At 57.9% G+C, this 45,767-nt stretch carries 42 protein-coding genes, 1 tRNA gene and 1 pseudogene (1 of these 44 cut by a window edge); 19 read left to right on the top strand and 25 right to left on the bottom strand.

The annotated features are described in order from the left end of the window. The 9 genes and pseudogenes from HKD40_RS05955 to HKD40_RS05915 form a co-directional block, all read right to left on the bottom strand. Positions 1-529, bottom strand: a pseudogene (locus HKD40_RS05955) (transposase); the annotation flags it as partial. Positions 530-980: 451 nt separating this feature from the next. Further along, entirely contained in the window at positions 981-1,370 is a 390-nt protein-coding gene (locus HKD40_RS05950) for a CBS domain-containing protein (protein ID WP_169194804.1), read from the bottom strand. A gap of 181 nt (positions 1,371-1,551) precedes the next feature. Further along, entirely contained in the window at positions 1,552-2,526 is a 975-nt protein-coding gene (locus HKD40_RS05945; RefSeq protein WP_169194803.1) for an FAD:protein FMN transferase, read from the bottom strand. Positions 2,527-2,529: 3 nt separating this feature from the next. After that, positions 2,530-3,750: an NADH:ubiquinone reductase (Na(+)-transporting) subunit F gene (gene nqrF / locus HKD40_RS05940; RefSeq protein WP_169194802.1), complete on the bottom strand. Its 1,221-nt coding sequence runs from the start codon at positions 3,748-3,750 to the stop codon at positions 2,530-2,532. Then, entirely contained in the window at positions 3,747-4,358 is a 612-nt protein-coding gene (gene nqrE, locus HKD40_RS05935) for an NADH:ubiquinone reductase (Na(+)-transporting) subunit E (protein WP_169194801.1), read from the bottom strand. Before nqrE ends, nqrF begins: the two co-directional genes overlap by 4 nt. Then, on the bottom strand, positions 4,355-5,008 hold the full coding sequence (locus HKD40_RS05930) for an NADH:ubiquinone reductase (Na(+)-transporting) subunit D (RefSeq protein WP_169194800.1): 654 nt from the start codon (positions 5,006-5,008) through the stop codon (positions 4,355-4,357). The genes nqrE and HKD40_RS05930 overlap by 4 nt, the downstream gene beginning before the upstream one ends. Then, positions 5,008-5,811, bottom strand: coding sequence for an NADH:ubiquinone reductase (Na(+)-transporting) subunit C (gene nqrC / locus HKD40_RS05925; protein ID WP_169194799.1), 804 nt, complete (start codon positions 5,809-5,811; stop codon positions 5,008-5,010). Before nqrC ends, HKD40_RS05930 begins: the two co-directional genes overlap by 1 nt. Continuing rightward, positions 5,804-6,568, bottom strand: coding sequence for an RnfABCDGE type electron transport complex subunit D (locus tag HKD40_RS05920; RefSeq protein WP_169194798.1), 765 nt, complete (start codon positions 6,566-6,568; stop codon positions 5,804-5,806). Before HKD40_RS05920 ends, nqrC begins: the two co-directional genes overlap by 8 nt. Then, the gene (locus tag HKD40_RS05915) at positions 6,565-7,857 is read right to left on the bottom strand and encodes a Na(+)-translocating NADH-quinone reductase subunit A (protein WP_282567880.1); all 1,293 of its coding nucleotides are present in this window, start codon (positions 7,855-7,857) and stop codon (positions 6,565-6,567) included. The genes HKD40_RS05920 and HKD40_RS05915 overlap by 4 nt, the downstream gene beginning before the upstream one ends. A 96-nt stretch (positions 7,858-7,953) precedes the next feature. Here HKD40_RS05915 and HKD40_RS05910 point away from each other — a divergent pair, with 96 nt between their 5' ends. Beyond that, positions 7,954-9,033, top strand: a complete 1,080-nt coding sequence (locus HKD40_RS05910) for a cytochrome C (RefSeq protein WP_210257031.1) — start codon at positions 7,954-7,956, stop codon at positions 9,031-9,033. A gap of 82 nt (positions 9,034-9,115) precedes the next feature. Here HKD40_RS05910 and HKD40_RS05905 read toward each other — a convergent pair whose 3' ends face one another. The 8 genes from HKD40_RS05905 to HKD40_RS05870 all read right to left on the bottom strand — a co-directional run bounded on the left by HKD40_RS05905 (position 9,116) and on the right by HKD40_RS05870 (position 19,114). Beyond that, positions 9,116-9,517, bottom strand: coding sequence for a universal stress protein (locus HKD40_RS05905; protein WP_282567879.1), 402 nt, complete (start codon positions 9,515-9,517; stop codon positions 9,116-9,118). 9 nt (positions 9,518-9,526) lie between these two features. Continuing rightward, positions 9,527-9,976, bottom strand: coding sequence for a universal stress protein (locus HKD40_RS05900; protein WP_169194795.1), 450 nt, complete (start codon positions 9,974-9,976; stop codon positions 9,527-9,529). A gap of 78 nt (positions 9,977-10,054) precedes the next feature. After that, the gene (locus HKD40_RS05895) at positions 10,055-10,501 is read right to left on the bottom strand and encodes a universal stress protein (protein ID WP_169194794.1); all 447 of its coding nucleotides are present in this window, start codon (positions 10,499-10,501) and stop codon (positions 10,055-10,057) included. A gap of 73 nt (positions 10,502-10,574) precedes the next feature. Then, positions 10,575-10,910 (bottom strand): cytochrome c, encoded by a 336-nt coding sequence (locus HKD40_RS05890; RefSeq protein ID WP_169194793.1) that lies wholly within the window; start codon positions 10,908-10,910, stop codon positions 10,575-10,577. Further along, positions 10,907-12,778 (bottom strand): heavy metal translocating P-type ATPase, encoded by a 1,872-nt coding sequence (locus HKD40_RS05885; RefSeq protein ID WP_248305920.1) that lies wholly within the window; start codon positions 12,776-12,778, stop codon positions 10,907-10,909. The genes HKD40_RS05890 and HKD40_RS05885 overlap by 4 nt, the downstream gene beginning before the upstream one ends. 97 nt (positions 12,779-12,875) lie before the next feature. After that, the gene (locus HKD40_RS05880) at positions 12,876-14,123 is read right to left on the bottom strand and encodes a diguanylate cyclase (RefSeq protein WP_169194792.1); all 1,248 of its coding nucleotides are present in this window, start codon (positions 14,121-14,123) and stop codon (positions 12,876-12,878) included. A gap of 125 nt (positions 14,124-14,248) precedes the next feature. Beyond that, positions 14,249-16,813 (bottom strand): EAL domain-containing protein, encoded by a 2,565-nt coding sequence (locus HKD40_RS05875; RefSeq protein ID WP_169194791.1) that lies wholly within the window; start codon positions 16,811-16,813, stop codon positions 14,249-14,251. A 975-nt stretch (positions 16,814-17,788) separates the two neighbouring features. Then, complete coding sequence (locus HKD40_RS05870; protein ID WP_169194790.1) at positions 17,789-19,114, bottom strand: TIGR03808 family TAT-translocated repetitive protein; 1,326 nt, start codon at positions 19,112-19,114, stop codon at positions 17,789-17,791. 129 nt (positions 19,115-19,243) lie between these two features. Here HKD40_RS05870 and HKD40_RS05865 point away from each other — a divergent pair, with 129 nt between their 5' ends. After that, positions 19,244-20,518: an O-antigen ligase family protein gene (locus tag HKD40_RS05865; protein WP_169194789.1), complete on the top strand. Its 1,275-nt coding sequence runs from the start codon at positions 19,244-19,246 to the stop codon at positions 20,516-20,518. A gap of 101 nt (positions 20,519-20,619) precedes the next feature. On the opposite strand, the gene HKD40_RS05860 is transcribed toward HKD40_RS05865, so the two are convergent. Continuing rightward, a complete protein-coding gene (locus HKD40_RS05860; protein WP_169194788.1) occupies positions 20,620-22,281 on the bottom strand; it encodes a Na/Pi cotransporter family protein in 1,662 nt (553 codons plus the stop codon). A 281-nt stretch (positions 22,282-22,562) separates the two neighbouring features. Between HKD40_RS05860 and ugpB the strand changes: the two genes are divergently transcribed. The 7 genes from ugpB to HKD40_RS05825 all read left to right on the top strand — a co-directional run bounded on the left by ugpB (position 22,563) and on the right by HKD40_RS05825 (position 29,094). Further along, positions 22,563-23,888, top strand: a complete 1,326-nt coding sequence (ugpB, locus tag HKD40_RS05855) for a sn-glycerol-3-phosphate ABC transporter substrate-binding protein UgpB (protein WP_169194787.1) — start codon at positions 22,563-22,565, stop codon at positions 23,886-23,888. Positions 23,889-23,974: 86 nt separating this feature from the next. After that, positions 23,975-24,859, top strand: a complete 885-nt coding sequence (gene ugpA / locus HKD40_RS05850; RefSeq protein ID WP_169194786.1) for a sn-glycerol-3-phosphate ABC transporter permease UgpA — start codon at positions 23,975-23,977, stop codon at positions 24,857-24,859. Between the two features lie 12 nt (positions 24,860-24,871). Beyond that, on the top strand, positions 24,872-25,720 hold the full coding sequence (ugpE, locus tag HKD40_RS05845; protein ID WP_169194785.1) for a sn-glycerol-3-phosphate ABC transporter permease UgpE: 849 nt from the start codon (positions 24,872-24,874) through the stop codon (positions 25,718-25,720). A gap of 3 nt (positions 25,721-25,723) precedes the next feature. Beyond that, complete coding sequence (locus tag HKD40_RS05840) at positions 25,724-26,764, top strand: sn-glycerol-3-phosphate import ATP-binding protein UgpC (protein ID WP_169194784.1); 1,041 nt, start codon at positions 25,724-25,726, stop codon at positions 26,762-26,764. A 22-nt stretch (positions 26,765-26,786) separates the two neighbouring features. Continuing rightward, positions 26,787-27,533 carry a glycerophosphodiester phosphodiesterase family protein gene (locus HKD40_RS05835; RefSeq protein ID WP_169194783.1) on the top strand — a complete coding sequence of 249 codons (747 nt, stop codon included), beginning with the start codon at positions 26,787-26,789 and terminating at the stop codon, positions 27,531-27,533. A 5-nt stretch (positions 27,534-27,538) separates the two neighbouring features. Next, on the top strand, positions 27,539-28,327 hold the full coding sequence (locus HKD40_RS05830; RefSeq protein WP_169194782.1) for a DeoR/GlpR family DNA-binding transcription regulator: 789 nt from the start codon (positions 27,539-27,541) through the stop codon (positions 28,325-28,327). After that, positions 28,324-29,094 carry an HAD-IIB family hydrolase gene (locus HKD40_RS05825; protein WP_169194781.1) on the top strand — a complete coding sequence of 257 codons (771 nt, stop codon included), beginning with the start codon at positions 28,324-28,326 and terminating at the stop codon, positions 29,092-29,094. Before HKD40_RS05830 ends, HKD40_RS05825 begins: the two co-directional genes overlap by 4 nt. A 176-nt stretch (positions 29,095-29,270) precedes the next feature. Here the strand turns inward: HKD40_RS05825 and HKD40_RS05820 are convergent, their stop codons facing one another. The 4 genes from HKD40_RS05820 to HKD40_RS05805 form a co-directional block, all read right to left on the bottom strand. Then, entirely contained in the window at positions 29,271-30,179 is a 909-nt protein-coding gene (locus tag HKD40_RS05820) for a TIM barrel protein (RefSeq protein WP_169194780.1), read from the bottom strand. 192 nt (positions 30,180-30,371) lie between these two features. Next, entirely contained in the window at positions 30,372-30,932 is a 561-nt protein-coding gene (locus HKD40_RS05815) for an alpha/beta fold hydrolase (protein WP_169194779.1), read from the bottom strand. Then, positions 30,929-31,327, bottom strand: coding sequence for a c-type cytochrome (locus tag HKD40_RS05810; RefSeq protein WP_169194778.1), 399 nt, complete (start codon positions 31,325-31,327; stop codon positions 30,929-30,931). Before HKD40_RS05810 ends, HKD40_RS05815 begins: the two co-directional genes overlap by 4 nt. A 52-nt stretch (positions 31,328-31,379) precedes the next feature. After that, positions 31,380-33,092, bottom strand: a complete 1,713-nt coding sequence (locus HKD40_RS05805; protein WP_169194777.1) for an FAD-dependent oxidoreductase — start codon at positions 33,090-33,092, stop codon at positions 31,380-31,382. A 158-nt stretch (positions 33,093-33,250) separates the two neighbouring features. Here HKD40_RS05805 and HKD40_RS05800 point away from each other — a divergent pair, with 158 nt between their 5' ends. From HKD40_RS05800 to HKD40_RS05765, 8 genes are all read left to right on the top strand, one after another. Continuing rightward, the gene (locus HKD40_RS05800; RefSeq protein WP_169194776.1) at positions 33,251-33,718 is read left to right on the top strand and encodes a MarR family transcriptional regulator; all 468 of its coding nucleotides are present in this window, start codon (positions 33,251-33,253) and stop codon (positions 33,716-33,718) included. A gap of 137 nt (positions 33,719-33,855) precedes the next feature. Further along, a complete protein-coding gene (locus HKD40_RS05795; RefSeq protein ID WP_169194775.1) occupies positions 33,856-34,566 on the top strand; it encodes a DUF892 family protein in 711 nt (236 codons plus the stop codon). A gap of 262 nt (positions 34,567-34,828) precedes the next feature. After that, positions 34,829-34,902 (top strand) — tRNA-Gln (locus HKD40_RS05790). A 312-nt stretch (positions 34,903-35,214) separates the two neighbouring features. Further along, the gene (gene ytfQ, locus HKD40_RS05785; RefSeq protein WP_282567619.1) at positions 35,215-36,189 is read left to right on the top strand and encodes a galactofuranose ABC transporter, galactofuranose-binding protein YtfQ; all 975 of its coding nucleotides are present in this window, start codon (positions 35,215-35,217) and stop codon (positions 36,187-36,189) included. A gap of 95 nt (positions 36,190-36,284) precedes the next feature. After that, positions 36,285-37,802: a sugar ABC transporter ATP-binding protein gene (locus tag HKD40_RS05780; protein ID WP_169194774.1), complete on the top strand. Its 1,518-nt coding sequence runs from the start codon at positions 36,285-36,287 to the stop codon at positions 37,800-37,802. Next, positions 37,799-38,803 (top strand): ABC transporter permease, encoded by a 1,005-nt coding sequence (locus HKD40_RS05775; RefSeq protein ID WP_169194773.1) that lies wholly within the window; start codon positions 37,799-37,801, stop codon positions 38,801-38,803. Before HKD40_RS05780 ends, HKD40_RS05775 begins: the two co-directional genes overlap by 4 nt. Further along, complete coding sequence (yjfF, locus tag HKD40_RS05770) at positions 38,800-39,777, top strand: galactofuranose ABC transporter, permease protein YjfF (protein ID WP_169194772.1); 978 nt, start codon at positions 38,800-38,802, stop codon at positions 39,775-39,777. The genes HKD40_RS05775 and yjfF overlap by 4 nt, the downstream gene beginning before the upstream one ends. Position 39,778: 1 nt before the next feature. Then, positions 39,779-40,525, top strand: a complete 747-nt coding sequence (locus HKD40_RS05765) for a FadR/GntR family transcriptional regulator (protein WP_169194771.1) — start codon at positions 39,779-39,781, stop codon at positions 40,523-40,525. A gap of 74 nt (positions 40,526-40,599) precedes the next feature. Here HKD40_RS05765 and HKD40_RS05760 read toward each other — a convergent pair whose 3' ends face one another. Next, positions 40,600-42,480 carry a sugar phosphate isomerase/epimerase and 4-hydroxyphenylpyruvate domain-containing protein gene (locus tag HKD40_RS05760; RefSeq protein WP_169194770.1) on the bottom strand — a complete coding sequence of 627 codons (1,881 nt, stop codon included), beginning with the start codon at positions 42,478-42,480 and terminating at the stop codon, positions 40,600-40,602. 326 nt (positions 42,481-42,806) lie between these two features. Continuing rightward, entirely contained in the window at positions 42,807-43,484 is a 678-nt protein-coding gene (locus HKD40_RS05755; protein WP_169194769.1) for a TetR/AcrR family transcriptional regulator, read from the bottom strand. A 156-nt stretch (positions 43,485-43,640) separates the two neighbouring features. On the opposite strand from HKD40_RS05755, the gene HKD40_RS05750 reads away from it, so the two are divergent. Continuing rightward, on the top strand, positions 43,641-44,555 hold the full coding sequence (locus tag HKD40_RS05750) for a shikimate dehydrogenase (RefSeq protein ID WP_248305937.1): 915 nt from the start codon (positions 43,641-43,643) through the stop codon (positions 44,553-44,555). Here HKD40_RS05750 and HKD40_RS05745 read toward each other — a convergent pair. Then, positions 44,552-45,217, bottom strand: coding sequence for an FCD domain-containing protein (locus tag HKD40_RS05745; protein WP_169194768.1), 666 nt, complete (start codon positions 45,215-45,217; stop codon positions 44,552-44,554). The genes HKD40_RS05750 and HKD40_RS05745 overlap by 4 nt on opposite strands. Positions 45,218-45,407: 190 nt before the next feature. Here HKD40_RS05745 and dctP point away from each other — a divergent pair, with 190 nt between their 5' ends. Next, on the top strand, positions 45,408-45,767 hold the beginning of the coding sequence (dctP, locus tag HKD40_RS05740; RefSeq protein ID WP_169194767.1) for a TRAP transporter substrate-binding protein DctP. 621 nt of this gene lie beyond the right edge of the window; 360 of the gene's 981 nt are visible here — the first part of the coding sequence; the start codon lies at positions 45,408-45,410; its stop codon lies off the right edge, out of view.

Raw genomic sequence — 45,767 nt, 5'->3', positions numbered from 1 at the left:
TCCTCCAGCGCCTCAGGGCCACCGTTCAAGTAGCGATCGTACCAACGATAAAAGGTTCGCCGCGGAATACCCAACCGGTCCAGCGTCTGTTTGGTGGGGAGATGCGATTGCTCAACCAGCCGGATAATCTCGAGCTTTTCAGATGCGGGATATCTCATTCGATATCCTCCCCATCCCCGATCATGCTTTTTTTAAGCAGGCGGTTCTCGAGCGTCAGATCCGCAACGCATTCCTTGAGCGCGCTTGCTTCCCTGCGTAAATCCAGAACCTCATCATTGGTGGCGGCACGAGTTGTGTCACCAGCCAAACGTCGCTTGCCAGCTTCCATGAACTCCTTTGACCAAGAGTAATAGACGCTCTGGGCGATGCCTTCACGTCGGCACAGCTCAGCAATGCTGTCCTCGCCACGCAATCCGTCGAGCACGATCCGGATCTTGTCCTCGGCGGAAAAGTGTCGTCGTGTCGCGCGGCGAATGTCCTTCACAACCTGCTCTGCGGATGATTTCGTCTTCGTTGTTTTCGTCGTCATTCTGGGTCTTTCGTCACTCAGACGAGACCAGAACTCTCCTTAAATCGCAAACCCATTTCTGAGACACAGGTGCTGATGCCGAACAGCCTCAATTAATACAGGGAGATGCTCCGGATTCCGAAGCACGAAGCTGACGATTTCGGGGACGCGACCAATTGATCGCCGATCTCCCCAGCCAGGACACCGAGAATATCCACGATCCCCTCCCTCTCATCGGCCCCTAGCGCGCACATGCTTCCCTTACGGAAAGCTCGACCAAAGGGGCGCGCCAGCGATGGCAATGCCGCCGCCATAGACTGGGACGCCTTTGATGGTATGGCCGAGACCTATGTTTGCCGCGGCCGGTCGTTCGTCAGACCTGCTGGCGTAAAACTCATCTGCCAACTTCGACGCAAGACATCAGCGTAGCTGGATATTCCACTGTGTCTCCGACGCGTTCGTGCCGAAGTTCCTAACCGAGTTCCAGCAGCCGCCCCAAGACATCGTCGCGTCGGAGCATGCCAACGAGCTGTCCTAACCGGAGCACCGGGAAGGACCGGTACGGCTCGGAAGCGAACATTTCCGCTGCGGCAACGATGTCACTCGTTGCATCGATGGTGCGAACGGGGTGGCTCATCTGCTCCCCCACGGTTCCGCGCCACTGTTGGTAATAGCTGGCCATCATGGCCGGGCGAAAGCAGTCCTTCTGGGTCAGAATTCCCAGTAACGCGCCTGCGGCATCCACAACAGGCGCCGCCTCCTCGCCATTGGCATGCAGCAGTCCCGCGGCCTGTCGTATCGGCGTATCGGCCTCCAAGGTGAGGTATTGGGTGCGCATGATCCCGGCAATGGCTTCACTCATTCCGTTGGTGCTCCTCGGCCCTTGCTCGGGCAACCCACACAGCGCGCCGAGTCAGGCAGGCAACTCATGCCGCCACAGGATGATTGCAGTGGACGCCCGCGCAGCAAAAGGCCGAGACCAAGGCAGAGCGCCACCAGGAGCACGATGACGAGCGCGAAAAGCATCTCCATTCGTTACTCCCTCAGGCGATGTGCGCGGCAAAGCAATGGGTGGAAATGCGCTCAAGGCCACCCAGCCCATCGCGGAATACGAACAGCGCATCGAGGCTGTTTTGCTCAGCCAAGGCCGGGCCCCGCTCGCCGGCAGCCATCAGCGCGGTGGCCCAACCATCAGCGATCATCGCCTCGTCGGCAATGACGGAGACCGAGGCAATGGTTGTCGCGACCGGCTCGCCCGTGGCGGGATCAATAATGTGGCTGAAGCGACGTGCACCGAGATTGAAGGCGTTGATCTTGTCGCCTGAAGTGGCGATAGCCCGGTTGCCGAGAGCGACAATTTCGGCTGCGCCGCTCTCGTCCGGGCGCGGGTCTTCAATGGCCACCTGCCAGCCTCGCCCGCTGGGATGACTGCCGCGCAGGGCTATCTCGCCGCCCAGGTCGGCCACGAAATCCTCTTCTCCCTCGTCCATCAGCAGGCTGACCAGCCGATCGAGCGCATAGCCCTTGGCGATCCCGCACAGGTCAAGCGTCAGTTCGCCATCATGCTTGCGCAAGGCCGCCTCGCCCAACTCGAAACCCCGATCCGCGCTCAGTTCGCCCGTGATCGGCCCAAAGCCCCATTGATTGACCAGTGGGCCAACCGCAGGATCAAAGCAGCCGCCGCTGGCGCTGCGCACGGCAAGCGCCGCCTTAGCGACTGTCACCACCGCCTCGTCGGCGCGGTACCAGTCCGTGCTCTGCAGCCGGTTGAAGCGGCCGATAGTGCTTTCGGCCTGCCAAGGCGACAACTGCATGTCGATCCTGGCCAGCAGCCTTTCGATCATCTCTCGCAATCGGATCGGGTCAGCCCCCGCGCGCAGCACGACCCGCCACTGGGTGCCGAATGCCGGCCCTGTCACAGTCTGCGTCGATGCCGGTGTGCGGGCAAGTGCCGGCATGGCCAGCGCGGAAAGTCCCATGGTTACAACCAGGCGGCGGTTGGGATTGCGCGTCCGCATGTCCTAGCTCCCGAAATCGTCGTTGAATATTGAATGCGCTTCAACGCCGAGCTCGTCGAGCGTGGCCAGAACCGCAGAAATCATGACCGGCGGGCCGCAGAGGTAGTATTCGCAATCCTCGGGAGCCGGATGCTTGAGCAGCGCATCGCGCAACACCTGGTGGATGAAGCCGGTTGGTCCGTGCCAGCGGTCCCCCGGGGCCGGATCGGACAGCGCTACGGTCCAGTCGAAGCTCGGGTGCCGCGTCGCCAGATGCTCGAATTCGTCGAGATAGAATAGATCGTTGCGGGCGCGGGCACCGTAGAAGTAGGACATGGCTCGGCTGGTGCCCAGCCCGAGTTGCTCGTGGATCATGGCCCGCAATGGGGCCATGCCGACGCCGCCCCCGACAAAGATCATGTGGCGTTCGCTCGGCTGGACATGGAAGTCGCCGAACGGCCCGGAGACTTCAATCGTGTCGCCCCGCGTCAGCCCGAACAGATAGGACGAAACAATTCCCGGCGGGATCTCGGTTTCCTGCCCCGCTGGAGGCACGGCCAACCGGATATTAAAGACAAGCTGCCCGCGGTCCTGGGGTCGGCTGGCCAGCGAATAGGCCCGGCTGGTGCGTTCCGACACTTGCGAGCGCAGCGCCTCCCAGCCAGCGACCGACCAGGTAAGTTCATGCTCGGCGTCGATTTCGAGATGGGCGAAGTCTCGCTCGTAAGGCGGTGCCGTCAGCATCATGAAGCCGCCGGCGCGGAAATTGATATTCTGCCCGGCCGGCAGGTCGAGCACCAGTTCGCGGATCAGCGGCGCCAGCATGCGGTTGCTCGCGACGGTGCAGGTAAAGGCCCCCGCGGAAAGGATCTCCGGCGCCACGGTAACCTCGACCGAGCCACGCAGGTTGAGCTGGCAGGCGAGGCGCACATCGGCGCGCCGTTCGCTGGCCGAAAGCAACCCGCGCTCGGTCGCCCGCAATTCCCCCGCCCCAGGCCCGGTGGCGGTAACCCGGCATTGGCCGCATGTGCCACTCCCGCCGCAGGCTGCGGGAACGGGAATATCGGCGCCCTGCAGGACTTCGAGCAGTTTGGCGCCACGCTTGGCAGCAATCACCTGTCCGCCATTGACGGTCACCGACAGCGCCACGTCGGGCACCAGTCGAGAGCGGGCGGCAAGCAGGCCGAGCGCCAGCGCCAGGATCAGGCCAATGATGAGGGCGCTGCCCAGGGCGATCTCGATCATGGCAATGCCACCTGGGCGAAAGTGGAAAAGCCCAGCGACATCATGCCGGTAATGATGAAGGCGATCCCCAGCCCCTGCAGTCCGCCGGGCAGGTCGGCATAGGCGAGCCGGCGCCGGATTGCCGAGAGCATGATGACTGCCAAGGCAAAGCCGGTGCCCGAACCCAGTCCGAACACCGTGCTCTCGGCCAGGTCATAACGCCGATCCGCCATGAACAGGCTCCCCCCGAGAATGGCGCAGTGCACCGCCAGCAGCGAGAGAAACACGCCGAACGTGTTGAAGAGCGCGGGCAGACAACGATCCATCACCATTTCCACCAGTTGCACCGCCGCAGCGATCACCCCGATAAAGGTCAGCAGCCGCAGATAGCTCAGGTCGAGATCGGGCAGGCCGGCCCAAGTCCAGGCGCCCGGCGCCAGCACGAACTGGTAGAGCAGGTGATTGACCGGCACCGTGACGCCCATCACAACGATAACCGCAACGCCCAGGCCTGCCGCCGTGCCCGGCCGCCGCGACAGGGCGAGGAAGGTGCACAGCCCCAGGAACAGCGTCAGCGGCATGTTCTCGACGAAGGCTGAGCGGATGAAGAGGCCGGCGAGATCGGTCATGTGCCGGCATCCCGTGTCGGTGCCAGGCTATATTCAGGCTTCTCGATCTGCTCCCGGCGCCAGCTTCTGATGGCCCAGACCAGTCCGCCGAGGAGGAAAAAGGCGCTGGGCGCCAGCAGCATCAGGCTGAGCGGTTCGTACCAGCCGCCCTGTTCCACAGTCGGCAGGATCGCATAGCCCAGCAGCGTGCCCTGGCCGAACAGTTCCCGCACGCTGCCGACAATCGCCAGCACCAACGAATAGCCCAGCCCATTGCCAAGGCCATCGGCCATCGCCGGAAGCGGCCGATTGTGCAGGGCAAAGGATTCGGTGCGGCCCAGCACGACGCAGTTGGTCGCGATCAGGCTGACAAAGACCGACAGGCGCTGGCTCATCTCATAGAAGAACGCCTGCAGGAACTGATCGATCACGATCACCAGCGAAGCCACGATGATGATTTGCACGATCAGCCGGATCGAGGAAGGCAGGTGCGCGCGTATCATGCTGATGATCGCGCCCGCAGTGACGACGACCAGGGTCAATGCCGCGCCCATGGTCAGGGCGGCGGCCAGGGTCGTGGTCACCGCCAAAGCCGAGCAGATGCCCAGGATCTGCAAGGTCACGGGGTTCTGGCGGAGGATGGGGTCGGTGACTGTCGTCCAGCCGGCCATCAGAACTCTCCCCGCCGGATCGCCTGGAGCAGGGGGCCGTAGCCCTGCGGCCCCAGCCAGAATTGCAGCATCTTGGCCATGGCAGTGCTGGTACGCGTCGCCCCGGTAATGGCATCGACCTCGAACTCGCTGCTGCCGCCACCGCGCGCGACGGTCAGGCGCACCGCCCCGGTGTCATCGGCTATGCGCTTGCCGGAAAACTGCTGCCGCCAGGCCGGCTCGGTGATCCGCGCGCCCAGGCCCGGCGTCTCCCCATGCGAGAGGACGGTAAGACCCGCCACCGTGTTCATGTTATCGGCCACGGCAACCATGGCTTCGATCGGGCCGCCATAACCGGTGCCGCTCACCGGCAGGATGACGACTTTGACCTGCTCGTCGGGCCCGCGCAGCAGGTAGATCTGCTTTAGATTGGCTCTGCTTCCCAGATTGGCGATGTCTTGCTGGGGGGAAAGTTGTGTCCAGCTCGCCGTGTCCGCCAGGGCGGCCGGCAGAGTTTCGGGCGTTATGTCCTGCGCCGCTTCGGCCCGGAGCAGATCCACCACCACGGTCGAAAGCGTCATGTCATCGGACTGGGCCAGAATCTGGGTCAGTCCGGGTATTTCGGCCAGCAGGGCTTCGAGGCGGGCCTGCTGTTCCACGGCGCGGTTCTGCGCCTGTATCGGCCGCAGCATCACGGTTGCGCCCGTGACCAGCACCGCACAGATCGCCGAAACCAGGAAGGCTATTGCAATGGTCTTGGGGCGGCTCTCATTGGGCAGTGCCAGAAGCCTGCGCCAAAGCCGAAAAGGGTTCAGGTCAGCCATGCCGATGTCTCCGAAGCGCCCGCCATATGGCGATGGTGATCTCGTCCAGTAGGGGTGTGGTGAGCGCCGTCAGCAGCGCCGCCGAGACGGCGGTCTGGACTGGGGCGGTCGCCCAGATCGCTGAAAAAAGCACGATGAGCGCGCCGAACAGGGCGCCATTGAGCCAGCGGCCCGATGCGGTAGACGCGCAGGTCGCGGGATCGCAGACCAGTAGGACTAGGACAACGGCCACCGCGCTCGTTAGCAGATCAAGGCTGAATCCGCCGCCGACAACCAGCACGACCAGGGCGCCGGCCAGCACCCGCCAGGGCAGGATACCCAATGCGAGCAGCAGCAGCGCCGCCGGTATGGTCGCCCAACCCAGCGGAACCGCAAGTGGCGGCCAGGCGGCCAGCGGGAAGCCGAAGCCGAGAAACACGACGGCAACCACGGCAGGGCTCAGTACGCTGCGACCCCAGCCGCCGAAAACCAGTTCGCCGAAAACGAAGCCGAAACTGACCCCCAGAACGAACTGGAACGGTCCGACCTCGGGCGCCAGCATGGCGATGAGCAGCGCCGAGACGATACCCGAAGCGCTGGGCGGCTGTGCCCGCAGCATTGTGAATATGGCCTGCCATACCCCGCCGACGACAATGGCGAACAGCAGTCGTGTGGCACCGGCCGAGCCTTCCTGCCAGATCCAGGCGACCGCCACGGGGATCGCCGCTGCCAGAATGATCACCGCCACGGTCTCGCGATTCCAGATGCCTCGCATCATGTATTTGCCTCCATGCGGTCAAGTGCAGCACGCAGCAGGTCGGAAAACCGCGGGGAGGCGGCGGTGACATAGTCCACCATGGCTAAATCCGCCTCGACCAGCGATAGGGCGCCGAGTTCAGCGGCAGCCTCATCATCCCCGACCGACAGGGCCCGCAGCAATGCCATGCCGGGCATGAAACCACCCAAGGCCTCTTCGACCGCCGCGGTAGCAATGATCGGTTCGGGACGAGAAGCGCGGCGTAGCGCGGCATCCAGCCAGTGCCTCTGCGGCTTCGTGTCCGAGCGCGGCAATACCGTCACCTGACGGTCCTTCTCCCCCAGCCAGCGAGCCTGGGCACCGTCCAGCACCGAACCGGAAAAGATGACCGTTGGTCCGGGCTTCAGCGATCGGTAGCAGATCTCGCTCAGGTCAGCGCCAGGCTGGCAGCGGACCAGCCGGCTGGCGCGCAGCCCGGGCCCCACAACCGCCACCAGTCGGGTAGTCGGCAGAGTGCCCTCTTCCAGCAACTCCCCGATGGCGACGACATCGTCGACGCCGATGTCCCATACCTGGCGGTCAAGCCGAGCGGGAAACCGGTCGAGAACTCGGTGGCCAGCCAGGCCCGCCGGGTGCAGGTCGCCGACGCGAATGATGTGCAGACGGTCCATCTCCTGGACGATGTCCGGCCCGCGATCCTGGCAGAAAAAGACAGGTCCCGCGCAAAGTGTGCCCAAGGCCGCAATCCCACGTTGAAGCGCTACTGCGCTGCCCTCGTCAAGCGCAATACGGGGGCTGGCTGCGAGGGGCCGGGTATCCACCGCCATGACGAAGATGGCCGCCGGCTTGGCGTCACCCTTGGGAATGCGACCGAAGGGGCGGACGTTGAACCGCCGCCACAGGCCTGTCTCCTGCAAGAGCGCACGCAATGCAGCACGGCCAGTCTTGCCGGCAATCTCTTCACCGGCGGCGCGCGCATCATAGCGATGCTGTTGCTGGCGCGTCTCGGCCGCAAACACCATGCTGCTCAGCCGCCGCCCGGCGCCGATCTCGAGCGCGGTGACGCGGCCGGCCATGGGCGCGGTGATGACATATTCAGGATGGCGGCGGTCGCGCAGCACCGGCGCGCCCTGCTTGACGATATCCCCCTGCGACACCAGCGGTTCGGCGCGCAAATCGGCAAGGGCATTGACGCTTAGCCCGGCCTCGTCCGTTATGAGCGTCTCGGGCTCCTTCGGCAGGGAATTTGGCGTGCTAAGGGGGATTGAGAGCCCCCGTCCTAGTCCAAATATGTCCCTATCTCCCCGCATGCGGCGCCAGCCGGACGAATCTTCCCGAAGGGCGCGCTTGACAATCTGCAGTCTGCCAACGCAGTCTTTCACGGGTTAAGCGAGGGGGCAAGGCAGATGCGCATGCGACACTTCCTGCTGGCAGGCACCATTCCACTGATCTTCGCGGTTGTCGCCACCTCCGCGCAGAGCCCGACGCGCGCGCCCGATATCGAGGAAATCATGCAATGGGCGCGCTCGGGCCATGCCGATGCCCACTCGGAATCTTTTGCGCACTGGAATGACGAGGGCGAGATTCCGCCTGTCTGCTCCACCTGCCATTCCGGCGCGGGATTCCGCTCGCTCCATGGCTTGGACGGCAGCGAGCCGGGCCTGCCACAATCGCCAATTCCGGTCGGAGGCGTCGTCGACTGCGATACCTGCCACAGCCCCGGACTGCAAACCGTCACCCACGTCACCTTGCCCTCCGGCCAGCAGCACCCGGTTACCGGGTTCGAGGCGGCCTGCATGACCTGCCACTCGGGGCGCGCCGCCAGCGTCACCGTTGAAAAGGCCGTGGCCGAGCGTCCCGAAGACGTCGTGGATGCCGAGTTGCGCTTCATCAATCCCCACTATGCCACGGCCGCAGCCAGCCTGCTGGGCGGTACGGGGGCGCTGGGCTATCACTATCCGGGAAAGGCCTACGAGCCGCGCTTCGTGCATGCGAGGCCGGTCTCGACCTGCATATCCTGCCACGAGCCGCACAACCTGACGGTCAGCCAGGAAACCTGCCTGACCTGCCACGAGACCGGCGCCTCCCAGGATATTCGTATCTCGCGGCAAAGCCATGATGGCAGCGGCAACCTCGAACAGGGTATCGCCGTGGACATTGCCGCCAATCGCAAGCGCCTCTTTGCACTGATAGCCGACTATGCCCGCGAGGTTGTCGGCACGCCCATCGTCTTTGACGCTGCGCGTCATCCGTATTTCTTCGCCGACCACAATGGCGACGGCCTGGCGGACCAGCGCGATGAAGCGCCCGTCGCCTATGCCAGCTGGACGCCCCGTCTGCTCAAGGCAGCCTATAACTGGAAATTCGTGGGGGCGGATGCAGCGATCCACGTCCACCACCCCCATTATGCGCTCGAGCTGCTCTATGATTCCGCAGAGGATCTGTCCGCCGCGCTGCAGCGAGAGCTCACGGGAATGGTTCGCTAAGGAATTGGGGCAGCAGTCTCGAAGTCAGCTCTTCCTCGTCGCGAGGCACGGTGTGCGAGTGCGCTGATGGTCCCCCGTTGGCTCACTGTTGTCGCACAGCCAGCACGTCGCAATCGACCTGCTCCAGAATCTCGATAGCGACGCTGCCAACCAAGACTGCGGCGAGGCCAGAACGCCCCGATGATCCCACAACAACAAGGTCAGCTTCCTTGTCTGCTACATATTTCGCTAGGTTGGAAGCGATCTTGCCCAACTCAGCAACGATACCAACGGAGTCGGCCTTGGAACCGATACTCTCCCGCAGCCATTCTCGAGCCCGATCCATTTCGCGCGCCCGCAACTCCCTCTCAACGCTGGCCATGTCGTCGATCTGATTTTTGTAAGGAAAGTCAAACGCATGGAACAAGGTGAACTGAGCTTCAGGAAAAGCAGCGACGGCCAGACCGATCGCCCGCCGCGACACTTCGGATAGATCGCTCGCCAGAACGATTCGCTAATACGGCCGGTGCGCTCTCCCCTTCACAACGAGAACTGGCGCCGGACCATTTTTCACCAGTTCCACCACCATCCGACCCAACTTGTCGGCGCCGTAGGTCTCATCATGGGCTATGCCGGTGACCAGCAGTTCGGACCCACTGTCCAGCGCCGCCGAAGTCACCAGGTCATAACCATCGCCATTCTTGACGATCAGCGACGCGCCGGCTGCAGGCCAATCGGGGTATTCACGTGCCAGTTTACGCTGGGCTACCGCCACCGGATCATAGCGGCGCCAGGAGGGTCCTTGGCTCCAATAGGCATACTGAAATGCCTCGACAGCATGAACGATCTGGATCTGCGCCTGCCAGTCCCGGGCAAGCGCCATTGCACGATCATAGGCGCGATCGCTGCGCGCACTCAGGTCGGTCGCCAGCGTGATCTGCCGGGGCACAGACGGTTTGCTCATCGAAAAGGGTCTCCTGTTGCTCCTTGGGAGCGAGGCTGGCCATCGCTGGAGCGGCGAAGTGTTAGGGGTGGTGCTGGCCTAGCGAACGACCAGAACCGGGATGGTGGTATGGGCCAGCACTTCCGATGTCTGGCTGTCGAGCAGCACCTTTTGCACGCCACGACGGCCATGCGAGGACATCACGATCAGGTCACACCCATTGAGCTTGGCATATCTGACAATGGCCTCGGCAGGAGAGATGTCGATCTCATGGACGAGCCCGGCTACAATGCCATAGTCGGAGCCGCGCTGCGCGATGGAGGCAAACCGATCCTTCATGATCGCTTCAATCTGCTGGTCATAGCGGGTGACGGGATCATCGATGCCGCCCATTCGCGCTGCACTCGCCATTTCCTGGCGCAGCGGTTCTGAAACGGACAGCACCGTGACTTTGGCATTGAGCGGCTTGGCCAAGGCCAGGCCCTGTTCAAGGCCCTTCGCGGCCAGTTCAGAACCATCGGTGGCGATCAGTATATGGGTGTACATCCGCTTCTCCTTGGCAAAAAACTGGTACGGCATGCTGCATGCTACTGGTCTGAAAACAAGGGGAGACTGCCCCTTAGGGTTCGAACGACTTGATATAAGCGATGATTGCGGCGGCCTGCTCGGGTTCGAATTCGAATTCAGGCATGTCCGGATGGGCCGTCAGGCCTTCGACCAGCGCCTCGCTCAGCAATTCCACATCATAGCGCAGCTGCAGCTCCCGAAACGGCGGCGCGGGCGGGAACGGGCTCTGGCCGGCGGCCGCGATGGCATGGCAGTCCGCGCAGTACATGCCCACCAGCTCCTGTCCCATTCCCACGGGATCATATGGCTGGGCGGCGCCCGGGCCCGCGACGGCGAAACTGTCCATGGCCACCAGCATGGGCAGCATGGCGCGCAACAACAATCTCATGTTCTGGGTTCTCCTATTGGCAAGGCGGATGGCCGGGGCGTGATACGCAGCGCCCGCAACGCATTCAAAATGACCGCCACGTCGATCGCTTCCTGCAGCAGCGCCCCCTGCACCGGCGTCAGATAGCCAAAGGCGGCGGCAATCATCCCCAGCACCGACAGGCCAATGCCGGCCACGACGCTCTCCAGCGCAATCCGGCGCGCGCCTTGGGCGATTTCAACGCCTGGCAATAGGCGATCAAGATGATCGACCAACAGCACGACATCGGCCGCTTCAGCTGATGCAGCGGCCCCACGCGCACCCATGGCCACTCCCACATCGGCGGCAGCGAGCGCCGGCGCGTCATTGACCCCGTCGCCCACCATCATGACCGGGCCCCGCTCTCGCTCAAGCAACACAAGCGCCACCTTCTGCTGAGGCGTCAGATCGGAATGAATGGCATCGAGCGCCAGGTCCTGGGTAACAGCTTCCGCCACTGCCTGCCGATCGCCGGTTGCCAGCACAAGGCGAGCAATCCCCACGTTCCGCAAGCCCGCCAACAGGTCCGGTGTTCCAGCCCGCAAAGCATCGGCCATGACGATATGCCCGGCTAGCTGGCCGTCGATGGCCACCGCCACGAGCGCCGAACCCGTCTGAATGATCTGGCTCTTGGGTGGGAGGGTTCCGATATGCGATGCGACAAATACTGCGCTGCCCGCGATCACCTGGCGGGAGCCAACCATCCCGACCAAACCTTCACCAGGGACCTCCATGACCTGCTGGGGAACTTGCAGGGCAGCGCCGCGTGCGCGGGCGGCGCTGACAATCGCCCGCGCCATCGGATGCTTGGAAGCCTGTTCGAGCGAGGCGGCCAGACAGAGCACCTCATCGTCCGACATCGCCTGTAGCGGCTCAATGGAGACGATCTGGGGACGCCCGTCGGTCAGCGTGCCCGTCTTGTCCAGTACCAGGACCTTTATGAGAGCCAGGGCTTCGAGCGGTTTTGCCCCCTTGATCAGCACGCCATAATGTGCGGCGCGAGACATGCCCGCGGCCAAGGCCACCGGGACGGCCAGGATAAGCGGACAGGGGGTTGCCACCACCAGAACGGCCACAGCGCGGATCGGATCGCCGCTCGACCACCATGCAGCCGTGGCAATGACGACCGTGACAGCGAGGAAAAGCAACGAGTAACGGTCCGCCAGTCGCGCCATCGGCGCTTTTGAGGTTTGTGCTGCCTCGACCAGCCGGATAATACCTGCATAAGTGCTTTCCGAAGCTCGCCGCGTGACGCGCAGGTCAAAGGCTTCGCCAATGTTCGTTGAGCCGCTCATGACCTCCCCACCGTCGCCCAGGCGCACTGGCATGGATTCACCCGTCAGTGCCGACTGGTCCAGTAAGGCCCTCTGGCTCTCGACTATTCCATCGACCGGCGCCACGTCTCCCTGCCGGATCAGCAGCAGATCGTTGGTCGTTATGTCGTCCAGCACTACCTCTTCGAGCGCGCCAGCACGATGCCGGGTCGCTGTGCGCGGGACCCGCGAGAGCAGATCGGTCATCTCCCTGCGGGCGCGGCCTTCGGCGAAACTCTCAAGGAAAGTCCCGCCGGAATACATCAAGGCAACAACGGCGGCTGCCAGTGTTTCGCCGAAGAGCAAGGCAGCGGACATCGATAGAGCGGCCACGATGTCCAGACCGACCTCGCCCTTCGCAAGGCTCCGCACAATTTCCGCCAGTAGTGCGGCGAGGATAGGGAGTACGCCGGCAGACCACGCCAGAGCGGCCAGTTGAGCCTGCCCCGCCAGCATCAGTGCCAATCCGCTGGCCAACCCAGTAAGGGCGATGATCAGCAGGGCTGCGTCGAGCCGGTCGTGCAGTGTTTGCGGCAAGCGGTTGATTCCTCTTGACGGCGCGCTGGCAGTGGCCGGTCACAGACAAGGTTAGGTCACTGAAAGCCACCGCAGCATATGGTAGATTTATTACTATTCAATCTAGCATGACAATGCGACCGCGTCCGGCTCTCTTGGCCGCATAACACGCGGCATCAGCGCGGGCTAGGGCGGTGCCGAAATCCATTTCGGACGAAAGGCCGACTATACCGACGCTGACACCAAATGTTGGCAAATCAACGGCCGGTACCTGACCGACTGTGATGGAGCGGATCGCGTCGGAAACGGTCTTAGCGATCTCATAGACCTTAGTCTTATCAGTGTGGTTGAGAAGAACCGCGAATTCATCGCCACCAATACGGGCAGCCGCGTCGGTCGGCAGGATGTAATGACGCAGAACACGACCAACTTCGACCAACACGTTATCCCCTGCCGCGTGACCTAGTGCATCGTTGATCGGCTTGAAGTGGTCGAGATCAAGAAAGACCAAATAGCTACTCGCGAGACCGGCGAGGGCCGTCTCGACGGAAGTCTGGAACGCTGGTCTGTTGACGAGCTGGGTCAAACTGTCATGAGACGCAGCGTGCGCCAGGCGAGCTTCGATCTTCTTGAGATGGGTAATGTCAGTATCGGTTCCGACCGTGCGCAAGACTTTGCCGTCTTCGTCCCACTCGACCGGTTTGCCGCGACTGAGAATCCAAATGTAGTGCCCGTCACGATGACGCTCACGATATTCCAGAATGTCGTACCCCTGCTCCCCCTTGTTTTGACGGGAAACGTTCGGCCTAATGCGGTCACGATCGTCGGGATGAACGCGCTCCAGCCAAGCTTCCTGATCATCATCGACTGCCTCATCGTGTGGGATACCGCGCATGGTGCGCCACATCGGTGAGTAGAACATGCGTCCGGTTCGGGCGTTGTGATCCCAGACCCCCTGCCTGGCAGCTTCAAGAGCGAAATGCCAGCGACTCTCGCTTTCGGCAAGCGCACTTTCCACTTGCTTGCGACGGTCAATGCTGCCGACCTGGACTATTACATAGATAGGCTCGCCCGTGGTGTCAGATTTTAGCACTGACACCGCTATCAGTGCCCAAATCATCTTACCACCGTGCCCCCGGCACAGGTGTTCGCCGTCGTAACCTTCATTCCGACCCTCGAAGACGTTCGAGAGCGCCGAAATTACGTCTAGATCCCGAGGATCGAAGAACCCATGAAGTATGGAGGCTGAAGTTGATCGGTCGGGCGCGAACTCGCGCTCGAATGCGCTGTTAGTATAGACCACGACCCCGTCCATACCCGTCACGGCCATACCTATGGCAGCGCGATCGACGATCTTGCGTAACATTTTATAGCTTCGGCCGAACAAAAAAGTTCCAGCATCCTCCGCAGTGGCTGCTACTTTTGTCATTGCCTCCACCACTTATACTCCCCCAAAACGACCATAGCGTCCCTCAACTTTCCGTGCAGCTTTCAGCGCCCCGATCTACGATAGGAGTTATCGACAACTATATTAGTTGCTCTTTTTAGCGCGTACTCACTGGCCGCTTCAAAGCTCATCGGCTTCCCGAACAAATAGCCCTGCCCGTAGTCGCAGCCCCACTCCCTCAGCACGCGTGCTTCCGCATCCGCCTCGATGCCTTCGGCAACTGTGGTGAGATTGAGCGCCTTAGCCAGCCCAAGCATTGCCCTGACAATTTCGCCTTTGTTATTGTTTGTTCCAAGCCCGTACACAAACGACCGGTCGATCTTTATTTCATCCACTGGTAGAGACTGGAGGTGAATCAGAGAGGCATACCCGGTGCCGAAGTCGTCCAAGGAGATGCCCACGCCGCTTTCCCGCAGTCGTGCGAGATTTTCGACAACTGATTCACCAACCTCAGCCATCAGAACGCGCTCGGTGATTTCAAGCTTGATAGCGCTGTGGGGCAAGCCTTTTTGATCAAGCATGCCGAGAACACTGGTCACGAACGCTGCATTGACGATGTTCTCTGTCGCCAAATTTATAGAAACTTGCCCGAAGGCAAGGCCTTCGGCAGCACAGAGCCCCAAGTTTTCAATGACCATTTGAGCCATTCGGAGACCTATGCTGTCTGCCAAACGGGGGTCATCGAAGGCATCGTCAATAACGCTTGGGGATAGAAGGCCTTCTTCAGGGTGATTGATGCGCAGCAGCGCCTCAAAGCCCCGCAGGCCATGATGGTTGAGGCTAAGTATCGGCTGATAGTAGGATTCAATCCAGTTTTCCCGCAAAGCGGTTCTGGCGAGCTCCAAAGCTCTACTGCGTTTCGATGCCGCGTTTCGGATACCAGGGGTGAACACCTGAACACTGCCTTTTCCCGCGGATTTGGCTGCGTAAAGAGCGAGATCGGCGCGCTTGAAGACTTCATCGGGGTGCTCCCCATGCTGGCCTAGCGCGCAGCCTATGCTCGGCCGCAATGACCGAGTCTTCTTGTTGCGCTTGAGGGATGCCTCGAGCTTGGCTTCGATGGACTGCGCGCGCTCGACCAGACAGACATCATCAGAGATATTACGGCAGATGATGGCAAACTCATCGCCACTCAACCTTGCCACAAACTCATTAGGCTCCACGATGCGCTGAAGATACCGCGCGAACAAGCGCAGTACAGCATCGCCAGTGAGGTGCCCATACCGATCATTGACGAGTTTGAAGTCGTCCATGTCCAGGACCATCAAGCCAATGGGATCGTATGTCGAGGCAAGGCGGCGTATCAGTTCCTCCACAAAATGACGCCGGTTGGGCAGACCCGACAGTTCATCCTCATAGACCTGACGTCTGAGCTTCTCCGCGGCCAGATGGTGTTCATGGATATCCTCGACGGTGCCGTACCACTTAAAGATCGCGCCAGGACCATCTCGGCGTGCGGTTGCTCTAGCCCGTGCCCAACGATATTGGCCTGTGCTGAGGCGGATTCGATAGGTGAAGTCCACGGGTTCGCCACTCGCTTGTACTTCCGCCCACCTCTCTACAGTTGGCGCGACATCGTCGGGGTGGAGCGCCTGAAGCCATCCGTTTCCTAAAGCATCAGTCTGAGAAATGCCCGTCATCTCTGCCCAACGTGATGACACGCTAAGGATTTGTCCCCGCGGGTCAGCGGTCCACGGTATCTGCGGGTTCTGCTCGACGGTATAGCGATAGTGTTCTTCGCTTTCTCGCAAAGCTTCAAACATGCGTGCGCGCTCGATTGCCAGAGAGGCCAGTCCGCGAAGACGTGTTAACTCTTGAAGCTCTGCAGGGCTGGGGCCTCGCTTATCGCGAAAATAGAACCCAAAAGAAGCAATGACATCGCCATTGGCAGAGAAAACCGGCTTAGACCAACAAGCTTGAAAACCCAAAGGCAAGACCAACTGCCGCCAGCTGTCCCAGAGCGGATCGCTGCCAATATCTGTGCTAATCACGTCGCGTTTTTCAAAGGCCGCGGTGCCACAGGAACCCACACCTGTCGCAATTTTGATATTCGGGACCGCAGCCATCAATCCGTCTGGCAAGTTGGGTGCAAAACCTGCGGTAAAGCGTCCACCGACTGCGTCAACCAGCAGGATACTGCAGGTGGCACCCGGTACCTGACGTTCAGCAGCTTTGCATAGCTCTGCAAGCAGGTGCGGAAGCGCGACACCCCCAATGACCATTTCGAGGATACTGCCTTGGGTCGCATCCCTTAATTCCGCGGTCAGCCATTCATGCGCATCGATTGCGCAGCCCACCCACTTTCCATCGCCGACATGACGAACGTTCAAGAGGTGACGGTGATACACGCCGTCGTACCGTCGAACGCGCATTTCCGCTTGAACATTCTCGAAGGCATCCGGATGCATGGGCAGCTGCGCCCGAAAGGCGGCAGCGTCAGCCGGGTGAATGCTGTCGAGCCAACCCAAGCCCAGGCCTTTCTCTTGCGGTAAGCCGGTGAACTCAGACCACTGCGCGTTGTTGAACTCCACGTGGCCCTGAGCATCGGAAACCCAAACTAGACCCGGCACTGCTAGGGTGAGCGTTTCAAAAAGCTGACTGACACTCATGAGTAATCGCTGCCAAGGGAACTTGAGTTCGACGAAATGTAACCTCGAAATTCCTTAATTACTCGCCGCGGCACGATCACTTTTTGGAGTCACCCGTATTTTGAGATCTCATATTGAGCCTCACTTTTGACGGGTGATTCCGAACGTGCGCCGAGAAACTGAATACGTTGCCGGACTCGTTGGACAGGTGCTCAATGCGCAGCACCGTTTCGGCGATATGATCCAAGACAAGGGCAAGGTGTCGATCGACCTCGTCACTGTCATCCAAAAGGCACTTGGCGTCCTGGAGGTGGGAGCGGATTTGTCTGTATTTCATCTTGATCTCCGTAGCCCCATTTCACCCTATGGCGCCAAGATCGCCCGAAGCTTAAATTATTTGCCCCAATTGTATTCATTCATTTGCCCCAATTGTATTCATTCAAAGGAGCACTTTCGCTGTCATGAACAATGTAGGGATGCAACGACAGCCATGAATTTTGACCCGACCTAGGAATAGCGAGTACGGGTGCTCCATTCGCGCCTCATGCCTCGACCCACCCATGCAGCTGCCTTAAACGTGTTGTTCGTCAGGCCCTCTGCAAAACAGGAAAGGTCAGGACGGTTGATCAACGCCCCATGTCTTAGATTGCTGCCGAGTTGGTGTTGCGTGTCCTGGGCGCTTGGATGCATAACGAACTGGATGCGGCACTATTCTCAGATGAGCTCAGCCGTTCCCCCCTTGGTGGTCAGCTTGACCATTGGCCACCAGCGTGGTCCACTGCCCCTGTTGGCCGCCCCAAAACCCCGGTTTTCGGCGTCTTTCGGGCAACATTTAGTTTTGCTGCGAATCCAGGTTCCCCAGCCAATCTCTCCATAAGTTGCTGATTTCGCAATAAGCCCTAGGAAATATAGGTTTTTGGCGACAGCCTAGTGCCCTGCCGATTGCGGACCCGAGATATGCGCGGGGCATCCAGCGTACGAGATCAATCATACCGCTTAGTGCACGCTGTTTCCATCAATCGCGATCTTGGGATGGCTCCCAGCGTCACCGATGAGGTCGGTGACAGTGATATCCCTCCAATGCGTGCCGACAATCGCGTGTAAGCGAATGCCAGACAGCAGGTTGTCGCTAATTCGGGACGGCCCGGCCCCGTCGACAACACTGACCGAAATGCCAATATCGCAGTGTCTAACGACATTATCGCTGACCAGCACATCCCTAAGATAAGTGCCCCAACCAACAACGATCCCCGTCCCCGGCACCGCTTCGACTATATTCCCCACGATAGCTGCGTCGGCCTCTGCTGCGATCCCATAGGGAACTACATCGGGATTTGTCAGTGAGGCGCTCGCAATATTGCGGACAATATTGCCCTTGCAGACGGACAAGCGTCCATTGTGGTCGAAATTCGTCATTGAAATCCCGGCCGCTGCGCCGTCGATCACATTGTCGCTGATGATGGAGCCAGAGAAACCAAACTCGGAGTAGATGGCGACTTCGCCGCTCTTCTCGCAGTGATTTCCGATGACGCGGGTGTCGTTGGTGGCGTTGAGCCGTATGGCAGAAAATGTGCAATCGACGATGTGATTGTCGGTTATGCTCACGCCATCAGCGCGAAATACGTTGATGCCATTGCCGTTCTGCCCGTTGCCGCCATCTTTCCAATCGATCGTGCTTATACGGTTTCCAAAGATGCGCGAGCGGTCAGCGCCACTCTCCGAACGCCAGATGCGGATACCGCCATTCCCGCACCGCGTTATGACATTGCCGCTCAAGTCCAGGCCCCGGCTATCGGTCGAAAACACAGCGGTGTCAGCGATGTCAGAGAAGTCGCAATCCTCGATGCGACCTTCGGCATCTTGTAACCAGACCCCCATCCCTGACGAGGACACGAAGCGACAATCTCGCACTGTGAAATTGCTGGCACTCACAAATTCCAGCAAAGCTCGCCCCCCGCGAGACAGCGGATTGCCTGCGAGGACCAGCCCTTCAAGCACGACATGGCTGCAGTCTTGTACCGCCAAGATAGTGTCTGCGACGTCGAGGCGAAGAACGGTCTGCCCTGAGCCCCGGACGGTGAGTGGTCCACCGATGGAGACTAGATTGGTCGCAAATTCCCCTGAGCCGATCAAAAGTGGTTGTTGCAGGGTTATGGCGGCGTCAACCGCGGCCTGAAGTGAGTTGGTCTGGTCACCGTCTGATGGCGACAGTCCAAAATCATTTGCATCAACAAAGCGTTGAGCGGCGGCATTGTTTGCGAGTGCTAGACTGGCCCCGACGCCAATACTGCCACGGAGAAGGTTCCGGCGTGAGACTGTCAACTTGGCCTCCTCTCAGCGCGGTTTCGCGCAGACGATTTCATGTCGAACGCCAAATTACGACGTGCGCGGTTAGCATTTTCTTCAGCAAGCGCCAATACTATAACGCGCACTGTTTAAGTAAAGAACGCTATGACCGATGTACTATCCGCAAGTTCGGCGGAAAACCTAACCTCGGCGCAAATTCGTGGCCGCGCCTATATGAGCGCAGTGGCATCAAAAGTCTTTGTTGCGGTCGTTTGGATCTGGGTATTCTCCGGTGGCTTGGTCTTTTTTGAACCATCCCTGTACGAAGTTTTGTTCTTACTGACGCTTGGCATGATGGTGGCAGTCCGCATGCCCCTATTTCCTTCCACTTTGCCATTGCTGGGACTGATCATCCCGTTTTCGATGTTCGCGACAATTGCCGCGTTCCAAGTGCGTCACGCTCCATTAACGGACGCGCTTATTTTTAATGCCGTCACGATTTACCTGTTCTTGACGAGCTTTTTTGTCGCCAATTTTATCGCCGATGCGCCCGAGAAACGATTAGCTGTCATTCGCAATGCCTATGTGGCTATCGCCATTGTCTCCGCTGCAATTGGCATCCTCGCCTACCTACGATTGATGCCAAACGCAGACATGTTCCTGCGATACGATCGCGCTAAGGCGATGTTCAAAGACCCCAATGTTTATGGGCCTTTCCTCGTCCTACCGGCCATGATGGTGCTGCGCGAGTTGTTCTTCCAACGCAAGGGCCAACTGGTGAGCGGCGCGATTGTCTTGCTGATCATGCTTGGTGTGTTTGTCAGCTTTTCGCGTGCGGCTTGGGGGCATTTTGCGACGTCCGCATTCCTCGTCTTTGTCCTGTGTTTCCTGCTCGAAGCGAAAGCGCGGATACAGGTCCGAATGCTGACCATCGCCATCATCGGGAGCATACTCGTCGTCGTCATGTTGGCAGGATTGCTGTCAGTGCCTGAGGTCCGCGAGTTCTTTGAACTGCGAACGATGAGTCAAGATTATGACACAGGTGAGAGTGGCCGCTTTGGACGACAAGGATACGCGTTTGATCTTGCCCTCGACCACCCGCTGGGCCTCGGCCCTACCGAGTTTACTTACCTGGAAATCTCAGAGCAGCCGCATAATACCTATGTGACGGTTCTACACGGCTATGGATGGGGCGGCGGCCTCATCTATTACTTCCTTGTTGCCCTCACATTCTGGCGGGGGCTTATTGGGCTAAGAGACCGAGAGCGGCGCGGCCTGCTCATTCCTGTTTTTGCTGTCTTTATCCCACTGGCCCTGCAGTCTGCGATCATCGACACAGATCATTGGCGTCACTATTTCCTCGTCGTTGGGCTGATCTGGGGAATAACGGCGCATTCCGCTCCTCCGCTTTACAGCGGGCTGACACGGAAACGCACTTAAGCGTCCACGGCATAAGGCTCACGGGCAAGCACATCGTATCGAACGACGGCAATCCAGCTTTCGAACGAGTTCGATTTGAGGGCTAAGCCAGTCGCCGGCCCTCAACCCGATTTGTGGGTCAGTCGCGTGTCGAGCAACTCACCTTGCTCACTGAGAATCGAGTAGGCGATCCCGCTGAATAGCGAGTTGATCCGGCGCAGTGCATGGATCAGCTCCAAGTGCAGTTCGCTCGTATCAAAACTCGATGTGTTACCTGAGCGGAGCCTCGCGAAATGGCTCTCCATGCTGGCGCGCTCAAGGGCGCCAACTTCATCCTTCTCGACGACCAAACGGCGCGCGGACTCTGTGTCCTCAGAGACAAGAACATTGAGAGCGAGCTGCATGTTGGAAAGTACGCGGTCGTGCAATTGAACCAGTTCGTCCCAACCTTGGGTCGAAAACGATAGTCGACGATCGACTTTTTGATCCGCGATGCGCAACAGCTCGCGTGAGACGATATCGCCGGCCTGCTCTAGAGATATGGCAAAGGACGATAGATCCGATGCGCGGTGCGTTTGACTAGAATCCATGGAGCTCCAGTCCAAACGACTGAGGTAGAGTTTGATCGCGCGATTGGCCCGATCCACGCCAGCCTCAATTTCCTTCACGCGCCGAACAGCTGCTCTGTCGCCAGTTTTGATGATGTCCATTATCGGCTGCAACATCACTTCAACCATCTCGCTCATGCGAAGCAGTTCTCGTGTGGCGCTGGCGAGTGCCGCATCAACGTTACCGGCAGGGTCAGCGACAAGAGCCGTAGCGCGCAAGCGGGCGACGTCTGTGTGCGTCGCATCAGTGACCTCGCCGATGAAGTGTTCCGCGAGCCGGGACACAGGACCCGATAGCAGCAATCCAAACAGCAGAACCCCAAAGTTGAAGGCAATATGCAAAAGGCTGCTCTGTTGCCCGACATCTCCCGGCAAACCGAGGCTGTGCACACCGAAAACCTGGAACAGGACGAGCACGAGCAATGCCATCCCGCCCCGCATGGCCAAAGCAGCAGCAGCCACGCGTCGGGAACGAACGTCACCGCCTTTTGTAATGGAGTAGGCAATGAAGGTGCCGCCGAGATTTGCACCAAGAATAAACGCAGCCGAGACCTCGAACGGTATGAGGCCCGCAGTCCCAAACGTAATGATGACGAGAACGCTGGCGACAGAGGAATATGACACCCAAGTAATCAACGCAGCGACAATGAATGAGGTCCAAAGATCACCACTCAAATAGGTGATCACCCAGCCCAACACTTCACTTTCGCGCCATGGCGCTGTCGCCTCAGACACCATCTGCAGCGACAGAAGCACAAAGGCTATGCCAAGTACGAGACGTCCCAATTGTTTGGAGCGGCGCTGCGTGCCTCGAAGAAACAATGTCCCGCCGAGGATGATTAGAGGAGCAAGGAAGAATGACAGATCAAAGGACAGGATGCTCGCGACGAGCGCGGAACCTAGATAGGCACCAAGCATCAACACAAGCCCTGTCGCGGTCGACATAAGTCCCGTTGAGGCAAAATTGGAAGCGAGTGCTGCTACCGCCGTCGAACTCTGCAACGCCACCGCCAGACCGGCCCCAATGCCGGCCGCGATGAAGCGGCTACGTTCTGCCAATGAGAGAGCGCGTTTGAGTTCTGCCGCATAGGCCCGCTCCACCGCAGTGCGGACCATACGTACTGCCCAAAGCAGCAGGACGATAGAAGCCAACAACTGCAAGATTACAAAATACAAAACCCTCTCCCTAGTAACGCGATGGGCTCGCTCACCATCATGTTCACATGAACCATAACCTTGCAAGTTGCACAGACCACATCGGGCCAAAGCAGGTAAAATCCGGCACTCTAACTGCTGACAAGGCCCACAGACGCGGCAGTACCTCGCCGTTCCTGGTTAACTCCATCGGCACCCTGATGTTCACATGAACATTTCGATTTGCAAAATATGAATTCCTAATATCATATTGATCCAAAGCTAGGGGCGAGGAGGCCCCGGCTAATATCAAGGGAGAGACTATGTTTAAGAACGTAACCTTGCTGTCTGCTGGCGTTGCAGCGATGCTGACCGCGAGCCCTGCCTTTGCTCAGACAGAAATCGCGTGGTGGCACGCCATGGACGCAGAGCTTGGCAAGAAGCTCGAAGAAATCGCGACGAACTTCAATGCTAGCCAGAGCAACTACAAAGTCGTACCGACCTACAAAGGCACGTATGCCGAAACGCTGACTGCCGCGATTGCTGCATTCCGCGCCAATGAACAGCCCGCAATTGTGCAGGTTTTTGAAGTTGGTACCGGCACTATGATGGCAGCCAAGGGCGCCGTTAAGCCAGTATACGAAGTGATGACCGAGAATGGTCAGGCTTGGGACCCGTCGGGCTTCCTCGCGCCAGTAACGGGCTATTACTCGGACACCGATGGCAACATTCTTTCGCTGCCATTCAACTCATCAACCCCAATCATGTACTACAACAAGACCGCCTTTGAAAAAGCTGGCCTTGACCCAAACACTCCACCCAAAACCTGGGCAGAACTCGAAACCATGGCGCGCCAGATCAAGGAATCAGGCGCTGCTAACTGTGGTTTGAGCTCAGCTTGGATCACCTGGATCCAGACTGAAAACCTCTCCGCTCTCCACGACCTTCCATTCGGCACGAAGGAAAACGGCTTCGGCGGTTTTGACACCGAGTTCACGTTCAATGGTGAACTTCAGGCGCGTCACTGGGGCAATTTGAAAAAGTGGTCTGATGAAGGCCTCTTCCAATATGGCGGCCCAGCTGGTGGCCCAGACTCCGGTCCGAAGTTCTATTCCGGTGAATGCGCCATCTTCATGAACTCCTCCGCTGGTCGCGTCGGCGTTATCAATAACTCCAAGGACTTCGAGGTCGGTTTCGCTCCTCTGCCTTACTACGACGATGTGATCGCTGAACCGAAAAACTCGATCATCGGCGGCGCAACTCTTTGGGCACTGACCGGGAAGTCGGACGACACCTACAAGGGCGTTGCGGAATTCTTCTCCTATCTGAACAGCTCTGACGTTCAGGCCGCATGGCACCAGTACACAGGCTATCTGCCAATCACGATGGCAACCTATGAAGCGGGCGTTGCGGCGGGATATTACGAAGCCAACCCCGGCTCGGACATTGCCATCAAGCAGATTACGCGAGGCACTCCGTCCGCCAACTCGAAGGGCATTCGTTTCGGTAACCTGACCCAGGTCCGTAACGTTGTCGACGAAGAGTTTGAGGCAATGCTTGCCGGCAATAAGACCGCACAAGAAGCGCTCGACTCGGCCGTCACACGCGGCAATGTCATCCTGCGCGACTTCGAAGCTGCCAATCAGTAATCTGACAGCGCAAGGGTGCTCCGTCTTGGAGGAGATGGGGCACCTTAAGTTTCGCGCCACTTGCGCGAAAAAACATGAGGCGGAGCATGCAGGCGAAACGCACAATATTCCCGAATAAAATTTTACCCTACTGGCTGCTTCTGCCGCAGTTGGTCATCACCATCATATTTTTCATTTGGCCTGCGGCCCAAGCGGTAAAGTCATCGTTTGAACGGGAAGACCCCTTCGGCTTCCGGACTACATTCATTTGGTTCGAAAACTACACGCGCCTATTTGGTGATCCCCTCTACCTCAATTCCCTATGGAAGACGGGCTTGTTCGCGGTCTGCGTCACCGCGCTTTCGATGGGCATCTCGCTTCTACTCGCGATCGCGGTCAATCGAGCGATCAAAACCAGCCGCGTTTATACCACCATGCTGGTGTGGCCCTATGCGGTGGCCCCAGTGGTGGTCGGCATTCTGTGGTGGTTCATGTTCAACCCCACAATCGGCATAGCACCCTATATACTGCGTGGCCTCGGCATCTCGTGGAACCATCGCGTTGATGGCACACAAGCCATGATCCTTGTGATTATCGCTGCCAGCTGGAAGCAGATTTCTTATAATTTTCTTTTCTTCGTCGCAGGACTGCAGTCCGTACCGCACTCGCTGGTGGAGGCGGCAGCAATTGACGGCGCAGGTCCATTCAAACGCTTCTGGACAATTGTCTTCCCGCTACTGGCGCCGACGACGTTCTTCCTTCTCATCGTCAACATCAACTACGCAATGTTTGACACCTTTGGCCTGATCGACGCCACCACTCAGGGTGGACCCGCTCAGGCGACGAATATTCTCGTCTACAAGGTCTATTCGGACGGCTTCCTCGGATTGAACATTGGCTCATCCTCGGCACAGTCGGTCGTGTTGATGCTGATTGTTATCGCCCTCACCGCAATTCAGTTCCGCTTTGTTGAGCGGCGGATCCAGTATTAAGGGGCATGCAAAATGGTTGAAAATAGACCGTTCCTCAACTTCATCACCCATCTGTCGTTGATCGTCGGTGTGGTCGTTGTGGCCTTCCCCGTGTACTTGGCCTTTATCGCCTCTACCCACGGCTCGGGCGACTTCATGCGAGGCGTGGTGCCGCTGCTGCCTGGCCCACATCTGATCGAAAACTATAGTTTCATGATCAATGAAGGGGTTTCTTCAGCAGGTGCACCTCCGCTCGGCATCATGTTGATGAACTCGCTGATCATGGCGGTGTCCATTGCTGTCGGTAAGATCGCGATCTCAATCCTGTCAGCCTATGCGATCGTGTATTTTAAGTTCCCGTTCCGCATGGTCGCCTTCTGGATCATCTTCATTACGCTGATGCTCCCGGTCGAAGTCCGCATTATTCCAACTTTCAAAGTCGTCGCTGACTTGGGAATGCTGAACTCGTATCATGGTTTGATTATTCCGCTGATCGCCTCCGCGACGGCCACATTCCTCTTCCGTCAGTTCTTCCTGACGGTTCCCGACGAGCTGGCGGAAGCGGCACGTGTCGATGGCGCGGGACCACTGAAGTTCTTCCGCGATATTCTGCTGCCCTTGAGCCGCACCAATATCGCTGCGCTCTTCGTCATCCTCTTCATCTTCGGATGGGTGCAGTACCTGTGGCCCATGCTCATGACCACCGACAGCAAATATTACACTGTCGTTATGGGCATTAAGCGCCTCGCGGCTACCGCAGACTCTGAACCCCAATGGAACCTAGTTATGGCCGGCGTTATGCTCGCCATGCTGCCACCCGTCCTCGTCGTTATCTTCATGCAGCGCCTGTTCGTTAAAGGCCTCGTGGAAACGGAGAAATAAGTCATGGCAACGATCAATCTGGTCGACCTCAAAAAAGACTACGGCAATGTACCGGCCGTCAAAGGCGTCAACCTCTCCGTTGCTGATGGCGAGATGATTGTGCTGGTTGGCCCATCCGGTTGCGGAAAGTCCACCCTACTGCGCATGGTCGCGGGCCTCGAAAGCGTAACATCAGGCCGTATTGAGATTGGCGGCCGCGACGTGGTGAAAGCCGAACCGGCCGAACGCGACATCGCAATGGTGTTCCAGAACTACGCGCTCTACCCGCACATGACTGTGCGTGGAAACCTTGAGTATGGTTTGAAAAACCGCAACACGCCGCGCGCCGAAATTGACCGCCGTGTCGCGGAAGCTGCCGCTATCCTAGAGATCGGACCAATGCTGGATCGCAAGCCGCGCCAACTCTCGGGGGGCCAACGCCAGCGCGTTGCCATGGGCCGTGCAATTGTGCGGGAACCGGCAGCATTTCTCTTCGACGAGCCCCTGTCGAACCTCGACGCCAAGTTGCGCGTACAGATGCGCGTTGAAATCCGTAAGCTGCAACGTCGCCTCAAGACCACCAGCCTCTATGTGACCCACGATCAGCTTGAAGCGATGACGCTGGCGGATCGCCTCGTGGTGATGAATGGCGGGCTGGTTGAGCAAATTGGGACGCCCACAGAGGTATATGATCGTCCTGCAACGCTGTTCGTGGCAGGCTTCATTGGATCCCCGCCGATGAACCTCATCCCGGTTTCCTCGGTCAGCAATACCGATAACCTTAGCGCGCTGCCTCAAAACACCGATATTTTGGGCATTCGTCCAGACACCATGGTGTTGGAGCAGCCGGTCGAGCCGTCTGTCGCCTTTGCTGCCACCGTGGAACTGCTCGAGCCCATCGGCGGAGAAAGCCATCTGCACGTGCGCCTCAATTCAACGGGGCAGTCGATTGTCCTGAGCATCCCTGGGCGCCCGGACATTGAAGAAGGCAGCTCAACCACAGCCTACGCACCAGTGAGCAACTTGCATCCATTCAATGCTGCAACCGGCAAGCGCACAGACTAACCCTTTCGAATTGAAAACAGCCATGACAACAGAACAAAAAACCGGGCCGATCCGCGACGAAGTGCAGGGCCACCGAGGCTCATCCGCTATTGCTCCGGAGAACACCATTGCTGCCTTTCGGCAGGCCGCCGAACATGGCGCCAAATGGGTGGAGCTTGACGTCGCATTGAATGCTGATGGCGACCTCATCGTCATTCATGACGATAGCGTTGACCGGACAACCGATGGCTCGGGTAACCTCGGTGCGCTCACAACGGCGCAGATCAAAGCGCTGGACGGCGGGTCGTGGTTTGGTACCAATTTCACCGGCGAGAAGATACCTACGCTTGATGAGGTTATTACGGCACTCGGCGGATTTGGCCTCAACATCAACGTCGAAATCAAACAGCACCCGCACCACAAGTCGCTCGATCAATTGGTCAATGCTGTGGCAGACGCGATCGCTAAGCGCCCTTCGCATATGGAAATCATGATTTCCAGCTTTGACCCTGAATGCCTCAAAGCAATGCATAAGCGTGAGCCGAACCTCGAACTTGCCATGCTGTGGGGACGCGTACCAGACGACTGGGAAGCGAAACTCGCAGCAATTCCGGCGACCTCTATTCACGCCCATTATAAGGGCCTTTGTATTGCCTTGCTGGAGCAGACCTCCGCCAAAGGCATCAAAGTGCGCGCATGGACAAGCAATGACCCTGTTGAACTGGCCAGCTTCTGGCACGCAGGTCTGACCGGCGTGATAACAGACGACCCTCGCGTTTATCTGGGATAATCACTGTGCCTGACCGCGTCGCCCTATCGATACGACAGCAGCAAATCCTTAGTCTTCTCCAGACTGAGGGACCGCAGTTTATCGACCAGTTAGCGACGCGGTTTGACGTGACTACCCAAACTATTAGGCGCGACATCAACGACTTGTGTGATCGAGGCGATGCACGTCGTTTTCACGGCGGAGTGGATCTTCCGGTTGAACCACGCAATCTCTCGGTCAATGCGCGCGCGGCGCTTAACAGTCCTGCCAAGCAGAACATTGCCGCCAAGGTTGCCGCTGCCATTCCGTCCGGTTCAACCGTATTTATGGGCATCGGTAGCACGGTTCAGTTTGTCGCAAAAGCGTTACGCGACCACGATAAGCTACGAGTCGTGACCAATAATATCGACGTTGCTTTGACCTTATCCGACGCTCCCCAAATCGAAGTGCATCTTACCGGCGGGTTGTTGCGCCACAATGACCGCGACGTGGTGGGCCCAGATACATTGGACTATTTCGAAAAGTTCTACGCCTCATTCGCAATCGTTGGTGCTGGCGCACTCGACCCCGAAAAGGGGATTTTAGATTTCAGCTACAGCGAAGCACAACTAACTCAAAAGCTCATGAGCAACGCCCGACTGACATTCCTGACCGCCGACTCCAGCAAATGGAGCCGCGAAGCCTCTGTTCGCGTCGCTAGACTTGGCAGCGTAACGCATTTTTTTACGGATAAACTTCCGGACGACGGTGTGGCAGCCCAGATCTTTGCCGACGCAGGCACGCATGTTGTAATTTGTGACGGTGACATCGAGTGACATTCTTAGGCCCTGCCCCGAGTGTCGATGACCTCCGGGATATTCGCTACGTTCTCACCGATATCGATGACACACTCACAACAAAAGGCCGCCTCCTACCTGAGACTTATGCGGCCCTCTGGGATCTCCATTACGCGGGCATTGAGGTCATCACTGTAACCGGTGGTTCCGCGGGGTGGTGTGAGCATATTGCGCGTGCATGGCCCGTGACCGCTGCCATTGGCGAAAGTGGCGCTTTCGTTATGACAGCGAACCACAACACGGTCAGCGTCGAATATTGGGAAGACGAAGCTCTTCAGATAGCGCGGCGTAAGGCCCATTTGGAAAACGTTGAGGCCCTGTTGGGAGAGCGTTTCTGCTTTGCCCATGACCAACAATTTCGCCTTGCCGACGTGGCGGTCGATATTATCGGCTACCCGCGCGATCAGGTGGATGCACTGGCGGAGCAAATTCGTGCGACGGGAGCCAGTGTGGCAATCAGCTCTGTGCATATCAACTCGTGGGTCGGCGACTATAATAAGCAGACTATGAGCGAACGTGTCTTGCGCAGACTGGGCCTTACAGATGGAGCTTTGCAGCAAGAGGTCGCCTTTTCTGGCGACTCCCGCAATGACGGCCCGATGTTCACATTCTTCGACAAGACCTTCGGCGTCGCCAACATACTGCCCGTTCTCGACGATTTACCGAAAAAACCACGCTGGATAACAAGTCGCGACGCGGGGCTAGGCTTTGTAGACCTCGCCAAAGCCATCCTCGCCGCTCGGTAAGCCAAACCATAGCGGGCATGGCACTGCGGTCCTTTGCGGTGATCCCAGTCGAACTAAATCTCAGAGCGTCGTTCGGTTTGATCAGACGCTACATACACTGTCACACGACCCGATCTCGTCACCGTAACAGCAGGGGCTGGCAGCTCTAGGCTCCCAGCCCACTTCAGACACATCAATTAAGCTGAGGTGTTTTTGCTTTCGTAGAGAGTTTTAAGATCGCGGGCGATGGCAAGAGATTGCGGCTGCTCCGCCCGATAGCGTCGGTCAATCTCCATCAAGAGAACCGTGTCTGGCAGGAAGGTGAACTCGGTAAAAATTCGCTGCCAATCGATGTCGCCCCAGCCTAGGGGCATATGCAGATCGCCAATCCCGAGTGCTGTATTCTCAGCGGGGAAATAGGGCTTAAAAAAGCGCTGCGGGCGACCGAAACTGTCATGTACGTGAAGATGCCCTGTCACCGGCGCCATCGCCGCGATTTCGGCATAGAAGTCGAGGCCACGATACGTCGCTTCGATATAGGCGTGGCTGAAATCAATGAGGGCCATCAGATTGGGATGATCAACCGCCCGGACAGTGTCGGCCAATTGTGATGGGGTCTGACGATACTGGCCCGCCTCGCCCGTAAAAATGTTCTCCAAAGCAATGCGCACACCATAGCCTTTGGCAAAGTCCGCGAGTTCAGCGAGCGCTTCGCGTTCACGACGATCGGCATCGCCTCTCTCGACCAATTGGTTGGCGCGCAGCGACCCGCCGTGTTGGACCAGAATACGAGAACCGATATCGTCGCACAGCTGCACGAGGGCCTTGGCAGCATCCAGTTGATAACCGCAGGTATCTGGGTCCATGAAATTGGACGAAACCAGCCCGTGCACTGTGTATTTCAGGTCAAAGGCTTTGGTACAGGCTTTGAGCCGCGCACGCCGGTCCGGAATGATCCGGCCGCCAGCAATCAGGTCGATACTGGTAAGGCTGATCTCCGCATAGTCAGCGCCGATGTCGGCAAGGATACCCAATTCCTCCTCAATGCTGGCGAATTCGCCGTTGACGGAGGTGACTTCAAAACCCATGCCAAGGATGGTGCTCATAGCGTGCCCGCTGCTTGTTTTTCAAATGCTGGAACAAGCAGATAGATTTGGCAAGTGACAAAGAGTTGGCGGTTTCATGACACTGTCATAACACGCGTGCACGGCGCCCATTAGACCAGCCTGCGCGGCCAAAATGGTGACCGAGGTGGCGGAAGCTGGGAGCTCAAAAGCATTCACAGCTTCCGCATTGGATCAGCTTTTCTGCACAACTTGGGTCGTTACATTTGCACCGAGGTCGACCAGCGTTTGAAAGCGCTCGTGCGAGACAGCTTCGCTCAACTCTAGTGTCACCTGTACGCCGGCCAGCGACGCCGTGATCGGCATCGCATCAATGTTCAGCGGCAAATAGGCGTCCTTGACGATCACCGCTTCCACCTTGTCTGGAAAAATTGCTGCCAAGGTGAGTGCGACCATGCCGCCCTCGCCGTAGCCCAGTAGGTTGAGCTTGGTACGACCATAGCGCTGCAGATTTTCGTCGAGCAGCAGCTCAAGCTGGTAAAGCCCGTCGCCGAGCGTGGACAGCTCTGGGTAATCCTGTGGCCCAACGGCCCAGAAATAACCCATGACCTGCCCGGTGCCGCCGCGGCTTTGCGCACGAGGCGCACGGACGCTGACGGCCAAGGCGTCAGGCCCGAGCCGTTCGGCCACTGTCACAGCATCTTCGAGCATCTGCCAGCGGTCGTGGAAGACAAACCAGAGCGGCGCCGTTTCCGGACCGTGTCGCTGTGTCTGCAGAAAGCTTTCAGACGTCATTGCTCGACCGTGCAGCCTTCGATCCACGCGATAATGGCTTCGACTTCGGCTTCGCGCAGACGGCCGCTTGGAGGCATCTTGCCGCCCGAGCCACCAACGCTTTCATGCGTGTCGCTGATCTTGTGTGCGAGGTAGCTCTGGCTGGTATCGCCAGGGGTAACGCGGTTCATGGTCGGCAGCTGCTCGCTGGCAACATTGACCAAGAAATCATAGCCACTGCCCTTCTGGAACGACACGCCCGAACCAGGCGATGCGTCGTTGTGGCATGCAGCGCATTTGCGCGCGAGGACCGGCTCTGCCGTCTCAGTGTAAGTGGCAAGGCAGGTGTTGGCGAAGGCCGCCGAGCTGCCAACGATGAAGAGACCTGCGGTAAGGGCCGTGCGGAGAAAATTCATAGCATGTCTTTCTAGTAGAGAAGGTGCGCAGCCGAAGCTGCGCACCCAATGATTAAACGGTCTGAGCCGCTGCGTGCTGACCAGCGAGGTAGCCGAAGGTGATCCCGAGGCCGAGGGTGCCGCCACCGCCGAGATAGCTCTTGCCCGAAGGGGAAGCCGAAGCGTTACCGGCGACATAGAAGCCCGGAATTGGTGCATCCTTGACGTTCAGAACCTGACCATTGACGTCAAACATCGGTCCGCCCTTGGTGTCGAGTGTGCCAGCGCCAAGCAGGATCGCGTAGTAAGGACCTGTCTCAGAGATTGCAGAGATGTAAGGGTTCTTATTACCCTTATCGACGGTGATGTAGTGGAAGTAGCCATCGATCGGCGCTTCACCACGGCGGAAGTCGGTGTCGACACCGGTTTCTGCGAAGCCGTTGTAACGGGTGATGGTTTCCTTGAGGTTGTCGAGGAAAGCAGTATCCAGCTTGTAGGTGCCGATGCGTTCGGCCAGGCCGTCGAAGCGTGCCTGAATGTTGGCCGCAAGCTCTTCCAGCGTATTGCCGGTGATCACATGCTTTGGCAGGTCTGCACCAACCTTAGGGATTTCGTAGCCGCCGAACTCACGAGCGCCATCATCGAAGATGAAGATCTGATACAGGTTCGGGTATTCGCCAGTCCACTGGTCGTAAACTTGGTGCGAACGGGTGCGCTCTGGGTAGACGTATTTTTCGTCATACATGCGCTGGCCGAACTTGTTGACCGCAATCGAGCTGTCGCCACCAAGGAAGAACACGCCGCTTGGAACGCTGGAGAAATCCAGAACCTGTTCTAGGATAACCTGCTGGTTCCACGCTTCGTTGAGGTTGCCAAGCTTTACGCCCAACTCGGCCGACATGTTGATCAAGTCGCCTTCGTTGGTTGGAACAGCGCAACCGCCCAGAACAGGGGTACGCAGGAACTGCGTGCGCATGTGCGGGTTGTGGGTGAAACCACCGGTGCCGAAGATGACGCCCTTCTTGGCAGCAATGCGGTTGAGACCTTCTGGGGTCTCGACATGCACGCCGATGACGCGACCTTCTTCATTGCGCACGATCTGCACAACGCGATTTTCGGTGCGGATTTCTGCGCCATTGTCTTCGGCATAGATGGACATGAAGTCAACCATGTCTGCGCCGCTGCCGTTCTTGCCGTCGACGTTGACTGCGAGCTGGCGACCGAGAATCTGGCCGTTTTCAGCAATCTGACCATGATAGTCGGGAGCTGGCTTGCCGTCCCACGAGGTGAAGACCTTGGATGGAAGAGCGCCGACTTCGTCGAGCTTTTCGAACACAGGCGCTGCGTTTTCCCAGAAGGCGTTCAGCTGCGACCAGTGGTGTTCGGTCATGCCAAGAGTTGGGCTCTTGTCATTGTAGAGTTCTGGGAAGGAAACCTTAGCGACATAACGCAGGAAAGCGTCCTTGTCGTCCTTCTGGTCGAACTCGCTCATCCACTTGTTGTTCGGGACCCACGAACCACCGCCGGACTTGCCGGTCGTACCGCCGATAAAGGCTGCCTTTTCCAAGATAACGACGCTTGCGCCGCCATGGAGTGCGCCGATAGCACCGGCCAGGCCTGCACCGCCCGAACCAGCAACAACGACGTCAAATTCTTCGTCCCACTGCAACTCCTGCGCATTAGCGGCAGTTACAGTTACCGAGCCAAGAGCGGCAGTAGCAGCACCCAATCCCGCTGCTTTCATGAAACCACGACGAGAGACGCGGCTATTTTCTTCGGAAGTCATATACGTGACCCACATAGTTCTTTTGACGCGCGTCAAATTAGCTCAAGCACAGATAGTACACAAGGATACAGTTATGTTTTCGATCTGTCATCGCGCTACTCTTTTCGCCGGACGTTAACAGGCGTAGAGAGGGGGCGCACACCTGACTGGAGCGCAACGTGAACGAACCCCTTGATGAACAAGGCGCAGCCGAACGTCGCGCCACAACCATGTATCGCATCCACGAGGTGGCGCGCGTGATGAGCACCGAGTTTGACAAGCTCGTCGCCGAGCATGGCATCACCCGCGCGCAGTGGGCAGCTTTCATGCATATTTCGCTGAACCCCGGATGCCGGCAGACTGAACTTGCTGACAAAATGCAAATGGGGCGCGCGGGCGCCGGTAAACTTTTAGATAAACTCGAGGAAAAAGGCTGGATCCGTCGAGAAACGGACGAGGACGACCGTCGCGCGCGACGCGTTTGGCTTAAAAAGGATACACCTGAGCTTTTGACGATTATCCCCGAAGCTTCAAACCGTTTTTTGGACCGCGTTTACAAAGACTTATCTGAAAATGACGTCGAACGTCTCGCGTTTGCGTTGGACACCGTTATTCGAAATCTAGGCAGGGACAATGACCAGTCATAACTGCCCAGCGCGGGTGATTCCGCTCTTAATCCAAATTTATCGCCATTCAAAACTGGCTCCGCGGGAGATGTGATCGCCGCCGTCCGGAACAAGACCGGAGCCCGGCCATTGATCGTCCTCAACTTAGGAGCGACACAATGGCTACTAGCGAAAAGACTCCCACGAAATCTTCGACGGCGAACGAAGAGAAGAAGCCAGCCTCTCGTACGAAAACGACCAAATCTGGTAAGACACGCACTGTGTCTCGCGCTAAGCCCGCTGCGGAGCAGAGGCAGCAGCGCGCCCAAACGGTAAAATCAAAAGCGCAAAAAGCCCCTGCCCGCAAAGCAGCAGCTACAGAAGAGAAAGGCCTCCTGGATCTTTTCGAGCATGCGCTGCGCGACATGTATTACGCCGAGCGGAAAATTTATCGCTCGCTGCCAAAGATGATCAAGGCGGCCGATGACGCTGCACTGACGGAAGCCTTAAGCAACCATCGCGACGAAACGCAGGGCCACATCGAGATACTCGAAGAGGTCTTTGAATTGATGCATTTGCGCGTGAAAGGCGAAAAATGCGACGCCATTGATGGCATTCTAGAGGAAGCTGACGGGATTCTTGAAGATTTCGGCGGCACGCTGGCTGGCGATGCGGCGATTATTTTCTCGGCTCGCGCGGTAGAGCATTACGAAATCTGCCGCTATCATGCGATGATCGGTTTTGCTGATGCTCTGGGGCTTGATGAGGTGCACGCTAAGTTGCAGTCCGTCTATGACCAAGAAACGGCGTCGGACACGCTGCTGACATCTCTGGCTGAGGACAGCGTCAATGAAGCGGCGTCTGAGTACGACGACAGTGACAGCCAATAAATAAAGTAAGCTTCGGCCCGCTCCAGTGAGCGGGTCGATGACTATTTCGACACAGGATTTCAACTCAGCGCTCGCTTGGTGCCAAAGGTGCTGCAGACAGGTTTTGATGTGGACAACTAGAAAAGCTCAGTTCAGCCCTTGACCCGCTGCAAAGAGAATTTTATGTAGCACCCATCAACGACGAACGCACAAGTGCTTCAGAACGTTGGTGTCAGCAAAGGTTAGCTACAACCTTTGACCAGCCCGATCATCAGGGCAATGCTGGGGAATAGTTCAATGGTAGAACAGCGGACTCTGACTCCGTCAATCTTGGTTCGAGTCCAGGTTCCCCAGCCAATCTCTTCAAAATTCCATCGACATAACGGTTATGCGGCTTTGCAGGCTTGGTGCACGGCTTCCTTCCGTTGAAGTCTAGCTAGGCTTGTCAGGTCCGAGCATCGCTGCCCCCTAATGCCAGCGCACCCGTATATTGCCCACTCCCATTGGATATTCAGGCTGCCTGTCTCCTTTCCGACTTGGACAAAGTTTCGGTCCGTCCGGCCTGACCTGTTACCGTCTCCTTACCCTCTTTACATATAATAGTACTTTATGTAGCGTTTGGTCATCGTCGAAGGTGAACACACCGCGACGGCACATTGGGAGGACATCGTGACCATTTTTTCCAAGCTTGCCCTCGCGGCAAGCCTCGCTACTGCTTTGACTTCTGTCAGCATCGCTCAGGATAATCTGAAGGGCATCGTTGTTGGCTTCAGCCAGATCGGCTCGGAGTCCGGATGGCGTGCTGCCGAAACCTCAGTGACGAAACAATTAGCCGAAGAACTTGGAATTGACCTGAAATTCGCGGATGCGCAGCAGAAGCAAGAAAATCAGATCAAGGCCATTCGCGGCTTTATCGCCCAAGGCGTGGACGCCATTCTTGTCGCCCCCGTGGTGGCGACAGGTTGGGAAGACGTGTTGAGTGAAGCCAAGGAAGCCGAAATTCCGGTGGTGCTTCTCGACCGCGGTGTAGACGCGCCAGAAGATCTCTATTTAACCTCCGTCGCCTCTGACCAGGTGAAGGAAGGTCGTGTCGCCGGGGAATGGCTAGTGGCCGACGTCAATGGCGCAGACTGCAAGGTAGTGGAACTGCAGGGCACGGTGGGTTCCACCCCGGCCATTAACCGCAAGCAGGGCTTTGAAGAAGCCATTGCTGGCAATGCCAATATCACGCTGGCGCGCAGCCAGACCGGCGACTTTACCCGCGCTAAGGGTAAAGAAGTGATGGAAGGCTTCATCAAGGCCGAAAACGGTGGCGCCGATATTTGTGCGGTTTACGCGCATAATGACGACATGGCCGTTGGCGCTATTCAGGCGATCAAGGACGCAGGTCTCAAGCCAGGGACTGACATCAAGGTCGTCTCCATTGATGCTGTTCCTGACATTTTTGCGGCCATGGTGGCAGGCGAAGCCAATGCCACGGTTGAGCTGACCCCGAACATGGCAGGTCCCGCCTTTGAAGCTCTTTCGGCCTATCTCGCCGATGGCACAGAGCCTGAAAAGTTCATCATTACTGAATCCAAGCTCTACACCCCAGCCGATGATCCGCAGGGCGAATACGATCGCCGTAAGGGCCTCGGCTACTAGGACGCAAGCCTCACTCCTTCCTGAAGCGTCATCCCGGCACCAGCCGGGATGACAGTTTGTTGGCGAGGAGTAGAGTGATTGCGGGGGGAATAGGTATGACTGAGAATAGCTACGTGCTTGAAGCGCGCGGTGTGTCCAAGATTTTCGGCAATCACACAGCGCTCGACCATATCGATTTCGGCCTGCGCGCGGGCGAAGTCCATGCGCTGCTTGGCGAAAATGGTGCGGGCAAATCGACCCTCATCAAAATCCTGACCGGAGCCTATCGGCCAACAAGCGGCGGCGTCTATCTCGAGGGGAGCGAGATAACACTCGATAACCCGCTTCACGCGCAGGCTTATGGCATTGGCACTGTCTATCAAGAGGTCAATCTGCTGCCCAACCGCTCGGTAGCGGAGAACCTTTTTCTCGGACACCAGCCGCGCAAATTCGGCTTTGTTGATGTCCGCAAAATGGAAGCAGACGCGCGGGTCCTGCTTGCCAATTATGATTTGCACATCAATCCTGGCAGTGAGCTGGGAAGCCATTCCGTGGCTGTGCAGCAGATCGTGGCGATTGCCCGCGCAGTGCAGCTTTCAGGCAAAGTGCTTATTCTTGATGAACCTACTGCCAGCCTCGACCGCAATGAAGTCGCCCGGCTGTTTGAGGTGATAAAGGGCCTGAAGGCCAAGGGCCTCGCCATTTTGTTCATCACCCATTTTCTTGATCAAGTGTTCGCCATTTCGGACCGCGTAACGGTGTTGCGCAATGGCAAGCTCATCGAAACGCGAGACTTAACCTCTCTCAATCGGACAGATGTGGTGCGGTTGATGTTGGGCAAGGACATTGCATTTTCCGGGGCGACCGACATCGAGCCGATTGGTACGCATGATGAGGTGCTGCTGGAATTTGAAGGCTTTGGCCGCAAACGCAGCGTCGCGCCGTTTAACCTCGTTGTGCACAAGGGCGAAGTTATTGGTGTTGCAGGGCTTTTGGGATCAGGCCGGACCGAAATGGCGCGCATCATGTTTGGCGCCGACGCTGCCGATCAGGGCAAAGTGCGCGTCAACGGCGTAGAAACCACCATCCACCGCACCACTGACGCCATAAAAAAAGGCTTCGGCTTCTGCCCCGAGGACCGAAAGGCCGAGGGCATTTTGGGCGATCTGTCGGTGCGCGAGAACATTGTCATCGCGCTGCAGGGAAAGTTGGGCTGGTTCAAGGCGCTAGACCGAGACGAGCAGCTCGAAATCGCCGGAAAATTTGGCGAGGCGATGGATATTCGAGCCGCATCGCTCGACATGCCGGTCAAGCTCCTCTCCGGCGGCAATCAGCAAAAAGTTATCCTCTCGCGTTGGTTAGCAACTGACCCTGCCTTTCTCATCCTCGACGAACCGACCCGCGGCATTGATGTGGGCGCGCATGCTGAAATAGTGCGCACCATCAACCGCCTCCGCGACGAAGGCATGGCCATGCTGGTGATCTCATCAGAGTTGGACGAGGTGGTTGCTTACAGCTCGCGCATTGTGGTGATGCGTGAGCGCGAGATGGTTGCCGAGCTCACGGGCAAGAACATCAATGCAGGTGTGATCGTGCACGCAATTGCAAATAACAACGCCGGGGCGGAAGCATGAAGCGGCTCCATCTCCATCATTTAGCCAACACGCAGATGCTGGCACTGGCAGCCGTTCTGCTGATCAACTGGATCTTGTTTCCGAACTTCTTCCGCATCTCTTGGCAGGATGGACGCTTCTTTGGAAGCTTGATCGACGTGCTCAATCGCGGCGCGCCCGTCGCAATTTTGGCCATTGGTATGACCGGTGTCATCGCAACGAAAGGGGTAGACCTTTCAGTCGGTGCGATTATGGCGGTGTGTGGCGCAGTCGCGGCGACGATGGTTGTTGCAGGTTATCCGACACCTATGGCCGTTCTCGCAGCGTTGGCTGTTGGGCTCGCGTGCGGCCTGTGGAATGGCTTTCTCGTTGCCGTGCTCGACATCCAGCCCATTGTGGCAACGCTGGTTTTAATGGTCGCAGGACGAGGGATAGCACAGTTGATCACCTCGGGATCGATTGTCACGTTCAATGACCCTGCGTTGATTTTCCTTGGCACCGGCTCATTCCTGGGGCTGCCGATGGCTGCCGTAATCGCCGTTGTGTTGATGGTTGTGGTGACGCTCATTGCAAGGCGGACAGCGATCGGGCTTTTCGTGCAAGCGATTGGCGTTAACCGCGCAGCAGCATCGCTGGCTGGTATTCATTCGCGCGTGTTGCTGATGCTGGTCTATAGCCTGAGCGGCTTTTGCGCGGCGATTGCGGGCGTTATCGTAGCGGCAGATATCCGCGGGGCGGATGCTAATAATTCAGGGCTGTGGCTCGAGCTCGATGCCATCTTGGCTGTGGTGATCGGCGGCACGTCGCTGCTCGGCGGTAGGTTCTCCATCCCGCTCGCGGTGGTCGGTGCAATCATTATTCAGGCGATGAATACGGGGATTTTGGTGTCGGGCTTCCGTCCCGAGTTCAACCTGATTGTCAAAGCCGGGATGATCATTCTCATTTTGATGGTGCAGTCGCCCCTCCTCGGCTCGGTATTGGGCCTTTTCAAGCGTGACCGCAATCGGGTGACTTTCAAATGAAGCGCAGCTTGCGACCTCTGGCAGCCACTGCCGTAATTTTCATAATCGCCTATGCTCTTTCGGTCATGCAGTTTCCCAGCATGCTTTCAACGCGCGTCCTTGGCAATTTTCTCACTGACAATGCCTTCCTCGGCATCGCAGCGGTGGGGATGACCTTTGTCATCATTTCCGGAGGCATCGACCTGTCGGTTGGGGCGGTGATTGGGTTTACCGGCGTTTTGGTTGCCGTTCTGATCAGCTGGATGGGGTTCCATCCGCTGGTCGCGTTCATCGTTGCACTCGGGATTGCGGGGCTGTTTGGCGCGGCGATGGGCGCTACGATCCACTATCTCCAAGTGCCAAGTTTTATCGTGACATTGGCGGGGATGTTCTTGGCACGAGGCGGCGCTTCGGTGATCACGCAGGATAGCGTTCCCATCAACCACGAATTCTATTCCCTGATTACCAGCCTCATCATCAGGCTGCCCGGTGGCGGGCGATTGAGTTTTATCGGCCTTTTGATGGTCGCGATATTTCTCATCGGCGCCCTCGTAGCACATAGGACTAGGTTTGGCTCCTATGTATATGCGCTAGGCGGAAACCCTGTGTCTGCCTCCCTGATGGGCGTTCCGGTTGCCCAAACAACAGTGCAAATTTACATGCTCTCCAGCATGTTGGCGGCTTTGGCTGGCATCATCTTTTCCATCTACACCTCAGCGGGTTATCCGCTGGCGGCGGTCGGCGTAGAGTTGGATGCAATCAGCGCTGTGGTGATCGGCGGTACACTTCTCACCGGAGGGTACGGCTTCGTGCTCGGCACGTTTGTGGGCGTAATGCTGCTCGGTTTGGTCCAAACCTATATAATCTTCGACGGGACGCTTTCGAGCTGGTGGACCAAGATCGTCATCGGCATTTTATTGTTCTTATTCATCGTTTTACAGCGCATCATATTCGCGGCGTCAGCCTCTGGAAAAGATTCGCTCGAGAAAGCTTAGTATGATCGAAACTGGCAGCCTTATTCGCTCTCTCTCGGGGCGACCTGCTGCACGGAATTTCCATAATTTCGTTATCAATGAGATTGGCCTGTCTATTGTCACTGGGGCGTTTCCCGTCGGATCGACGCTCTCAAGTGATCAGGTGATGATGGAGACTTACGGTGTGTCGCGCACAGTGTTGCGCGAAGCGCTCAAGACGCTGGAGGCCAAAGGCCTAGTGGAAGCACGGCCTAAAGTGGGCACTCGTGTCTCGCCGATAAGCCGCTGGAATTTCTTCGACCCGCAAGTGTTGAGTTGGCACTATTACGCAAAGCCGGATGCGCGGTTTTATGAGAGCCTATTCGATGTGCGGCGGTCGCTTGGAACGCGCTCCGCGAGCTTGGCAGCGCAACGGCGCACCGCCGACAACGTTCGTGTGATGAAGTACTGGCTTCATCAAATCGAGCTCAATCAAACCAATCCTGAGGGCCACGGCCTGGCTTGCCTTGAAATTCACCGCGCTATCGCCGAAGCATCCGGAAACAGCTTGTTACGGTCCGTCACCGGCGTCGTGGAACTCACAATTGCCCTCGCCATCAAGGCCAACTCGTCTGGAGACACGAACGGCTATTTTACCCATGGCCTGTTATCTCATCACGCGCTTATTGCTGCCGTCGAGAAAAGCGACCCAGAGGCCGCGCAGGACGCAGCATCTGTCATTATCAATCTCGACAACGAACAGGTCGTGCGCCTACTCACAGCTGCTTAGGGCCTGCCGGACATTTGGCACGCGACCAATTGGCCGACGAGAAGCCTCTGAGCCCCTCGTAGCGCAGAGAGTACCTACATTCCGTCCAACACGTTGATTTCTCGCCTCTGGGCCGCGATGCGGAACGGGGCATTGAAAGCGCCGTAACCAGAATAGCCTCCAGTGCGCTGAACGACTTCAAAGAAAAAACCTTCACCGAAGCGCGGCGTATAGAGCTGGAAATACTCGCCATTCGCGTCGCGGTCATACAGCAAATTGGCCGCCTGAAGCTTGGACAGCAGCTCAGGTGACAAAATGAACCGAGCGGCGAGATCGTCGTAATAGTTCTGGGAAATCTGCAAAGCCGCCAACCCGTTCTCCCGCAGAATACGGGCGGTTTCGAAGATGTCGCTTGATGCAAACGCTATGTGTTGGAGGCTCGAGCCGAAGGTTTCGCTGATAAAGCGCCCTGCTAGGGTTTTGCGATTTTCTGCGCCGTTGAGGGTTAGCCGCAGTTCACCCTTGGGGCTTTCGATCACCTGACTGCGGATGAGGCCCGCAGGATCGACCACATCGACCAAAGGGCTTTTATCCAGCTCGAAAATGGAGCGATAAAAGAGAATCCAGGTGAGCATTTCCTCGTAGTTCATCGTCTGAGCGAGGTGATCGACGCGAGTGAGACGGGCGCCTGCGGACTGTGCAGGAAAGGACACGAACTCTTTGTCCCACACATCGGCCAGTTCCGACTGCCGATCGAGGAAATAGATGACGCCGCCTCCTATGCCACGGACGGCGGGTATTTTGAGTTCGTTGGGCGCGACGTGCTGATTGAAGACCTGAGCATCAAGGGCGCGAGCACGGTCCAGCGCCCTGCCCGCATCCTCCACCAGTAGGCCCATGGCATAAGCACTGGTGCCGTGTGTGATGTATGCCGCGTGCGCGAGCCCCTCTCGCTCCGTATTGATGACGATATTGATATCGCCCTGCGAATAGCGATTGACCGCTTTTGAACGGTGATGACCGGTTTGGCTGAAACCGAGTTTGCCCAAGAGGCCAGCCAGTTGTTCCGCTTCGGCTTCATTGGCCGTGAACTCGACGAAAGACACGCCTTCAACCTTAGCGCGGGCCGGTAATGCAGGTGTAATGATGGGGGCGTCCGGTTCGGCCAATCGGGCTTGGTCGGCAAGAAAGATCAACGAGCGTTTCCCATCTGCGGCGATAGTGCGTGGCGATCCGGCACGGAACTGATCGTTAAAAATCTCCAATGACAGAGGACCGGAGTAGCCCGTGGCAAGAACGGCGCGGGTGAAATCCACCACGGGGAGATCGCCCTCGCCCGGCATATTGCGATAGTGGCGGCTCCAATAGAGAAGGTCCATCGAGAGCGCGGGGGCGTCTGCGAGTTGGACAAAGAAGATCTTATCACCCGGAATAGAGCGAATGGTGTCTGGGTTGATGCCGCGCGACAGCGTGTGAAAGCTATCGAGAATAAGCCCGACATTTGGATGATCGGCGCGCCGCACAATTTCCCAGGCGTCACGGTGATCGAACACATGACGACCCCAGGCCAGGGCTTCAAAACCCACCTTCAGACCGCGCTTCGCGGCGCGCTCGCCCAATTCCCGAAAATCAGCGGCAGCGCGATCAATTCCGCCCAGTGCTGCCGGGGCAACGCTTGAACAGACCAAAACCAAGGGCGCACCCAATTGCCCCATCAGATCGAACTTGCGTTCGGCTCGTTCGAAGGCGGCACTGCGATGCGGTTCTGGGAGGCCTTCAAAGTCGCGAAATGGTTGGAAGAGAGTAATCTCAAGCCCTAGATCGGCGCACATCTTGCGCACTTCAGCGGGGGATTGGTCGTAAGCGAGGAAATCGTTCTCGAAGATTTCGACCCCGTCAAAGCCAGCAGCAGCAATGGCCTCCAGCTTCTCGCGCAGATTGCCGCTGATCGAGACAGTAGCGATCGACGTTTTCATAACCCCTCCACTAACTAACTAGTTCGTACAAAGTGACATGAGGGACTTGGGAGGTCAACGGGGGCAGTATTTTGGGGGCCGTGGGCACGATCTCGCAGGGCCAATCGCGGGGTAGCAGGCCCGAGGACCCATATCTGGGGAGCAGAGTGGGCAGAGCGCCGTAGGGGGCGGAACGACAAACTGCCCCCTATGCTTGGAACTGGATAGCCGATGTTCGCGGGGCAAGCTGGCCATCTGGACGTGGACCTAAGGCCGTCGAGCCACGCTTTGTGGGTCCGCTCTCATTGAGCACGCACGGGCATGGTCGCCGCACGGGTGGCTTTGAGCTAAACTAGCGCCTCTGGTTTTGCGACAAAACGCAGAACAGCGTTCACGGCGTGCTCTTTCAAGCGGATCTGGCTATCCGGCGCACCAAAATCGCGGTCGAACAGTTTGGAGAAAGTCGCGCGATTGGAGACGTTGAAGAAGCAGAGCGCACTGATCTGCCAATGGATGTCCAGCGGATCAATGCCGGGGCGGAAATTGCCTTCGGCAACGCCCCGCTCATAGAGATCGCGAATATTGGTGATGGCCGTCACATTGAGTTCGCGCACGCCCGGTGAGGTTTCAAGATACTGGCCGTGATGGATGTTTTCGATCATCACCATGCGAATGAAATCTTCATGCTGATGGTGGTGTTCGAAAGTGAACTCGACCAGTTTTTTGAGACCGTCGATCGGCGAAAGCCCTGCGATGTCGAGCTTTGCTTCACCCTGTCGAACCTGCGCATAGGCATGCTCAAGGGCGCTGCGATAGAGCCCTTCCTTGTCGCCGAAGTAATAGTAGATCATGCGCTTGGAGGCACGGGTCTTGGCGGCAATTTCATCTATGCGGGCGCCCGATAGGCCATTGAGCGCGAACTCTTGCGAGGCAATTTCGATGATATTCTGCTTGGTCCCTTCCGGGTCCTGCTGCCGTGTTGGCGTACGGCGACCGGACGGCTTGGGAGCCTGAACATCACTCATTATAGGCACCTCTCTCGCGCGCGCCAGAATTGACTAAACTAACCAGTTCGTACATTGTGACGCAAATCGTCTGCTATCGTTGTAACGGGGCAGCAGCGCATAAAACAAGTGCGCGGGTGAACCAACGCCCAGCGACGGGGAGCATTGGTCGTGTCTATGCAGTTTGAGCGTGCAAAAGCGGCACTTTCGCGTGTCGACGCCATGCGATCCGACCTCAATCAATCTGGGCCAACACTTCGAATCGGACTGCTGGGACGCGGTATTGGTGCGTCGTTGACCCCGATCATGCACGAGAAAGAGGGCGAACGTTTAGGCCTCGCCTATCGCTATGATCTGATTGACTTTGATGCGCTGGGCCTGCCCGACAGCGCGCTTGCCGAAGTGCTCAGCGAGATGAAGGCAAAGGGGTATCGCGGATGCAATGTGACCTTCCCATTCAAGCAAGCGATTGTTCCGCTGCTTGATGGTTTAACCCCAGAGGCCCGCGCTATTGGCGCTGTAAATACCGTCGTGTTCCAGGCGGGTGGGTCCCACGGTTACAACACTGATTGCTCTGGCTTCGCGCAAAGTTTTACGGCCGCATTTGGCACCCAAGACTTGGGTCGGGTGATCCAACTGGGCGCAGGTGGTGCTGGCTCTGCCGTGGCGCAGGCGCTGATTGGGCTCGGCGTTAGCGCGCTCGATATTGTCGATGTCGATGTTGAGAAAGCCCGTGCCTTGGCGGAGCAAATGGCAAAGGCGAATGGCGCGCGGGTTAGGGCTATCGCACCAGATCAGCTGCAGTCAGCGATTGTTGGGGCCTGCGGCGCGGTCAATACAACGCCAGTGGGCATGGAAAAGCTGCCCGGCATGCCTCTGGCGCCAGACCTGCTTTGCGCCGAGCAATTCATTGTCGATATTATCTATTTTCCGCGCGAGACAGAGCTGATCAAAGCGGCTCGGGCAAAGGGATGCCGGGTACTGTCCGGCGGCGGCATGGCGATCTATCAGGCCGTTGGAGCATTCACGCTGTTTGCCGGGCAAGCAGCGGACCCGCAGGAAATGGCCAAAACCTTCGCACGCTTTGCTTAAGCCGCGAGGAGCTTGGTCTGCAGCACATGGTTGAGGCCGCTCTCAATATGGGTGCTGAGCATGGCGAGTGCGCCTTGCGTATCGCGCGCCAAGGCCAGCTCGAGCAGCGCCCTGTGATCGGAAACGACGCCTGATCCGCGAAAGCTTGCTGCCAGCATGTGATAGCGCAAAAAGCGGTCGAATATGGTGGCGTGCATCGTGAGCAAAGACCGCGATCCGCAGGCGGAAATCAGCGCATTGTGGAAGGCGAAGTCATAGCGCACCCACTCCACCGTCTGCTTGTTCTGCCCGCCCAAAAGTTGCTTTTCGATGGCCGCAAGCTTGTGATGGGCCGAGACGATTTCGCCTTCCCAATCAAGGTCACCACGCGCGATGGAGAGCTTTAACGCGTGGCTTTCAAGCAGGAGGCGCAGGTCTGCGGTTTCGCGCAAATCGGCCACTGTGGCTGGTGCCACAGCAAACCCCTTTTGCCCTTCAGCGACCACCAAGTCTTCACTCGCCAAGCGGTTCAGGACTTCACGGAGGGTGCCTAAGCCCGTGTCATAGCGCGCTTTTAGCGGCTCAAGCTTCAACTTCTGACCGGGGGCAAGGTCGCACGAAATAATATCGGCGCGCAGACGACGATAGATTGCCTCGCCTATCGTCTCTTCCGGATTGATCACCGCATCGCCTCGCCGCTTGCATTCAACCGATGATTATAAGAATATCCGATGAAATGAAAGATCGCATATTGATGCGGCGGAAACAATGTTGACATGAACGTACTAGTTCGTACAAAGTGACAAAAGCCGGTGGAGAGGGCCTTCGGCGACGTCGGAACAACCGACAAATGTTTTCTGAGGGAGGAAAATCATGATGCTAACGCTATCGCGCCGCGCGCTGATGGTTGGCGGGCTTATGCTCGCTTCACTGTTGCCCACAATGGCTCAGGACAAGCCTGTCCTGCGTTTCTCGGCTGTATTTTCTGAAGCCGATATTCGCGCTGAGATGATGAGCATGCTGTCTGCGCAAGTGGCAGACGACTACACCATCGAAACCTATCTCGGCGGCAACCTCTTTAAGCAGGGCACTGAGCTCGTCGCGCTGCAGCGCGGCAACCTCGAAATGGGCAATATCGCTCCGCAAGATATCTCCAATCAGATCCCGGCATGGTCGGTTCTGACCTCGGCCTATCTCTTCCGCGATGCCGATCATCTGCGCACCTTCTTTGAC

It is taken from the genome of Devosia sp. MC1541 (assembly GCF_012847305.1).
In the GTDB taxonomy this organism is placed as follows: domain Bacteria; phylum Pseudomonadota; class Alphaproteobacteria; order Rhizobiales; family Devosiaceae; genus Devosia.
The sequence above is the reverse complement of the archived record's forward strand: the minus strand, read 5'-3'. Positions and strand labels throughout refer to the sequence as shown.

Bases quoted from the DNA above. Each gene is read 5' to 3' on its own strand.
- HKD40_RS05900 (WP_169194795.1), bottom strand. From the start codon at position 9,976: ATGAGCAAACCGTCTGTGCCCCGGCAGATCACGCTGGCGACCGACCTG.
- HKD40_RS05750 (WP_248305937.1), top strand. From the start codon at position 43,641: ATGCAGTTTGAGCGTGCAAAAGCGGCACTTTCGCGTGTCGACGCCATG.
- HKD40_RS05930 (WP_169194800.1), bottom strand. From the start codon at position 5,008: ATGGCCGGCTGGACGACAGTCACCGACCCCATCCTCCGCCAGAACCCC.
- HKD40_RS05840 (WP_169194784.1), top strand. From the start codon at position 25,724: ATGGCAACGATCAATCTGGTCGACCTCAAAAAAGACTACGGCAATGTA.
- HKD40_RS05920 (WP_169194798.1), bottom strand. From the start codon at position 6,568: ATGATGCGAGGCATCTGGAATCGCGAGACCGTGGCGGTGATCATTCTG.
- HKD40_RS05835 (WP_169194783.1), top strand. From the start codon at position 26,787: ATGACAACAGAACAAAAAACCGGGCCGATCCGCGACGAAGTGCAGGGC.
- HKD40_RS05755 (WP_169194769.1), bottom strand. From the start codon at position 43,484: ATGAGTGATGTTCAGGCTCCCAAGCCGTCCGGTCGCCGTACGCCAACA.
- ugpE (WP_169194785.1), top strand. From the start codon at position 24,872: ATGGTTGAAAATAGACCGTTCCTCAACTTCATCACCCATCTGTCGTTG.
- HKD40_RS05805 (WP_169194777.1), bottom strand. From the start codon at position 33,092: ATGACTTCCGAAGAAAATAGCCGCGTCTCTCGTCGTGGTTTCATGAAA.
- HKD40_RS05910 (WP_210257031.1), top strand. From the start codon at position 7,954: ATGCGCATGCGACACTTCCTGCTGGCAGGCACCATTCCACTGATCTTC.
- HKD40_RS05890 (WP_169194793.1), bottom strand. From the start codon at position 10,910: ATGAGATTGTTGTTGCGCGCCATGCTGCCCATGCTGGTGGCCATGGAC.
- HKD40_RS05795 (WP_169194775.1), top strand. From the start codon at position 33,856: ATGGCTACTAGCGAAAAGACTCCCACGAAATCTTCGACGGCGAACGAA.
- HKD40_RS05915 (WP_282567880.1), bottom strand. From the start codon at position 7,857: ATGCGGGGAGATAGGGACATATTTGGACTAGGACGGGGGCTCTCAATC.
- HKD40_RS05760 (WP_169194770.1), bottom strand. From the start codon at position 42,480: ATGAAAACGTCGATCGCTACTGTCTCGATCAGCGGCAATCTGCGCGAG.
- HKD40_RS05950 (WP_169194804.1), bottom strand. From the start codon at position 1,370: ATGAGTGAAGCCATTGCCGGGATCATGCGCACCCAATACCTCACCTTG.
- HKD40_RS05865 (WP_169194789.1), top strand. From the start codon at position 19,244: ATGACCGATGTACTATCCGCAAGTTCGGCGGAAAACCTAACCTCGGCG.
- HKD40_RS05895 (WP_169194794.1), bottom strand. From the start codon at position 10,501: ATGTACACCCATATACTGATCGCCACCGATGGTTCTGAACTGGCCGCG.
- ugpA (WP_169194786.1), top strand. From the start codon at position 23,975: ATGCAGGCGAAACGCACAATATTCCCGAATAAAATTTTACCCTACTGG.
- HKD40_RS05880 (WP_169194792.1), bottom strand. From the start codon at position 14,123: ATGTTACGCAAGATCGTCGATCGCGCTGCCATAGGTATGGCCGTGACG.
- nqrE (WP_169194801.1), bottom strand. From the start codon at position 4,358: ATGACCGATCTCGCCGGCCTCTTCATCCGCTCAGCCTTCGTCGAGAAC.
- HKD40_RS05945 (WP_169194803.1), bottom strand. From the start codon at position 2,526: ATGCGGACGCGCAATCCCAACCGCCGCCTGGTTGTAACCATGGGACTT.
- HKD40_RS05775 (WP_169194773.1), top strand. From the start codon at position 37,799: ATGAAGCGGCTCCATCTCCATCATTTAGCCAACACGCAGATGCTGGCA.
- HKD40_RS05815 (WP_169194779.1), bottom strand. From the start codon at position 30,932: ATGACGTCTGAAAGCTTTCTGCAGACACAGCGACACGGTCCGGAAACG.
- nqrC (WP_169194799.1), bottom strand. From the start codon at position 5,811: ATGGCTGACCTGAACCCTTTTCGGCTTTGGCGCAGGCTTCTGGCACTG.
- HKD40_RS05780 (WP_169194774.1), top strand. From the start codon at position 36,285: ATGACTGAGAATAGCTACGTGCTTGAAGCGCGCGGTGTGTCCAAGATT.
- yjfF (WP_169194772.1), top strand. From the start codon at position 38,800: ATGAAGCGCAGCTTGCGACCTCTGGCAGCCACTGCCGTAATTTTCATA.
- HKD40_RS05810 (WP_169194778.1), bottom strand. From the start codon at position 31,327: ATGAATTTTCTCCGCACGGCCCTTACCGCAGGTCTCTTCATCGTTGGC.
- ugpB (WP_169194787.1), top strand. From the start codon at position 22,563: ATGTTTAAGAACGTAACCTTGCTGTCTGCTGGCGTTGCAGCGATGCTG.
- nqrF (WP_169194802.1), bottom strand. From the start codon at position 3,750: ATGATCGAGATCGCCCTGGGCAGCGCCCTCATCATTGGCCTGATCCTG.
- HKD40_RS05875 (WP_169194791.1), bottom strand. From the start codon at position 16,813: ATGAGTGTCAGTCAGCTTTTTGAAACGCTCACCCTAGCAGTGCCGGGT.
- HKD40_RS05765 (WP_169194771.1), top strand. From the start codon at position 39,779: ATGATCGAAACTGGCAGCCTTATTCGCTCTCTCTCGGGGCGACCTGCT.
- HKD40_RS05820 (WP_169194780.1), bottom strand. From the start codon at position 30,179: ATGAGCACCATCCTTGGCATGGGTTTTGAAGTCACCTCCGTCAACGGC.